This window comes from Crossiella sp. NPDC003009, assembly GCF_053591555.1.
Map to the genome: position 1 here is coordinate 57,672 of NZ_JBSFUA010000027.1, position 54,021 is coordinate 111,692.

The following is a 54,021-nucleotide window of genomic DNA, read 5'->3' on the forward strand; positions in this document are numbered from 1 at the left end:
GCCACCGACTACGTGACCAAGCCGGTGGACACCGAGCACCTGATCCGGCTGATCGCCAGCTACCTCGACACGGACACCGATCCGCTCGGAATTGAGGCTTAGCATCGGAACCCAGTGGGTAGGAGACACTGGGGAACGTGCACGCACCACCTTTGGGGCACTGAACGTGACAGAGCAACTGGGCGACCCTCGTGAAGGGGTGTCCCGGAACGTAGGGCTGACCGCGCTCGCCGCATTCGAGTCGGCCCCCTTGCTGGTTTGGCTGGTCGACGGGCTGCGCAACGAGCCCCTCGGCGCGAACGCGGCCGCCCGCGCGCACGGGGCCGCGGCTTTCGGCGGCCCGGAGCTGCGCGCCGCGGTCACCGAGGCCGCGCTCACCGGGCAGGCCTCCAAGCTCACCCTGGAACAGCACGCCGGCGCGGTGACCCCGCTGCTCGGCGGCGACTCCGCGGTGCTGGTCGTGCTGGCCGACCTGAGCGACGCGCTGCGCGCCGGCGGCGAGGCCCCGGAGGCGCACACCGTGCCGGGGGTGGCGGTGGCCGGGGTGCACCGGGTCAACGCCAGCCTCTCCGCCGCGGCAGGCGACTTCTACGAGGCCATCCCGCTCGACGGCGGCCGGATCGCGCTGGCCGTCGGCGACGTCGGCGCCACCGAGGACACCGCGGGCGCGATGGCCCGGCTGCGCGGCGCGCTGCTGGCCTACCTGCTGGCCGGGATGGGTGTGGAAGAGGTGATGGCCAACCTGGGCCGCTTCGCCGGGCGCAGCGCCGGCGCGGCAGGCAGCACCGCCAGCCTGGCCGTGCTCGACCCCGGCAGCCTGCGCCTGGACTACGTCACCGCCGGCCACCCGCCGCCGCTGCTGATCGGCGCGAACGGGACCAGCCGCGCGCTGGCCCGCACCGGCGGCGCCCCGCTGGGCTACGGCGACGGCGGCTACCGGGCGCAAACCGCCCAGCTCACCGACGCCGACACCGTGCTGCTGCACACCAACGGCCTGCTCTGGCTGCCCGGCCCGGACGCCGAGCGCAACGCGCACCTGCTGCTGCGCTCGGCAGGGCAGCGGCTCACCGAGACCGGGCTGACCGTGGAGCAGGCCGGTCGTTCGATCATCGAGGACCTGGCCGGGCCCGGTCAGCTGCGGGACGAGGCGGTGCTGCTGGCCGCCCGGCTGCAGCCCAGCTCGCTGGCCCCGCTGGCCCTGGTGGTGCCCGCGCGGCCGGAGCAGCTGCGGCCGGTGCGCAGGCAGTTCCAGGAGTGGCTGGCCGCGGCCGGGGCCAGCCAGCAGGACGTGGAGATCCTGCAGCTCACCTCGGGTGAGGCGATGACCAACGCGATCGAGCACGCCTACCCGCCCGGCGCGGACGGCCAGGTCGAGTTCCGGGCCAGCCTGGACCCCGACGGCACCGTGCAGGTCGACATCGCCGACCACGGCGGCTGGGTCGCGCCCAGGCACGACCGGGGCTCCCGCGGCCGGGGCCTGCTGCTGATGCGGCAGTGCGTGGACGAGCTGCGGGTATCCCCCAGCGAGCACGGCACCTCGGTCTGCCTGCGGCACCGGCTGCGCGGCCTGGACGTGGCCGAGGAGGACGACGACGGCCTGCTGTCGGCCTTCGGCGTGCCGCCCCAGGACGGCAACCGGCTGCCCTCGGGCGCGGACCTGCGCACCGCCTACGTGGGCGAGCGGGTGCACGCCTGGCTCTCCGGCGAGCTGGACGTGGCCGCCGCCGAGGTGCTCGGCCGCCAGCTGGCCAACCTGACCTGCGGCGGCACCGTGCCGCTCTCGGTGGACCTGTCCCAGGTCGGGCACCTCTCCAGCGCCGGGGTGACCTTGCTGTTCGAGCTGGCGCACCAGGCCAGCACCGCGGGCTGCCGCCTGCACGTGCACGCCGCCACGGGCAGCTCGGCGGCCTTCGTGCTGGCCAACACCGGGCTGCACGCGGTGGCCGAGGTGATGGTGGTGGCCAGTCAGCCGGATGAGTCCCAACCCAGCCCCGCGACCGGTATTCCCCCGAGTTGACGAGCAGGGCCTTCTGCCGAGGTGTGGCGCGGCGGTCTAGGGTGGCAATCAGCGCGCGCGAGTTAGGGACAGGGGAAGCGGAGTGGAGCAGCCGGACGTCGTGGAGCCGCACGGCTCCAACGCCACGGGCAGTGGCGCGCCGATCGCGCCCCCGTACGCCGAAGGCGAACCGGAAGAGCTGATCGGCCTGGAAGTGCGGAGCCAGGACGCCGACACCGCGGTGGTCTCGGTCAGCGGCGAGGTCGACATGTACACCGCGCCGCTGCTGGAGGACTGCCTCCGCGAGGAGGCGGTGGCGGGCAGCAGGCGTCTGGTGGTGGACCTGTCCCAGGTCGACTTCCTGGACTCCAGCGGCCTGGCGCTGCTCGTGCAGGTGCACCAGCAGGCCAAGGAGCAGGAGCGTGAGCTGCGGGTGGTCTGCGTGGAGGGCATCGTGAAACGGGCGATCACCAGCACCGGACTGGACGCCACCCTGGCGCTGTACGCGGACGTGACCTCGGCCAGCGACTGACCGCTCGCCCGATGTGACGAATGTTACGCCCCATGGCGTAGTTCACGGATCGGGCATGACTACTCGATCCGTTGTCGCGGCAACGCTGACCTGGGTGTTAGCCGGTGCGTTGCTCCTGCCTGGTGGCGTCGCGACGGCCGATCCGGCAGCCACCTGCGTCCAGCACGACGTTCCGGTGAGCACGCTGACCGTCACCGGGACCATGCACGGCACGCTGTGTCTCCCGGACGGCCCCGCACCGAGCACGGTCCTCGTGCTGGTGCCCGGCGCCACGTACAACTCCGTCTACTGGGACTTCCCGTACCAGCCGGAGACCTACTCCTTCGCCCGCGCGATGACCGCCGCCGGCCACGCCACCTTCGCGGTGGACCGGCTGGGCACCGGGCAGAGCACCCGGCCGCCGAGCGCCCAGCTCACCGCGCTGATCCAGGCCGCGGCCGTGCACGACGTGGTGCAGGCCCTGCGCGCGGGCCAGGTCGGCGGAACCGCCTTCGGCAAGGTGGTGCTCGGCGGGCACTCGCTGGGCTCGGCCATCTCCATCGTCGAGGCGGCCACCTACCACGACGTGGACGCGGTGCTGGTCACCGGCGCCTCGCACGTGGTCAACGCGGTGAACACGGCCACGCTGCTGTCCACCCACCTGCACTCGGTGGCCCTGGACCCCGGGTTCGCCCAGCACGACCCCGGCTACCTGACCACCAGGCCCGGCCACCGCGACGCGGCCTTCCACGCCCCGGACCCGACCGATCCGCAGGTGCTCGCCCTGGACGAGGCGACCAGGGACGTGGTCTCCTCGACCGAGGCCCCCGACGGGCTGGGCCTGGGTTTCCTGTCCCCGTACTCGGCGCTGGTGACGGTGCCGGTGCTGGTGGCCATCGGCGAGCGGGACAAGTACTTCTGCGGCCTGCTCATCCCGCGGTGCACGACCCCGGCGCTGAAGCTGCGGGAGAGCGCGTACTACCCGCTGGTCCCCTCGCTGGACACCTACGTGCTGCCCACCGCGGGGCACTCGGTCAACCTGAACCCGGACGCCCCGCTGCTGCACGCCGCGGTACTGGGCTGGGTGGGCTCGGTGGGCTAAGCGCCCAGCAGCGCCTCGACCCCGCGCGGGAACTCCGCCTCCCTGACGTAGGCCAGCACCGTGTCCCGGAAGGCGGCGGCCGCGTTGGTCAGCGCCACGTCGGTGCGGTGCGCCAGCGCGATGGTGCGCGGAATCCCCGGCGGTGCGAGGGGAGTGGACCGCAGCCCCGGCCGGTTGGCCAGCACCAGGCTCGGCACCAGCGCCAGCCCCAGGCCGGTCTCCACGAACCGGAGCACCGCGTCCATCTCCCCGCCCTCCACCGCGAACCTGGGCTCGACGCCGGCCCGGCGGCAGGCGGCCAGGGTGGCCTCGCGCAGGTCGTAACCGGGCCGGAACATCACCAGTTCGCGGGCGGCCAGCTCCTCGATCTTGAGGTGGGTCCAGCGGGTCGGCGGCTTCGCGCCGGCCGGGCTGGCCACCACCAGCGGTTCGCGCAGGATCGGGGTGGTGGTCAGCGCGGGTTCGGCGCCGCTGCCGGGCACGATCACCAGCGCCAGGTCCAGTTCGCCGCGGGTCAGGTCGCGCACCAGGTCCTGCGACCCGCTCTCCTGCACCTGCAACCGGATGCCGGGATAGCGGTCGCGGAAGCGGCGCAGCACCTCGGCGACCAGGCTCACGCACATGCTCGGGGTGGCGCCCAGGCGGACCCGGCCGCGGCGCAGGCCGACCAGCTCCTGCACCTCCAGGCGCGCGGTGTCCACGTCGGCCAGGATGCGGCGGGCCAGCGGCAGCAGCGCCTCGCCCGCCGGGGTGAGCGCGATGTTGCCGCGGGCCCGGCTGAACAGCGGCGCGCCGAGCTCGTCCTCCAGCACCTTGATCTGCTTGCTGAGTGAGGGTTGCGCCACATTCACCGCTTCCGCGGCCTGCGTGAAGTGCCGGGTGCGGGCGACCGCCAAGAAGTACGCGAGCTGCTGCAAGTTCACTTCGATAGCGTACGGCTATCGAGTCGAGCCGTTCCATATATTGGACGACTTGTCGCGGCGCTCCTACCGTCGGGTCATGGCTGTTCCCAGCTTGACCACCACCCCCGTCCCACCACGGACGCCGACCGGCCGTGCCCGCCGGTCGGCACGGATCTCCTCGGTGCTGCTCAAGGCCGTCATGGCGGTGACCGGGCTGCTGCTCTTCGGCTTCGTCGTCGCGCACATGCTCGGCAACCTCAAGATCTTCTTCGGCGCCGAGTCCTTCGACAGCTATGCCCGGTTCCTGCGCACCGTCGGCGAGCCACTGGTGCCCGAGCGCGGGCTGCTGTGGATCATGCGGATCGGCCTGCTGGTCGCGGTGTTCGCGCACATCATCGCCGCCACCATGCTGGCCCGCCGCGCCCGCAGGGCCCGGCCGGTGCGCTACCACCACCGGCCCAAGGTGCAGGGCAGCTACGCCGCGCGCACCATGCGCTGGGGCGGGGTGATCATCGCGCTGTTCGTGGTCTACCACCTGATGGACCTGACCCTGCTGTGGGCCAACCCGAACGGCGTGCACGGCGAGGCCTACAACAACGTCACCGCCGACTTCACCCTGGCGCGCTGGCCGGTGGTGCTGGTCTACACCGTCGCGGTGCTGACCCTGGGCTTCCACCTGCGGCACGGGGTGTGGAGCGCGCTGCGCAGCCTCGGCCGCGGCCGGGCCCGCACCGAGGCGCGGCTGAAGGTCCTCGCGCTGGTGGTGGCCGTGCTGGTCTGCGCCGGTTACCTGTCCGTCCCCTTCGCTGTGCTGACCGGGTTGGTGAGCTGACATGAGCTACTTCGTCGAGGGCGACCCGATCGCCGACACCAGGGCGCCGGACGGGCCGATCGAGACCCGCTGGGAGCGCCGCCGCTTCGGCGCGCGGCTGGTCAACCCGGCCAACAAGCGCAAGCTGAGCGTGATCGTGGTCGGCACCGGCCTGGCCGGCGGCTCGGCCGCGGCCACCCTGGCCGAGCTGGGCTACCGGGTCAGCTCCTTCTGCTACCAGGACAGCCCGCGCCGGGCGCACAGCATCGCCGCGCAGGGCGGGATCAACGCGGCCAAGAACTACCGCAACGACGGCGACAGCGTGCACCGGCTGTTCTACGACACGGTCAAGGGCGGGGACTTCCGGGCGCGGGAGTCCAACGTGCACCGGCTGGCCGAGATCAGCACCCAGATCATCGACCAGTGCGTGGCCCAGGGCGTGCCCTTCGCCCGCGAGTACGGCGGGCTGCTGGACACCCGCTCCTTCGGCGGCGCGCAGGTCGCCCGCACCTTCTACGCCCGCGGCCAGACCGGCCAGCAGCTGCTGCTGGGCGCCTACCAGGCGCTGTCCCGGCAGATCAGCGCCGGGCGGGTGACCATGCACCCGCGCACCGAGATGCTGGACCTCATCGTGGTGGACGGCCGGGCCCGCGGCATCGTGGCCCGCAACCTGGTCAACGGCGAGGTGTCGGTGCACTTCGCCGACGCGGTGGTGCTGGCCACCGGCGGCTACGGCAACGCCTTCTACCTGTCCACCAACGCCAAGGGCTGCAACACCACCGCGATCTGGCGGGCGCACCGGCGCGGCGCGCTGTTCGCCAACCCCTGCTACACCCAGATCCACCCGACCTGCATCCCGGTCAGCGGCGACCACCAGTCCAAGCTGACCCTGATGAGCGAGTCGCTGCGCAACGACGGCCGGGTGTGGGTGCCCAAGCTGGCCGGCGACACCAGGCCGGCCAACGAGATCCCCGAGGACGAGCGGGACTACTACCTGGAGCGGATCTACCCCAGCTTCGGCAACCTGGTGCCGCGCGACATCGCCTCCAGGGCCGCCAAGAACGTCTGCGACGCCGGCCGCGGGGTCGGGCCGGGCGGGCTGGGCGTGTACCTGGACTTCGCCGACGCGATCCGCCGTCTCGGCCGGGACGCGGTCTCGGCCAGCTACGGCAACCTGTTCGAGATGTACCAGCGCATCACCGGCGAGGACCCGTACGAGGTGCCGATGCGCATCTACCCGGCCGTGCACTACACCATGGGCGGGCTGTGGGTGGACTACGACCTGCGCAGCACCATTCCCGGGCTGTTCGTCATCGGCGAGGCCAACTTCTCCGACCACGGCGCCAACCGGCTCGGCGCGAGCGCGCTGATGCAGGGCTTGGCCGACGGCTACTTCGTGCTGCCCAACACCATCGGCGACTACCTCGCCGACGGGCCGTTCGAGGCCGTCGACCCCGCCCACCCCGCGGTCGAGGAGGCCACCGCCGCCGTTCAGTCCACTGTGGACAAACTGCTTTCGGTGAACGGGACGCGAACAGTGGATGACTTCCACCGCGAGCTCGGTCGCCTGATGTGGGACCACTGCGGGATGGAGCGCAGCGAGGAGGGTCTGCGCAAGGCGCTGGAACGGATTCCGGAGCTGCGCGCGGAGTTCTGGCGGGAGGTCAAGGTGCCCGGCGCCGGCGAGGGCCTCAACCAGGCACTGGAGAAGGCGGGCCGGGTGGCCGACTTCTTCGAGCTGGCCGAGCTGATGTGCGTGGACGCGCTGCACCGCACCGAGTCCTGCGGCGGGCACTTCCGCGCGGAGAGCCAGACCCCCGACGGCGAGGCCCGCCGCGACGACGAGCACTTCAGCTACGTCGCGGCCTGGGAGTTCGCCGGGTCCGGCCAGGCGCCGGTGCTGCACAAGGAAAACCTCACCTTCGACTACGTCACCCCCAGCCAGCGGAGCTACAAGTGAGACTGACCCTCAACATCTGGCGCCAGAGCGGGCCCGAGGACAAGGGCAGGATGGTCCGCTACCAGCTCGAAGAGGTCTCCGAGGACATGTCCTTCCTGGAGATGCTCGACGTGCTCAACGAGAAGCTCACCCTGGCCGGGGATGAGCCGGTGGCCTTCGACCACGACTGCCGCGAGGGCATCTGCGGCATGTGCGGCATGATGATCAACGGCGTCGCGCACGGCCCGGAGAAGGCGACCACCGCCTGCCAGCTGCACATGCGGCACTTCGACGACGGTGACTCGATCACCATCGAGCCGTGGCGGGCCGCGCCGTTCCCGGTGGTCAAGGACCTGGTGGTGGACCGCAGCTCGTTCGACGCGATCATCTCCGCCGGTGGCTACATCAGCGCGCCCACCGGCAGCGCGCCGGACGCGCACGCCACCCCGGTGCCCAAGCCGGACGCCGACACCGCCTTCGAGGCGGCCGCCTGCATCGGCTGCGGCGCCTGCGTGGCGGCCTGCCCCAACGGTTCCGGCATGCTGTTCACCGCGGCCAAGGTCACCCATCTCGGCCTGCTGCCCCAGGGCCAGCCGGAACGCGACACCCGCGTGATCAACATGCTCACCACCCACGACGACCTGGGCTTCGGCGGCTGCACCAACGCCGGCGAGTGCACCACGGTGTGCCCCAAGGGAATCCCCCTGGAAACGATTGCCCGGCTCAACGCCGACTACCTGCACGCCACGGTCTCGACCAGGGGCCGCAAGCGCTGATCACGGTGCCCCGGGCCGGCGGACGTCCGCTTCGTCCGGCTCGGGGTGGCCGTGGGGGCGGCGAGTGGTTCACATAATTCAAAGCGTGGAACAAGGCGACCGGTCGGTCGGTTCTTGTGGTTATGCTGCGCTCGGAGGATGGCCGGATGCCTGGCTGGGGGCTCCAGGAGCGCCAGAAGAACAGGAAAGACCGATGAAGGTTGCGTGCCCGGGGGGTAAGGGCTTTCCGTTGTGGGCTGGCATGCCGGACCTGCCGCCGCCGTGGTTCCAGGGAGCCGCGCGGTGACCGAGGTCCTGGCGAGGACCTCCAGCGGCCGGGTCCGTGGTCGGCAGGACGACGGCGTTGCCCGTTTCCTGGGTATTCCTTACGCGGCCGCGCCGCGGGGCTCCGGGCGGTTCGCCGCGCCGGAACCGGTGCGGCCGTGGACCGGGGTGCGGGAGGCCACCGAGTTCGGTGCCACCGCGCCCTCGGCGAGCCTGAACCGGACGGGACTGGAGCTCCTGGCCGAACCGTCCGTTCCGGGCGCGGAGTACCTCAACCTCAACGTGTGGACGCCGGGTGTGGACGGCGCGCGGCGGCCGGTGCTGGTGTGGATCCACGGTGGCGCGCACGTCACCGGGTCCTCCGCCCAGCCGAGCTACGACGGCCGCGCGTTCGCCACGCGCGGCATCGTGATCGTCTCCCTCAACCACCGGCTCGGCGCGGAGGGTTACGCCCAGCTGCCAGGGGTGCCGGCCAATCGGGGCCTGCTGGACCAGCTGGCCGCGCTGGACTGGGTCCGCCGGGAGATCGCCGGGTTCGGCGGCGACCCGGACCGGATCACCATCAGCGGCAGCTCCGCGGGCGCCGGTTCGGTGCTTGCCCTGCTGTCCCTGGACACCGGGCGGTTCCGGCGGGCGGTGGCGCAGAGCGCCGCACCCAGGTCCGCTCTGTCCACTGTGGACGCTGAGCGGATGGCCAAGGAACTGGCCGGTCTGGCCGGGGTCCCGGCCACCGCGGAGGGCCTGGCCGAGGTCGAGCCGGCGCGGCTGGCCGAGATCGCCACCGACCTGACCCTGGCGGTGCTGGCCGATCCGGATCCGCTGCGCTGGGGCGAGACCGTGGTCGCCTCCTCGATGGCCTTCGGGCCGGTGGTGGACGGCCAGGTGCTGACCCGGCATCCCTTCGACGCGCTGCTCGCGGGCGCGGGCCGGGAGGTGGAGCTGTTGCTGGGCACCAACTCCGACGAGCTGAGCCTGCTCGTCCGGGACGAGGGCGTGGCGGCCGCGCTGACCGAACAGCTGTTCCGGGAACCGGCGTACACCCTCGCCGAGTCCAGGACCGGCGCCGCGGCCACCTACCTCTACGAGTTCGGCTGGCGGTCGCCACTGCCGGGCGTGGGGGCGGCGCACGGGCTGGAGCTCGGGTTCGTCTTCGACAACCTGGGGCACTCCCGCCTTGAGGGCGAGAAGCCGCCTGCCGAGCTGGCCCGCGAGGTCAACGGGAACTGGGTTTCCTTTGCCGCGCACGGAGATCCGGGCTGGCCCCGGTTCACCGAGGAGACGCCGTTCGTGCGGTGGCTGGGCGGTTAGCCCTTCGCGAAGAGCTGAAGTCGTTCCAGGGAGCCGTTGAACTCGTTCTGGTCGCCGGGGAACGTGCCCTTGTCGTTGTACTGCCAGAAGGTGTGCCAGTCCCAGCCCGCCGGTCGTTCCCCCGGCGCGTCGGCGTACCTGGCCAGCCACAGCGGGTTCGTCTTGCCGAACTCCGCGCTGTTGCCGGTGCAGGTCTTCCACCAGTTCGTGGTGGTGTAGATGGTCGGGTGCCGCTTGGCGCGCTGGGCGTAGGTCTGGCTGAAGTCGCGGATCCAGGCCACCATGTCGGCCGGGCTCTTGCCGTAACACGCTGGGCCGTAAGGGTTGTACTCGATGTCCAGCGCGCCGGGCAGGGTCCGCCCGTCGCCGGACCAGCCGCCGCCGTTGCCGAGGAAGTAGTTCGCTTGCGCCGCGCCGCTGGAGCGGTCCGGCAGCGCGAAGTGGTAGGAGCCGCGGATCAGGCCGACGTCGTAGGAACCCTGGTACTGCTGGGCGAAGCGCGGGTTCTTGAAGCCGGTGCCCTCGGTCGCCTTCACGTAGGCGAAGGTCGCGCCCTTGCGCTTGACCTCGGCCCAGTTGACCTCGCCCTGGTGGCCGCTGACATCCAGCCCGAGCGGTTTGCCGCTGGGCTGGAACTCGGTGCCGTCCCTGGCTTCGGCGCCCGCGCCCGCCCCGGCGAACGCGCGTTCCGCGCCGGACTCCTCGGCCAGCGCCGGGACCGAGCCGGTGATCAGCAGGAGCGCGAGGGTCGCCAGCGTCAACGACCTTGCACTCAGGGTTGAGAAGGTCATGTCGCGGACGGTAAGCGCTCATGTCCGGCTCCGCGTGGCGGCACGACGGCGAATCACCCGATCTTGGTGCCGCGTTGTCCCCCCTTCCGGGGACGCGGTGTCAGAACGTAGACCGGATGGAGACCCGCAGCGCCGGAGTGGAGTAGCGACTGGTCCTCGTCTGCTCCAGCAGCTGCACGATCTGTGCCGCTACGCTCCGGTGATGGCTGTCGTGCAGGACGTCGTGCCTGCTCTCGGCCACGGTGACGAAGCGTGACCGGCGCAGCCGCAGAGCCAGCGTCCGGGCGGTGAGCGGCGGGCACAGCACGTCCGAGTCGCCGTGCAGCACCAGCACCGGCAGGTCCGGCCCACCGGCCAGCGCGGACTCGGCCAGCGCGGGCGGCACCGGGGTGCGCAGCAGCTCCCCGCGCCGCAGTCCCGCCTCGGCGGCCAGTTCGGCGCGCTGGTCCTCCCCGTGCAGGCGCAGTCGCAGCTCGTCGTCGAAGTCCAGCGTCTCGCCACCGGCGGGCAGCGCGCCGCCGGGCACACCGGCGGCGACGACCGCGCGCACCGAGGGCTCGAACCGCGCCGCGTGCAGCGCGAGCAGCGCGCCGGTGTCCGCGCCCAGCAGGTACAGCGTGCCCTGGGCCTCGGTGGCCGCCGCGTGCACGCGGGCCAGGGCGAGGGCCGGTTCTGGCTCGGGCAGGTCCACGACCCGCACCTGGTAGCCGTCGACCGCCAGCCGCGCGGTCAACCTCGAATAGCGGGCGGCGTGCTCGCCGCGGCCAGGCAGGACCACCAGGGTTCCCCGGTTCATGACTCGCACGCTAGGAATGGCGCGGCGGCCGGTCAATCTCGTCCCAGGGAACGGGATTCCCACAAATGCGGCGTTGACAGCGGCCGGTGGACCTGTTGCCATCAATGGCGTGTCCCATTCGACGCCTCTCGTCCGGCGCCGGCACGTCGACCTCGTCCGTGTCGCCGCTCAAGGCTGTCCGAACTCTCTCAGCTAGTCCCTGACCAGGACATCTTCACCTCATTCCGTTGGCATGCCGCCTTTTTTCGGCATGCCGGGAAATTCTTGATCTTTCTTTTCCGACCGGCTGGAGAGAGCTGTGTCCCTATCCACTCCCGAATCGTTGAAGTTCGCCTACTGGGTGCCGAATGTGAGCGGTGGCCTGGTCACCAGCGACATCGAACAACGCACCGACTGGGGCTATGAGTACAACCGGAAACTCGCCGTCCTCGCCGAGGACAACGGGTTCGAGTACGCGCTGAGCCAGGTCCGCTACATCGCCAGCTACGGCGCCGCCTACCAGCACGAGTCCACCAGTTTCAGCCTCGCGCTGCTGCTGGCCACCCAGCGGCTCAAGGTGATCGCCGCCGTGCACCCCGGGCTCTGGCAGCCCGGCGTGCTGGCCAAGCTGATCGCCACCGCCGACCACCTCTCCGGCGGCCGGGCCGCGGTGAACGTGGTCAGCGGCTGGTTCAAGGACGAGTTCACCAAGCTCGGCGAACCCTGGCTGGAGCACGACGAGCGCTACCGCCGCTCCGAGGAGTTCATCCGGGTGCTGCGCGAGATCTGGACCTCCGAGGCCGCCGAGTTCCGCGGCGACTTCTACCGACTGCACGACTTCGACCTCAAACCCAAACCCCTGGAGGTGCCGGACCGGCCGCACCCGGAGATCTTCCAGGGCGGCAACTCCACCGCCGCGCGCGCCATGGCCGGACGGGTCTCGGACTGGTACTTCAGCAACGGCAAGGACTTCGACGGGGTGACCGAGCAGGTCAGCGAGGTCAAGGGCGCGGCGGCGGCCAACGGGCGGACCGTCCGCTTTGGACTCAACGCCTTCCTCATCGCCAGGGACACCGAGGCCGAGGCGAAGGAGGTGCTGCGCGAGATCATCGCCAAGGCCAACGTGGAAGCCGTGCACGGGTTCCGGGACGCGGTCGCACAGGCCGGTCAGTCCACTTCGGACAAACGCGGGATGTGGGCGGACTCCAGCTTCGAGGACCTGGTGCAGTACAACGACGGCTTCCGCAGCAAGCTGATCGGCACCCCGGAGCAGATCGCGCAACGGATCGTGGCGTACAAGCGGCGCGGGGTGGACCTGCTGCTGCTCGGATTCCTGCACTACCTGGAAGAAGTCGAGTACTTCGGCAAGAACGTGCTGCCCATCGTCCGTGAGCTGGAAGCCGAGGCCGCCGACCGCGAGCCAGTCGGAACGGGAGTCTGAGCCATGACCAACACCGAAGCCCGCCCCGCGACCTTCGACAACCGCCCCCAGCCGCGCACCCCCGAGGAGTGGCTGGCCCGCGCGGGCGAGGTGGCCGCCATCCTCGCCGTGGACGCGGTCGCCCGCGACAAGGCGGGAGCCACCCCGTACGCGGAAGTCCAGCTGCTCAAGGACTCCGGCCTGGTCACCCTGCTCGCCCCGGCCGAACACGGTGGCGGCGGCCAGAACTGGGTCACCGCCTACCAGGTGATCCGCGAGGTGGCCAAGGCCGACGGCTCGATCGGTCAGCTGCTCGGCTACCACTACCTGTGGGCCTGGGCCGCCCGCCTGGTCGGCACCCCGGCGCAGATCGCCGCGGTGGAGGAGGCCGCGGCGAAGCACCGCTGGTTCTTCGGCGGCGCGGTCAACCCCAGGGACAACGACCTGGTGATCACCGACAACGGCGACACCATCGTCTACAACGGACGCAAGTCCTTCTCCACCGGCAGCAAGGTCTCCGACGTCACCGTGCTGGAAGGGGTGTTGCAGGGCACCGAGACGCACATCTTCGCCATCGTGCCCTCCGACCAGCCCGGCATCGTCTTCGGCGACGACTGGGACAACCTCGGGCAGCGGCTCACCGAGAGCGGCAGCGTGCAGATCCGCGACGTGCACGTGGACTGGGCCTCGGCGGCCGGGTTCGAGAACAAGGTGTTCCAGCCCAGGGTCTACAACACGATCAACGTGCCCGCGATCCAGCTGGTGTTCGTCAACTTCTACCTCGGCATCGCCAAGGGCGCGCTGGAGACCGCGGCCACCTACACCCGCGAGCACAGCCGGTCCTGGCTGTACTCCGCCTACGAGCGGGCCGTGGACGAGCCGCACGTGATCGACACCTACGGCGACCTGGCGAGCAAGCTGTGGGCGGTGGAAGCCCTCGCGGACCAGGTGGCCGTTGAGGCGCAAGGCATCCACGACGATCCGGACGCGCTCACCGAACGGCGGCGCGGCGAGCACGAGGTGCGGGTGGCCGCGGTGAAGGCCAGGGCGACCGAGGTCGCGCTGGAGGTGACCAACCGGATCTTCGAGGTGACCGGGGCGCGGGCCACCGCGTCGAGCCAGGGCCTGGACCGGTTCTGGCGCAACGTGCGCACGCACACCTTGCACGACCCGGTGGCCTACAAGCGGGCCGAGGTCGGGGTGTACGTGCTCCGCGACGAGATCCCCGCGCCCACCTGGTACTCATGACCACCATCCCAGCCTCGGCGTCGGTGCGGGTGATCCGCGGCGACGCCGAGGCGCTGGCGGTGGCGGCCCAGCTCGCGGCGAAGTTCGCGGCCGGGGCCGCCGACCGCGACGCGCACCGCAGGCTGCCCGAGGCCGAGCTGGCCGAGCTGTCGGCCAGCGGGCTGCTCGGCGTCACCGTGCCCGCCGCCCATGGTGGCGCCGACGTGGCCACCACCACCCTGGCCGAGGTGTTCCGGCTGCTGGCCGCCGCCGACCCCAACCTGGCGCAGATCCCGCAAAGCCACTTCGCCTACGTCAATGTGCTGCGCGCCCAGGGCAGTCCGGAACAGCAGCGGTTCTTCTTCGCCGAACTGCTGGCCGGCAAGCGTTTTGGCAACGCGCAGTCCGAGGCCGGGACCAAGCACGTGCAGGACTACCGGACCCGGCTGACCCCGGCCGGGCCGGGGGAGTTCACGCTGAACGGGATCAAGCACTACAGCACCGGCGCGCTGTTCGCGCACTGGATACCGGTGCTGGCCAAGGATCCCGAGGACCGGCTGCAGGTCGCCTACGTGCCTGCCGGCGCGCCTGGACTGTCCATTGTGGATGACTGGAACGGTATGGGACAGCGCACCACCGCCAGCGGCACCGTGCGGCTGGCGAAGGTGCGGGTGCCGGCCGGGCACGTGGTGCCGCACCACCGGACCTTCACCGGTCCACAGCTGCACGGCGCGGTGGCCCAGCTGCTGCACGCGGCCATCGACACCGGTATCGCCGGTGGCGCGCTGGCCGAGGCCGCGGAGTTCGTGCGCACCCGCAGCCGCCCGTGGTTCGAGAGCGGGGCCGAGCGGGCCGACGCCGATCCGTTGACCATCCAGCGCTTCGGCGAGCTGACCGTGGCGGTGCGCGGTGCGGAGGCGTTGCTGAGCACGGCGGCCGCCGAGGTCGACCGGGCCAGGGCGAACCTGGTCGACACCACCGCGGCCGCCGCCTCCCTCGCGGTGGCGGTGGCCAAGGTGGCCGCCGACCGGGCGGCCATCGAGGTGACCAACGCCCTGTTCGAGGTCGGCGGCACCCGCTCGGCGCTGGACGAGCTGAACCTGCACCGGCACTGGCGCAACGCCCGCACGCACACCCTGCACGACCCGGTGCGCTGGAAGATCCAGCACATCGGCCGCCACACCCTGACCGGCGAGCACCCGCCCCGGCACGGACTCATCTAGGGAGACCCGATGACCTCGATCCTGGTGATCTCCGGAAGTCCTTCCGCCACCTCAAGAACCGCCGCCCTGGTGGAGCGGCTCGCCGACCGGCTGGCCGGGCAGGAGCACCAGGTGCGCACGGTCGCGGTCCGAGAGCTGCCCGCCGAGTCGCTGCTGACCGCCGACGCCGCCGAACCCCGGATCGCCGAGGTGGTCGCGGAGATCCAGCGGGCGGACGGGCTGGTGGTGGCCTCGCCGGTGTACAAGGCGGCCTACACCGGGGTGCTCAAGTCGCTGCTGGACCTGTTGCCGCAGTTCGCCTTCACCGGCAAGGTGGTGCTGCCGCTGCTCACCGGCGGCAGCCCCGCGCACGTGCTGGCCCTGGACTACGCGCTGCGCCCGGTGCTCAACTCCCTCGGCGCGCACCACGTCACCCAAGGCTATTTCGTGCTGGACAAGCTCATCCAGCGCACCGACACCGGCATCACCCTCGCGCCGGAGGCGGAAACCGCCCTGCTGTCCATTGTGGACATATTCTCCGCCGCGGTGCACCGCCGCCACGGCGAACTGCTCGCGGCTAGCTGAGAAGGAACTCCGATGACCCTGACCTTCCACTGGTTCCTGCCCACCTACGGCGACAGCCGCTACCTGGTCGGCGGCGGCCACGGCGTGCACACCAGCACCGCCGGTGGCGCCCGCCCGGCCACCCTGGCCTACCTCGGGCAGATCGCGCGCAGCGCCGAACAGCTCGGCTTCGCCGGCGCGCTCACCCCGACCGGGGCCTGGTGCGAGGACGCCTGGCTGTCCACCGCGATGCTCACCGAGGTCACCGAGCGGCTGAAGTTCCTGGTCGCCTTCCGGCCAGGGCTGCTCTCGCCGACGCTGGCCGCGCAGATGGCCGCCACCTACCAGCGGCACTCCGGCGGGCGGCTGCTGCTCAACGTGGTCACCGGCGGCGAAAGCCAGGAACAGCGCGCGCACGGCGACTTCCTGACCAAGGACCAGCGGTACGCGCGCACCGGCGAGTTCCTGGACATCGTGGGCCGGTTGTGGCGCGGGGAACGGGTCAACCACACCGGAACCCACCTCGCGGTGGAGGGCGCGGAGCTGACCAGGGTGCCGGATCCGGTGCCGCCCATCTACTTCGGCGGCTCCTCGCCCGCCGCGGGCCAGGTCGCGGCCCGGCACGCCGAGGTCTACCTCACCTGGGGCGAGCCGCCCGAGCAGGTCGCGGAGAAGATCGCCTGGATCCGCGCGCTGGCCAGGGAACAGGGTCGCGTGCTCCGCTTCGGCGTCCGGCTGCACGTGATCGCCAGGGACACCGCGCGGCACGCCTGGGCCGAGGCGCAGCGGCTGCTGGACGCGCTGGACCCGGCCACCATCGCCTCGGTGCAGGAAGGCCTGGCTCGCAGCGAGTCCGAGGGGCAGCGACGGATGCGCGCGCTGCACGGCGGCTCCACCGACGGGCTGGAGATCTCGCCGAACCTGTGGGCCGGGGTCGGGCTGGTGCGCGGGGGAGCGGGCACCGCGCTGGTGGGCAGCCACGAGGAGGTCGCCGACCGGATCGCCGAGTACCACGCCCTGGGCATCGAGGAGTTCGTGCTCTCCGGGCACCCGCACCTGGAGGAGGCCTACTGGTTCGGCGAAGGGGTGCTGCCGGTGCTGGCCCGCAGAGGCCTGTGGCGCAACCCGTTCGTCCGATCGGAGCAGCACGCCGCCGCGATCCCGTTCGCCCAACAGGGAGTTGCGCGATGAGGTGATCTGTTCACACTCTTGACATGCCGAGTGGTCTAGTCCATTTTGGGTGCACGCCGGTCTCGGTGTGACCCGGATGACAGGGTCCGCGCCGAGAGCAACAACACCGCCGCCAAACGGTTGTCCGTTGCTCTTGAGGTGTGGAGGTTGTTGTGACGCGCAGACGTCGGCAACTGCTGGCAGGACTGGTAGCCGTGGCCACGGCCGCGCTGGGGCTGGGCGTCCCGGCCGCCGCGGCCGAGCCGAACCTGGTGGCCAACCCAGGGTTCGAGCAGAGCACCGCGGGCTGGACCTGCACCTCGGGCGGCGGCACGGTGACCACCCCGGTCCGGTCCGGCTCGGCCGCGCTGACCAGCACGCCCTCCGGGCAGGACAACGCCCGCTGCGCGCAGTCGGTGGCGGTCAAACCGAACTCCAGCTACACGCTCTCGGCCTGGGTGCAGGGCAGCTACACCTACCTCGGCGCCAGCGGCACCGGCACCACCGATGTGAGCACCTGGACCCACGGCGGCAACTCCTGGAGCCAGCTGAGCACCAAGTTCACCACCGGCGCGAACACCAGCCGGGTCACCGTGTACACGCACGGCTGGTACGGCACCGGCGCCTACTTCGTCGACGATGTGGCGCTGACCGGCCCGCCCGGCAGCGGCGACCCCGACCCGCAGGCCCCGGCCAGCCCGAGCGGCCTGACCGCCGGGTCGGCCACCAGCTCCTCGCTCTCGCTGAGCTGGACGGCGGTCAGCGGTGCGGCCGGTTATCACGTCTACCGCGGCGGTAGCCGGGTCGGCAGTGTCACCGGCACCTCCTACACCGACACCGGCCTGAGCCCGTCGACCAGCTACAGCTACCAGGTCAGCGCCTACAACACCGTCGGCGAGTCGGCCCGCTCGGCCACGGTCACCGGCACCACCACCGCCGAGGGCGGCAACCCCGGCGGCGCGCTGCCCAAGCGGATCCTCACCGGCTACTGGCAGAACTTCGTCAACGGCGCGGCCAACCTGCGGATCAGGGACATCGACCCGCAGTACGACCTGATCGCGATCGCCTTCGCCGACGCGCTCACCACCAGGCCCGGCGCGGTCGGCTTCAGCGTGGACCCCGGCCTGTCCAGCGCGCTGGGCGGCTACTCCGACGCGGACATGATCGCCGACATCGCGGCGAAACGGGCCCAGGGCAAGCGGTTCGTCTTCTCCATCGGCGGCGAGAAGGGCAACGTCGACTTCAGCAGCGCGGCCAACGTGAGCGCGTTCGTGGAGACGATGACCGCGCTGATCCGCAAGTTCGGCGTGGACGGGGTGGACATCGACCTGGAGCACGGGCTGCACGCGCAGAACGTGGCCAGCGCGGTCCGCCAGCTGCGCAACACCTTCGGCGCGAACTTCATCTACACCATGGCGCCGCAGACCCTGGACGTGCAGCCCAGCGGCCGGTACATGCCGCTGATCGAGGCCACCAAGGACATCCTGACCGTGGTGCACACCCAGTACTACAACTCCGGGTCGATGAACGACTGCAACGGCGGCGTGGTGAGTCAGGGCACCATCGACTTCATCACCGGGCAGGCCTGCATCCTGCTCAAGGTGCTGCGCCCGGACCAGGTGGCCCTCGGCCTGCCCGCCTCGACCCGGGGCGCGGGCAGCGGGTACGTCGCGCCCTCGGTGGTGAACAACGCGGTCAGCTGCCTGGCCAAGCTGCAGAACTGCGGCAGCTTCAAGCCGGCGAGCGCGGCGGCGAACCTGCGCGGCGTGATGACCTGGTCGATCAACTGGGACCACAGCAACGGCAAGCAGTTCGCCAACACGGTCAAGCCGCACCTGAACTCACTCGGCTGACCCGCCACTGACCGGCGGTCCGCGCAGCCGCACCTCCCATCCGGGTGCGCGGACCGCCCCTCACTCCCGCCACGCCACCAGGGGGACCCCATGCGCCTGCGCACGCTGCTACTCAGTTTCGCCTTGCTGCTCAACGTCTTCCTCGCTGTCCCGGCCACGGCGGCGGAGACCGGCGCGCGGATCATCCGCACCACCACGCTCTCCGAGCGCCTGGTGGAACTGGCCGTGCGCTCGGACGCCTTGGGCGGCAAGGAGGTCGGGGTCCGCGTCCTGCTGCCAACCGGCTACCGGGAGCAGCCGGGGCGGCGCTGGCCGACGCTGTTCCTGCTGCACGGCTGCTGCGAGGGCGAGACCGGATACCGGTCCTGGACGGTCAACATGGACGGCGCGGCGGCCACCGCGGACGCGCGGGCGCTGGTGGTGATGCCCGAGGGCGGAGCAGCGGGCTTCTACTCCAACTGGATTTCTGGCGGCCCGGCGTGGGAGCGATTCCACCTGGTGGAGCTGACCCGCTTGCTGGAAAAGGAGTTCCGGGCGAACCAGCGCCGCGCGGTGGCCGGGCTGTCCATGGGCGGCTTCGGCGCACTGTCCTACGCGGCAAGGCATCCCGGGTTCTTCAGCTACGCCGCGGCCTACAGCGGCGTGGTGCACACCCGCTACCAAGGCGCGCGCAGCACCGACCTGGTGCAGCGGATCCTCACCGAGCGCGGCTTCGACAAGAACGCGCTGTGGGGCGATCCCGTTGCCCAAGAACGGATCTGGCGCGCGCACAACCCGTTCGACCTGGCCGCCCGGCTGCGCCACACCCCGGTCTATCTGTCCACAGGGGACGGTCGGCCGGGCCCGCTGGACCCGCCGGGGTCGGGCGAGGACTGGGTGGAGGAGCTGCTCGGCGAGCAGACCGTGTCGCTGGCGGAAGAGTTGCGGCGCAACGGTGTGCGGGTGAGCACGGACCTCTACGGGGCCGGTCGCCACAACTGGCCCTACTGGGAACGCGCCCTGAAGCGTTCCCTGCCGCTGCTGCTCCGCGCCATCGGCGGCTGACTCTGATCCCTGCGCAGAGCTTGAAGGAGCCACCATGAAACGTCTCATCGGACTCGCCCTGGCCGCGGTGGTCGCGGGCGCGCTCGCCCTGTTCGCCCCAGCCCCGCAAGCCGAAGCCGCGGCCTGCGCCGCCGCGTGGAACGCCGGCCAGCAGTACAACGGCGGCGCCCAGGTCTCGCACAACGGCCACAACTACGCCGCGAAGTGGTGGACCCAGAACGAAACCCCTGGCGGCGCCCAGGTCTGGGCCGACCAGGGCGCCTGTGACGGCGGCGGCGGTCCGGGCACTCCGACCTGCAACCACCCGAACTGGGTGGCCGGCCAGTTCTACGCCGCGGGCTCGATCGTGCGCTACACCGACGGCAAGTACTACCGCGCCAAGCACGAGAACCCGGGCTACGACCCGGTGATCAGCACCTGGTACTGGGAGCCGTACTCCTGCGGCGGCGACCCCGGCCCCGGCAACCCCGGCGCGTTCGTGGTCAGCGAGGCCCAGTTCAACCAGATGTTCCCGAGCCGGAACCCCTTCTACACCTACCAGGGCCTGCTCAACGCGGTCGCCGCGTTCCCCGGCTTCGCCAAGACCGGCACCGACGAGGTCCGCAAGCAGGAGGCCGCGGCCTTCCTGGCCAACGCCAACCACGAGACCGGCGGCCTGGTGCACATCGTGGAGCAGAACACCGCGAACTACCCGCACTACTGCGACCGCAGCCAGCCCTACGGCTGCCCAGCGGGCCAGGCCGCCTACTACGGCCGCGGCCCGATCCAGCTCAGCTGGAACTTCAACTACAAGGCGGCCGGCGACGCGCTCGGCATCGACCTGCTGAACAACCCGTACCTGGTGCAGAACGACCCGGCGGTGGCCTGGAAGACCGCGCTCTGGTACTGGAACACGCAGAACGGACCGGGCACCATGACGCCGCACTACGCGATGGTCAACGGCCACGGGTTCGGGCAGACGATCCGGAGCATCAACGGATCCCTGGAGTGCGATGGCAAGAACCCGGCGCAGGTGCAGAGCCGGGTCAGCGCCTACCAGCGCTTCACCGGGATCGTCGGAGTCGCTCCGGGCGGGAACCTGTACTGCTGACCGTGCGGTGACGCCCCGGCCCGGCGATCGCGGTCGCCGGGCCGGGGCTGGTCAGTCGCCACCGGCAAGCGTCCCCGAACCGGGGACCGGCCGATCGCCACCGGCAAGCGTCGCCGAACCGGCGGCCGGCCGATCGCCACCGGCCATCGCGGCCAGCCGGGTGGCCAGCCGTCCCATGGCCGCGCGCAGCTCCGGCGGTTCCAGGACCTCCGCGGGAAAGCCCAGCCGCGCCACGTGCACCGCGATCCAGTCCAGGTCCACGCCGCCGACCACCAGCACGCAACACCCGTCGCCGTCCTCCTCCACCCGCCCCACCTGCGGCGGCACCAGCTCGCGGATCCGCCCGGCCGGGGCGTGCACCCGCACCCTGGCCACATGCCGGTACGGTGCCTCGGCCACCGAGTGCTGCACGTAGGCGGCCGGATCCGGGTGTTCCCTGGGACGGAAGCGCCAGGTGGTGGCGGTCAGCTCGCGCATGCGGTCCAGGCGGAAGGTGCGCCAGTCCGCGCGGCCGGTGTCCCAGGCCATCAGGTACCAGCGGCGCTGGGTGGCCACCAGGCGGACCGGCTCGACCGTGCGTTCGGCTTCCGCGCCACCGCGGGCGGCGTAGCGGAACCGGACTCGGACGGCGTCCCGGCAGGCGCGGGCCAGCGTCATCAGCAGCTCGGCGTCGATCTCGATCCCCGGCCCCAGCAGGAGGTCGGTGGCCTGCTGCACCGCGTGCACCTCGGCCCGCAACCGGGGCGGCATCACCTGGTCCAGCTTGGCCAGCGCGCGCAACGCCGCCTCACCCGCGCCGGCGACCGTGCCGCCCGCGGCCAGCCGCAGGGAGACCGCGGTGGCGATCGCCTCCTCGTCGTTGAACAGCAGCGGCGGCAGCCGGGTGCCCGCGCCGAGCTGGTAGCCGCCGCCGACCCCGGAGGTGGCGTGCACCGGGTAGCCGACGGCGCGCAGCCGCTCCACGTCCCGGCGGATCGAACGGCCGGTGACCCCCAGTTCGGCGGCCAGCTCGGTGGCGGTCCAGGACGGCCTGCGCTGCAACAGCTCCAGCAGCCGCAGCACTCGCTCGGTGGTCGCCTCCACGGACACCCACCCATCGTGGCACGAATCGCGGAAGGCAGCTGTCCGCTATCTGCGGCAGGCTGACCGCCATGACCGAGTCCTGGAACCACCTGCTCCGCGACCAGCTCAGCTGGCACTGGACCCAGCAGCTGCGCCCACGCCTCGACGGACTCACCGACGAGGAGTACTTCTGGGAGCCCGCGCCCGGCTGCTGGAACGTGCGCCCGCGTGGCACCGGCACCGCGTCGATGCCGGGCGGCTCCGGCGCGATGACCATCGACTTCGCCGTGCCCGAGCCCGACCCGCCGCCGCTGACCACCATCGCCTGGCGGCTCGCGCACGTCATCGTCGGCGTGTTCGCGATGCGCGACGCCGCGCACTTCGGCGGCCCGCCCACCGACTACTTCGCCTTCGACTACGCCCCGACCGCGGCCACCGCCCTGGAGCAGCTCGACGCCGGGTACGCCAGGTGGCTGGCCGGGGTCGAGTCCCTGGGCGAAGCCGGTCTCGCCCGCCCGTGCGGGGAGGCCGAGGGCCAGTACGCCGAGCATCCGCTGGCCGCGCTGGTCCTGCACATCAACCGTGAAGCGATCCACCACCTGGCCGAGGTCTGCCTGCTCCGCGACCTCTACCGGCATACCCGACAGGAGACGAGCTGACATGGCCCGCGACGTCCAGATCACCTTCGACTGCGCCGACCCGGCCGCACTGGCCGCGTTCTGGGCCGACACCCTCGGCTACCGCGTCCAGGACCCGCCGCAGGGCTTCGACTCCTGGCCGCAGGCGCTGACCGCGTTCGGCATCCCGCCCGAACGCCACAACGACGCCTCGGCGGCGATCGACCCGGATGGCGCGGGGCCGCGGCTGTTTTTCCAGCGCGTGCCGGAGGGCAAGCAGGCGAAGAACCGGGTGCACCTCGACGTGCGCGCCGCTCCGGGACTGGCGGGGGAGGAACGGATGGCGGCGTTGGAAGAAGCGGCCGAGCGGCTCGTCGCCCGCGGGGCCACCCGGGTGTCCCGGCACGAGCCCGAGCCGCCGCTGGCCGGAGGTCACATCATCATGACCGACCCCGAGGGCAACGAGTTCTGCCTGGACTGACCGGTGCCCGGAGTCGCGGCCGCCCGCCGCGACTCCGCTACGCCGTTCTCGTCCTGAGCGCGACGGCCTTGCGCGCCAACGGTTCCACCACGCGTGCGGCCACCGGCCCGAACACCGCCATCAGCAGCACGTAGGCCGTGGCCAGTGGCGCCAGCTGCGAGTCCACCGCCCCGGAGGCCACCGCCAGCCCGGCGATCACGATGGAGAACTCACCGCGCGCCACCAGTGCCGAGCCCGCTCTGAGCCTGCCGAGTCTGGCGATGCCCTGCTGCCCGGCGGCGAACCAGCCGGTGAGCATCTTCGTCGCCGTGGTCACCACCGCCAGCGCCACCGCCACGCCGAGCACCGGCGGGACGTCGCGCGGGTCGGTGTTCAGGCCGAAGACCACGAAGAAGACCGCGGCGAACAGGTCGCGCAGGGGCTCCAGGAGCTTGGTGGCGTTCTCCGCGGTGGAGCCGGAGATGGCGATGCCGAGCAGGAAGGCGCCGACCGCGGCGGAGACCTGGAGCTGCGAGGCCAGGCCCGCGACCAGCAGGGCCAGGCCCAGCACCCGGAGCAGGAAGACCTCGGGGTCGGGGCTGTCGACCATGGCCGAGACGTAGCGGCCGAACTTGATCGCGATGAGCAGCACCACCGTGACCGCGAACAGGGCGATGCCCACAGTGGACAGTCCGCCCCAGAAGCTGACCCCGGCCAGCAGCGCGGTCAGGATCGGCAGGTAGACCGCCATCGCCAGGTCCTCGAAGACCAGGATGGACAGCACCACCGGGGTCTCCCGGTTGCCGAGGCGGCCGAGGTCGCCCAGCACCTTGGCCACGATGCCGGAGCTGGAGATGTAGGTGACCCCGCCCATGGCCAGCGCGCCGATCGGGCCCCAGCCGAGGATCAGCGCGGCCGCGACCCCGGGGGTGGCGTTGAGCACCAGGTCGACCACGCCGGCCAGCCAGGACCGTTTGAGGCCGGTGACCAGCTCGTTCGCCGAGTACTCCAGGCCGAGCAGTAACAGCAGCAGCACCACGCCGATCTCGGCGGCGATGCCGGTGAACTCCTCGATGCCGGTCAGCGGGATCAGGCCGCCCTTGCCGAAGGCGACCCCGCCGATCAGGTACAGCGGGATGGGGGAGACGCCGATCTTCCAGGCCAGCCGGCCGAGCAGGCCAAGGCCGAAGAACACCGCGCCCAGCTCGATCAGGGCCAACGCCGTGTGGTGCATCGAGCTCAGCCCTTGTCGAGGATGTCCGCCGCGGCCTTGAGGCCCGGACCGGTGCCCACGACCACGAGCAGGTCGCCGCCGCCGAGGATGAAGTCCGGTTTGGGGGAGGGGTGCACGGTGCCCGCGCGCACCACCGCGACGATGGACACGCCGGTGCGGCTGCGCAGCTGGGTGTCGCCCATGGGCCGCCCGTCGAACGGCGTGCCCGGCGCGAGCGGCAGCTGCTTGGTGGTGACCCCGGCGAGCTCGTTCTGCTCCGCGCGCAGCTGCGCCACCAGCTGGGGCGCGCCCAGCAGGCTGGCCAGCGCACCGGCCTCCTCGGTGGAGAGCGGGATGGAGGCGACACAGGAGTCCGGATCGTCCGACTTCGACGCGATCAGCTCGAAGTGGCCGTCCCGGTGGGTGATCACCCCGATCCGGCGGCCGGTCTTGGTCAGGAAGTCCTGACGAGTGCCAATTCCAGGCAGGGGCGTGACCTCGACATGCACGTTTCCACCCTAACTCTTCCGGTGCTCACTCCGGTGCTTGCGTAATCCATAGTCGGCTATATATCTTTACCATCGTCAGGTGAGCCTCCGACGGCACGACTCCTATCAGCTGCTCGCCGCCTTCAAGCGGTGGCGGCGGCCGCTGGACTCGTTGCTGGGGGAGGCTGGCCTGTCCGCGGGGCAGGACTTCCTGCTCGACGAGCTGTGGCAGGAGGACGGCCTGTGTCAGGCGGAACTGGTGCGACGGCTCGGGGTCGAGCAGCCCACGGTGGCCAAGGCGGTGAAACGCCTGGAGGCCGCGGGGTTCCTGCGTCGTGGCGCGCACGAGCGGGACGCGCGCAAGGTGCGGATCTGGCTCACCGAACGCGGCCGCGCGGCCCGTCCGGCGGTCGAGGCGGCCTGGCTGGAGGCGGAACAACGCCTCGGCGCGGGGCTGACCCTGGCCGAGCGGGCGGAACTGGTGCGGCTACTGAGGCGCAGCTTCGGTGGTGAGTGATTAACCACTCATGCCTGCGGCGGCGTAGCGGTGGCGGCGCGTTCTATGAGTGATCGACCACTCTATGTCCTGCCGCTCCCGACAGCTCGCTCGGGCACCAATGAGTGGTCAGCCACTCACGCCCGGCCAAGGTGAGTGGCTGACCGCTCACAGTTCGACACCTTGCTCACGGTCCCGCGAATGCTCGCGGCTTTGCACCTAGCTCGGGTTTCAAGCTCGGCGCGGATTCGTTCTTCGCTCGCGGAGCCGCGCTTGCTCGGATCCGTACCTCGCCTGCGGCCTGACGCCGTGCGCGAACTCGTGCCTCACCCAAGAGGCTCGCGCTCGCTCACGGGGCTGGCACCGCGCTCGGGCTTGTGTCTCGCTTGCGGGGCTCGGACCGCGGTGGAGTCGTGTCTCGCTTGCGGGGTTTAGGTCGCGGTTGGAGTCGTGTCTCGCTTGCGGGGCTCGGGTCGAGGTCGGACTCGTGTCTCGCTTGCAGGACTGGGGCCGTGGCCGGACTCCTGTCTCGCTTGCAGGGCTCGGGCCGTGGCCGGACTCGTGCCTTGTTCGCGGGACTCGCGCCGTGCCGACTCGTGTCTCGCTTGCGGGCTCGGGTCGAGGTCGGACTCGTGTGTCGCTTGCGGGACTCGCGCCGTGCCGGATCGGTACCGTCGGCGGCCGCGCCGTGCTCGGATTCGTGCCTCGCCAACGAGGCACGGGCGGTGCCCGGATTCGTGCTCCGCTCGCGGACCTGTGCCGTGCTCGAATCCGCGCCCAGTGCATGGACCCACGCCGTGCTCGAAGCTGCGTCTCGCCCGCGGCCGAACTGTGATTGATTAACCACTCATGACGGCATGAGTGGTTAATCAATCACAAACATGCCTGTCTCTGACCAATTATATAGCCGACTATCTATCTGGGGAGATCATCATGACAAAGCACACGACAACAGCGCTGGTCACCGGGGGCGCGGGGCTCCTGGGCTCGGCCATCACCCGGGCGTTGAGCGGGGCTGGCCACCGAGTCGTCATCACCTACCAGCGCGACGCCGACCGAGCCGAAGCACTCGCCGCCGAGCTCCGCACCGACGGCACTCCCACCCTCGCCCTGCCCTTCGACCTGGCCGACCCCACCGCCGCCCGCACCCTCCTGCACACCATCGACCAGTCCGGATTCGGCCCCGTCAACATCCTGGTGAACAACGCGGTCCCCCAAACCGACGCCCGCCGCCTCGACTTCACCACCTTCGCCGAAGCCGAGGACGCCAGCTGGCGGAACCTGGTGCGGCACAACGTCGAGGGCACCCTCGACCTGATCCGCGCCGTCCTGCCCGGCATGCGCGCCGCCGGTCCCGGCCGCATCGTCTCCATCTCCTCCAACCTGGTGCACGCGGGCATGCCCGGCGCGGTCGCCTACACCGCGGCCAAGGCCGCCCTGCACGGTGCCTCGCGCAGTCTGGCCTGGGAGGTTGGGCGGGACGGGATCACCGTCAACCTGGTCACGTCCGGTCTGATCGCCTCCGAACGGGCCGAGCGGATGCTCGGTGACGCGATCGCCGGGGTGACGGCGGGCACGCCGATCGGCAGACTGGTCACCGCGGCCGAGGTCGCCGCGGCGGTGGGCTTCCTGGTCTCGCCGGGGGCGGCCGGCATCACCGCGGCCGAGATCGTCGTCGACGGCGGCAAGAACTGACGCCGGGGATGTGACCGCTGCCACCTCCGCCCGGACCTGGAATCCGTGCTGGTGGACCGATTTCCGTGTCGCGGCAACGGCATCGGGGACTACCGGACCGGCAGTTCCGTTGTGGCTGGTGCGGGCGGGTCCGGGCGGAGGCGGCACAATATCCGGCGGACCTTTGTTGGGGTAGGCGAGGAGGGCTCACGGTGACACAGGGCGTGCGTGGCGTGGTGGCAGTGGACGGTCCGGCTGGCACCGGCAAGTCCACGGTCACCCGGCGGCTCGCGACCGCGCTCGGCGCCCGGTACCTGGACACCGGCGCGATGTACCGCGCCGCCACCCTCGCCGTGCTGCGCGCCGGAGTCGACCCGAACGACGCGGAGAAGGTGCTCGCCGTGGTCGAGTCCACCCGCATGCTGGTGGGCACCGACCCGCTCGCGCCGACCATCGAGCTGGCCGATCCCGACCCGGCCGACCTGGAGCGCACCGAGGACGTGGCCGCCGAGATCCGCGGCCCCGAGGTCACCCTCGCGGTGTCCCCGGTCTCCGCGGTGCCCGAGGTGCGCGCGCTGATCGTGGGCCAGCAGCAGCGGATCATCGCCGAGGTGGTGGCCGGCGGCGGCCGGATCGTGGCTGAGGGCCGCGACATCGGCACCACGGTCGCCCCCGACGCCGACCTCAAGATCTACCTGACCGCCTCGGCCGAGGCCCGCGCCCAGCGCCGGGTCGACCAGGACGCCCGCGCCGGCCGGGCCGTCTCGGTGGAGGCGACCCTGGCCGACGTGCGGCGCCGGGACACCTACGACTCGACCCGCAAGGCCTCGCCGCTGCGCAAGGCCGAGGACGCGGTCGAGGTCGACACCACCGAACTGGACATCGACGGCGTGGTCACCCGCCTCGTCGAGCTGGCCGAGGCACACGGACTGAGCGCGGTGCCGGAGCGGACCGGGCCGTGACCGGACACCCCAGCGGCCTGCCCGAGGGCGCCTGGCCCTGGTTCAACGACCTGTGCCGCGGCATCGGCACCGTGGTCGCGCGCACCCCGTTCCGGCTGCACCTGCACCACCGGGAGCGGATTCCGCGCACCGGAGCGGTGGTCATGGTGGCCAACCACACCGCCTTCCTGGACGGTCCCGTACTGTTCTGTGTGCTCGGTCGTCGATCGGTGTTCCTGGTCAAGCACGAACAGTTCCAGGGCCCGCTCGGCAAGTTCCTGCGGCGGCTCGGCCAGCTGCCGGTGCGCCGCGGCGCACCGGACCGGACGCCGCTGCTGACCGCGGTGCGGCTGCTGCGCGAAGGCGAAGGCCTGGTTGGCGTGTTCCCGGAGGGCACCCGGGGCACCGGTGAGGTGGTCAAGGCGGCCAACGGCGCGGCCTGGCTCGCCCGATCGGGTGGCGCTCTGGTGCTGCCCGTGGCCTGCCGGGGTTTCCGTCGTCCGGAAGGATCGGGTCGCCGGTTCCGGCCGCGGGTGGATGTGCTCTTCGGCACGCCGTTCGCGCTGCCGCCCGGCAAGGGCAAGACCGCCCTGACCGAGGCGACCGAGTTGGTCCGCGGCCGGCTGGCCGAACTGGTCGCGGAGTTGGACGTGATGCGTGCCGGGTACCCGGGCAACGCCGAGCAGCAAGAAGGAGACAGCGCGTGAGCCTGGACGGCACATGGACTGATGAGGCCGACTGGGCCGCGGTGGAGAACGCGGCCGAGGACGGCGACCTGGCCGACGGCGCCAAGCCGTTGCCGGTACTGGCCGTGGTCGGCCGCCCCAACGTGGGCAAGTCGACCCTGGTCAACCGCATCCTGGGCCGCCGCGAGGCGGTCGTGCAGGACGTGCCCGGGGTGACCCGCGACCGGGTGACCTACGAGGCGATGTGGAACGGCCGCAAGTTCAACGTGGTCGACACCGGTGGCTGGGAGCCCGACGCCAGTGGCCTGCAGGCCGCGGTGGCCGCGCAGGCCGAGTTCGCCATGCGCACCGCGGACGCGATCATGCTGGTGGTGGATGCCACCGTCGGCGCCACCACCACCGAGGAGACCGTGGCCCGGCTGCTCCGCCGCGCCGACCGCCCGGTGATCCTGGTGGCCACCAAGGTCGACGACGACCGCCTCAACGCCGACGTGGCCTCGCTGTGGTCGCTGGGCCTCGGCGAGCCGTTCCCGGTCAGCGGTCTGCACGGCCGGGGCAGCGGTGACCTGCTGGACAAGGTCCTGGAGACCCTGCCGGAGAGCCCGCGCGACGACTTCCGCGCCCCCGTCGGCGGCCCGCGCCGGGTCGCCCTGGTGGGCAGGCCCAACGTGGGCAAGTCGAGCCTGCTGAACAAGCTGGCCGGCGAGCAGCGCTCGGTGGTGCACGACGTCGCGGGCACCACGGTCGACCCGGTCGACTCCCTGATCGAGCTGGACGACGAGGTCTGGCGCTTCGTGGACACCGCGGGCTTGCGCAAGCGGGTGAACTTCGCGCAGGGCGCCGAGTACTACGCGTCACTGCGCACGCACTCGGCCATCGAGACCGCCGAGGTCGCCATCGTGCTGCTGGACGCCAGCACCCCGATCAGCGAGCAGGACCAGCGCGTCATCACCATGGTCGTCGAAGCCGGCCGCGCCCTGGTGCTGGCCTTCAACAAGTGGGACCTGGTCGACGAGGACCGCCGCCTGGCCATGACCAGGGAGCTCGAACGCGACCTCAAGCGCATCCCGTGGGCCGAGCGGGTCAACATCTCCGCGCACACCGGCCGCGCGGTGGCCAAGCTGGCCCCCGCCCTGCGCACCGCGCTGAACTCCTGGGAACGCCGCATCCCGACCGGCCAGCTCAACTCCTGGCTGGCCGACCTGATCGCGGCCACCCCGCCCCCGGTCCGCAGCGGCAAGCAGCCCAAGGTGCTCTTCGCCACCCAGGCCGGGGTCCGCCCGCCGACGCTGGTGCTGTTCACCTCCGGGTTCCTGGAGGCGAGCTACCGCCGGTTCATCGAGCGCAAGTTCCGCGAGCAGTTCGGCTTCACCGGCACCCCGGTGCAGGTCTCGGTCCGGGTCCGCGAGAAGCGCAAGAAGTAGCTCGGATGTGGTGCGCGGCGGTCAGTCGCCGCGCACCACGTCAAGCTCGGCTTCGATGGTGTCGATCGCGCCGGGCAGCACCCTGGCCAGCTCGCCCACCGAGACGTCCAGCTGGTGCTCTTGGATCGCCCGCGCGATCAGCTGCGCCGCCCGCTCCGACACGCGCTGGTCGATCAGGAACCCGGCGATCGAGATCAGGAGTCCGGGCCAGGTCGCGGCCTGCTCGGCCTTCTCGACCAGGCGGTCGCGCCGGTCGGGGTCCAACTGGACGCCGGCCAGCAGCAAGATCGACTGCACCCGGGCATCCGGCGCGGTGATGTCCTGCACGAGCTGCTCGGCACGACGAAGATCACCGCGATCCAGCAACAGCCGGACGCACTCGCCCAACGCCCGGCTCCGGTAGGTGTGGTCAGGCATCGCCTGGGCCAGCGCCTCGGCCCGGTCGAACTCGCCCACGGTGGCGAAGCCGATGACGACCTCGGCCAGCGCCCTCGAACTGTCGCCGCCCAGCGCCTCCTCGGCGACCCGCTCCGCCTCCGTCATCAGCGCTCTGGCTCGCTGTTGGTCGCCGAGCCTGGCCTGACCCAGCGCGGCCGAGGTCAGCGCTTCGACCCGCACCCGGTGCACGGTCAGGGTCCGCGTGACGGCGACCGCCCGTTCGGCCAGCTCAGCCGCCCGCGGACCCTCGTGCCGGGCCATGCTCTCGACCATCCGCGCGAGCAGCTCCTCCGCGAACTCGTCCTCCTCGCGATCGGCGGTGGCGTCGACCTCGTCGATCAGCTCGGCCGCACCCCGTGCGGTGTGCGCGTCCGCGATGTCCAGCAGGCACCAGTACCTGGCCCGCTGGGTGGGGATCGACCGGGCGATCTCCTCGGCCCGCGGCAGGTCACCGGCTTGGACCAGGCTGTCCACGAGGCTGGTGGCTGCCACGTCCTGCCAGTCCGTGGGCACCCTGGCGGCGAACGCCCTGGCCTCGTCGAACTCGCCCGCCTCGAGCAGGGCGGCAGCCAGCTGGCACAGCAGGAACCCGCGGCCGACGCCGTCATCGCCACCCCTGGCCAGGGGCTCGGCCTTGCGGACGAGATCGGCGGCCCGTGCGTTGTCCTCGGCCTTGAGACAGGCCTTGGCGGTGGCCAGCAGTGTCTCCGCCTGGCGGAACCGGTCACCACGGGTCCGGACCCGCGTGTACGCCTCGCTGGTCAGCGCGAACGTCTGGTCCACCGCTCCCCGGCGCGCCCGTGCCAGCGCCACGGAGACCAGCGCGGCCGTGTTGATCCCGGAGTCGTCGATGGCGCGGGCGATGTCCTCGGCTCGGTCCAGGTCGTCGAGCCGCACCAGGGCCGTGGTGATTTGTGCCTGGGCGAGCGACCTGTCGTAGCTCTCCTCGATGGTGCTGGCGAGGGCGATGGCCTCGGAGATGCAGTCGGCCAGGGCCGGGGCGACCCGCGCCAGCGCCTCGACCTGCGTGCCGCGGTCGGTGATGTCCTGGATCGCCGCTCGGCTCCCCAGCAGGTCGTGCTCGCGCGCGAGCGCGACGGCGACCTCGCACAGAGCGCCGTCGCGCTGGTGCCGGTCGGGGATGTCGGCGGCGACCAGCGCTGCCTGCCGGGTGTCTCCGCACCTCACCAGCACTGTGGCCAGGTTCTTCCGCGGCTCGTCCTGTTCGTCCTCGGGTAGCGACGGCAGCAGCGCTCCGGCCTCCTCGGCGAGCCGCCGCCCGCCGTCCAGGTCACCGGTGCGGGCGCGGATCTCGGCGAGGTCGAGCAACAGTGCGGCCCGGTCCGCCTGGTCGGCGACGGCCCGGACCTCCGGCTCGGCGTCGGCGATGATCTCGGTGACCAGCTCTACCTCGCCGCACCGGGACCGTGCCGCCGCGATGTCGACCAAGCGCCAGGGCCGGTCCGTGGCGGACACCCGGTCTTCGATCTCCGCCATCAGGGCGGCCGCCCGGTGCTGGTCGCCGATCCTGGTGAATGCCTCCCACACCGACAGCAGGTCACTGAAGCGGCTGGCGCGGGCCAGTGCCGTGGCCTCCTCCAGCAGGTTGGCCGCCCGAGCGCGATCTTCCCGCCCGGCGAGGGCCTCCGCGAGCGAGATCCGCCCGTCGACGCCGTCCGACGAGCTGAGGAACCGCAGCAGTGCCTCGGCGCGGTGGACCTGGCCCACCATCGCCCAGGCCGCCGGGAGGTCGGCCGGGATGTCGTTGTGGCGGTCGTTGAGGTGGTCGCGGTGGATGGCCAGCCGGGTGATCGCGGTCAGGTCCGGCGGGTCCTGCTCGACCTGGGCCGCCAGCACCGAGACGATCTCTGCCAGCGCGGCGCTGTCGCTGCCCGAGTAGTCGTGCAGGCGTTCCTGCCGCGCCGGGTCGGTGACCAGCGCGGTCAGCCGGGGCAGGTCGCCGGTCGCGGTGAGCATGGTGTGGTAGCCGCGGACCAGGTACTCCGGTGTGCCGGGCGGCCAGCGCCGGTCGCGGTAGGTGTCGGACCAGGTGTGCAGGCGGTCGCGGTAGGCGGCCAGGCGGGTGGGGCCCAGCATGTCCTGGGCGGTGAGCTGGAGTTCTTCGTGGCCCAGCAGGAAGACCTCGGGGGCGGTGCCGGGGTGGTAGTAGAGGTCGCGGCGGGCGAAGCTGCGGCCGGTGACCGTGGTCAGGTGGTGGCCGACCTCCCAGGCCGAGCAGTCGGTGAGCTCGGCCAGGTCGTCGCGGGTGAGGCCGCCGCCGGCGGCGGTGATCAGGCCAAGGAGATCCTGTTCGAGCGGGGTGCCGCGGAGCAGGCCGTGCAGGTCGCGCTCCATCTCGTGCCGGATGGCCTGGGCGGCGGGGGAGGGGTCCAGGGCACGGACGACCTCGCGGGCGCGCAGCGGGTGGTGCGGCGGGACGTCGGCGGGGACCGGCGGGTTGGGGCGGCCCGCGACGATCACGCGCATACCGGCTGGGGGATCGGCGGGCAGCAGCGCGGCGATGCTGTGCGCGTCGGGGCCGGTGGTGACGCCCCGGTCCTCGTCCAGGCCGTCGACCAGCAGGACCAGGTGTTCGCCGCGGTCCCGGCAGAGCTGGGCGGCGGTGTCCAGCAGGCCCAGCAGGTGCGGTTCGCGGGTGGCTTCGGTGAGGAACGGGGGGACGGTTTCGCCGAGCAGCGCGAGGAGTTGTTCGAGCAGGTTGTCGATGAATGCCGACCGGTTGTTCTGACCGGCCAGGCGGGCGGTGATGAAGAAGGAGACCAGTCGCACCCCGGGCGGCGGGTTGAGCACGAACCAGGACAGCAGCGCGGTCTTGCCGGACCACGGGCCCGCCTGCCACCAGCGGTAGGCGCCCGAGGTGTCCGGAGAAGTGCAGAAGGCGGCCAGTTCGGCCAGTTCCTGGTCGCGGTCAAGGAGTTCCGGGGGCGCGATTCGCTGGACCTGGTGCCGGTAGTTGGTGCGCACCGGGACGCCGGTCAGCAGGTTGACGTCGCCGATGTGCACGCCGGTGTTGGCGAAACCGCCCGCGCTGGCCGTGGCCGGGCCGCTGTGGTCGACCTCGACCCGCCGGGGGCGGGGCTGGTCAGTCAAGCCGGATCCCGGTGCTGGCGTCACCGCCGTTGGCCTTCGCCTCGCCGGTGTTCCGCACGTCGGCAGTGGTCCCGGACTTGCCGCGGAAACCGGTGTTCGCGCTGCCCCCGCCGCTGGCGGTCGCCTTGCCGGTGCCGGAGACGCGGATCGAGCCACCGGCCTTGGGCGAGCGCAGGGCGGTCCACACCGCGACGCCGACCGCGGCCACCGCACCGAGGGCCGAGGCGGCGGTGGCGATCTTGTTGGCGTCCTCCCAGCGGATGACCGCGAGCCACACCAGCAGTCCCGCGACCGCGAGGAAGGTGATGATCAGGACGACCGGACCGCTCTTCATGCTCCTACCCTCGCACGCCCGCTCCCGCGGGGGCGCTGGCCGGCCAGGGGGGATGGGCAGACCAGCGCCCTTTCACGTGGGCCCGCCAAAGGGGGGAGGGACAGGCCCACGAGGGAACAGCGTATCGGGAGTTGGCCCGGACTTCAGACGAGTTCGAACACCTCGCTCGAACGAGTTTTTCTGTTGGCGATCGCATAGCGTCGTTATGGCAGGGGTTCGCAGCCGATGCTTCGGCTCGCCGCACGCTGTCGGCCCCAGGCATGCAGGGCGGTCAGCGCCGGGCTGAGTGCGGCACCTTTCCGTCCAGGCTCTCCTTGAGCACCAGGCCCTCCGCTTCGAGCTCGCAGAGTCGCTGGGGTGCTCTGCTGCTGGACGCGGCCGACGAGCCGGCCTGCCGGGCGATCCGAAGTTCCGCGCGGCGTTCGCGGGTTACCTGGAGTGGGGCCGGCGCCATGCGTCCCATGGCGCCCACGCGCGCCGTCCGGTGACGGCAAACGGCAGCGGTTACGGTGTGCGGGATCCGCAGCCAAGTGAAGGGACACCGTGCATGACCAAGCCCGAGATCGACTTCCAGGGCGGTCCGGCCCCCACCGAACTGGTGGTCAAGGACCTGAAGCTGGGCGAGGGCGCGGAAGCGGTCCCCGGCGGCACCGTGGAGGTGCACTACGTCGGCGTGGAGTACGACACCGGGGAGGAGTTCGACTCCTCGTGGAACCGGGGCGAGACCATCGAGTTCCCGCTGAACAACCTGATCGCGGGCTGGCAGCAGGGCATTCCGGGCATGAAGATCGGCGGGCGACGTCAGCTCACCGTCCCGCCGGAGCTGGCCTACGGTCCGCCCGGCGCCGGTCACCGGCTTTCCGGCAAGACGCTGGTGTTCGTGATCGACCTGGTCAACGCGCGCTGAGCGCGTTCCGGCAGACCTGAACCGGGTCGCTGACCTGGGCGGCGGTCGCGGCGGCACGAGCCGCGGCCGCCGCGAAGCGCGGTTCGGCCAGGATGTGGCGGATCGCCGCGCGCAGAGCCGCTGGTTCCGGTGGGCGGACCAGGAGCGCGCTGCCCTGGCGGGTGGCGCGGTTGGCCAGTTCCCACTGGTCGCCGCCGCCGGGCACGATCACCAGCGGCACCCCGGCGACCAGGGCCTTGGCCAGCACGCCGTGGCCGCCGCCACCGACCACCACGGCCGCCTCGCGCAGCAGCTCGTCCTGCCTGCCCAGACCCGCCCGCGCCCACTCCGGCAGCCCGGCCGGTGGCGGGCCGAAGGTGCACACCACGGCGCGAACTCCCAAGTCCCGCAACGCTTCCAGGGTCGCCTCGGCCACGCCGACGGCTCCGGCGGCCGCGGTCGAGGCGGAGATCAGCACCAGGGGCGCGGTTCCCGGCGGCGGGGTGAGCAGTTCCTGGGTCGGTTCCCACAGCAAGGGGCCGACCACGTGTGCGTTGGTAGGCCAGTCCGGGCGCGGGACTTCCAGCGCGGGCAGGGTCGCGATCAGCCGGGCTGCCGGACCGGGGCCGCGTGCGGGCAGGCCCAGGCCGAGGCGGGCCTTCGCCTGTTGCCGTTCGCCCTGGCGGATCGAGCGGGCGGTGGCCGCGCGCAGCAGGGTGTCCCGGAGTCGTCCGGTCAGGCCTTCGCCGACGGCCAGGCCGCTGCCCACCGGTGGCAGGCCCCGGGAGGGTTCGTAGAGCGGGTGCGGGGACAGCTTCGCCCAGGGCAGGCCGAGCAGTTCCGCGGCCAGGCCGCCGCCGGGGGCGAGCACGTCGCACACCACCAGGTCCGGGCGGGACTCGGCGATCCGCGGTGCCAGGGCCAGGGCCATCGCGGCGGCGCGTTCGTGCTGCCAGCGGCCCAGGTCCTCGCGGTCGTCCTCGGCGGTCAGGGGCAGGTCGGGCAGCGGCGGAGTGGGGATGCCCGCCTGCTCGGCGGCCTGGACCCAGCGGCCGACGGTGAACAGGGTGGGCTCGTCCCCGGCTTCGGCCAGGCGCAGGCACAGCGCGATGGCCGGGAAGACGTGGCCGGGTTCGCCCCCGGAGACAACAGCCACCCGCACGGCCGCCACGCTACGGGCTGAGCCTGGACTCGGCCATCGCCTGGCCGCGTGGGTAGGCGCGGTCGACCGAGACGCGCAGGGCTCGCCGGTAGCACCGCTGGGCTTCCTCTGCGGTGGGCGCGAGGTCGCCGAGCAGGCACAGCACGTCCACGGTTTCGGTCCACAGGCCGAGGTCCTCGGCGATGGCCAGGGCCGCCTTGGCGCGGGCCGGGTCGCCCTCGGCCAGGGCCCGGTGCGCGCGGAGCAGGCCCCAGCCGTCGCCGAGCTCGCGGAAACGGGCCTCGGCCGCCTTGGGGTCCGCCTCGAGCAGGACGGCCGCGGCGGCCCAGGGGTCGTCGCGGGTCAGCTCCGGGTCGCGGTCGCCGAGGAACCAGCGCAGGCGAGCCACCAGCGCGGGATCCTCGATGCCAGAAGGGAAACCGGTCGGGGCCGCGCGCAGCTCGAAGCCGCTCAGCCAGGCCGTGGCCACCGCCCGTTCCGCCGCGGTGCCACCGGGTGCGGCCAGCGCCGCGCGCAGCGATCGGCGGGCCTCGCTGAAGCGGCCGCGGAGGAACCAGTACCAGGCAAGGGAACTGGCCAGCCGGAGCGTCAGGGGGCCCGCGATCTCCAAGGCCCGCCGCAGGTTCACGGTTTCGGCGTCCAGGATATCCAGGCAGTGGCGCTGTTCCGGGCCGCGCAGGCGGGGTTCGACGTGCTCGGCCAGGTCCAGGTAGCAGCGGGTGAACCGGGCGCGGGCCCCGGCCAGCTCGCCGCACTCGGTGAGGCGGTCCAGGCAGTAGGCGGCAACCGACTCCAGCAGCCGGAACCGCTCCCCGTCCCGGACCACCAGGGAGCGATCAACCAAGCGGGACAACACTTCCAGCACCGGGATGCCGGCCCCGGCGCACATCCGCACCGCGGCGGGCAGCACACATCCGTCGGGGTGCACGGCCAGCTCGCTGAGCACCGTGCGCTCGGGCTCGGTGAGCAGCTCCCAGCTCCAGTCGATCATCGCGCGCAGGGTCTGCTGCCGGGCCGGGCGGCCCCGGCCGTTGCCGACGGGCAGGGCGAACCGGTCGTCCAGCCGCTCGGCCAGCTGGTCCGGGCTGAGCACGCGGAGCCGGGGCGCGAGCAGCTCCAGGGCCAGCGGGATGCCGTCCAGGCGGCGGCAGATGATGGCCACCGCGGGTTCGGCCGCCGGGTCCAGTGGGCAGCCCGCCGCGGCGGCCAGCAGGCTGAACAGCTCGACCGCGTCCGGCACGGCCAGCGGCGGCACCGGGCGCACCAGCTCGCCGGGGATGTCCAGTGGCTCGTGGCTGGTGACCAGCACCCGCACCCCGGCCGCCGCGGCCAGCAAATCGGCGACCAGCGCGGCGACCGGTTCCACCAGGTGCTCGCAGTTGTCCAGCAGCAGCAACGGTTTCCGCCCGGCCAGGGCCTGGCCCAGCCAGCGCGCGTTGCCGACCGGGGCGGGTTCGGCGGTGGTGGTCTCGCACAGGCCGAGCGTGGCGATGATCCGCTCGGCGACCTCCTCGGTGGTGGCGCCGGGGCTGAGTCCGGCCAGCTCCACCAGCCAGACCCCGTCCGGGCAGTGTTCGATCAGGCCGTGCGCGGCCACCGCGGCCAGCCGGGTCTTGCCGACCCCGCCCGGCCCGACCAGCGACACCGCCCGGTGACCGGATCCCTCGGCCAGCAGCACGCGCAGCTCGGCGATCGCCTGCCGCCTGCCGACGAGCTCGGTCACCGGCGCGGGCAGGTTTGTCCGGCCCTGCCGTGGCGCGGCGAGTGCGGGCTCCTGACGCAGGATCGCCTGGTGCAGAGCCATGATCTCCGGCCCGGGCGTCACGCCCAGCTCCTCGTCCAACCGGCGTCGCAGGTCCTGGAAGCAGTCCAGGGCCTCGGTCTGCCGACCGGCCCGGTACAGCGCGCGCATCAGGGCCAGCCGCGGCCGTTCCCGCAGCGGATACCGCGCCACCAGCTCGGCCAGGCCCTCGGGCTGCTCACCCAGGTCCAGCCGCGCCAGGGCCAGGTCTTCCAGCGCGGTCAGCCGCAGCTCGGCCAGCCGGGCGATCTCGGCGCGGGCGAACGGCGCGTCGGCCAGCTCGGCGTAGGGCGCGCCCCGCCACAAATCCAGTGCTTCGGCCAGCAGCTCCGCCCTGGCCTGCGGCTCGGCGGTGGTGTGCGCGCGGCAGAGCAGCTCCTGGAACCGCGCCGCGTCCAGCTGATCCGCGGCCAGCCGCAGCCGGTAGCCGGCGGGCTGGTGCAGCACCTCGTCCCGGCCGAGCACCTGGCGCAACCGGGAAACCTTGGCCTGCAACGCGTTCACCGGCCTGCCCGGCGGACACCCGTCCCACAGGTCCTCCAGCAGCCGGTCCACCGGCACCGGGCCGCCGTTGTGCAGCAACAGGTTCGCCAGCAGCGCGCGCACCTTCGCCTCGGGCACCGGCAGCTCGTCACCGTCGTGCCCCCACACGACCAGCGGGCCGAGGACCCCGTAGCGCATGGGCTCAGCATATCGTCAGCGGCTCGTCAGCGACCGCCTTCAGGGTGCCGTCATGACTGTTCTGACCGCCCGGAAGGCGGGTCCGCGGGAGTGGGCCGGGCTCGCGGTGCTGGCGCTGCCCACCGCGCTGCTGGGCCTGGACGTGACCGTGCTGTACCTGACCATGCCGAGCCTGGCCGCCGACCTGAACCCCACCGGCACCCAGGTCTTGTGGATCATGGACGCCTACGGGTTCCTGATCGCCGGGTTCCTCATCACCATGGGCACCCTCGGCGACCGGATCGGCAGGCGCAGGTTGCTGATGATCGGCGCGGTGGCCTTCGGCCTGGTGTCGGTGGCCGCCGCCTACGCGCCCAGCGCCGAGCTGCTGATCGCGGCCAGGGCGGCCCTGGGCATCGCCGGCGCCACCCTGATGCCCTCCACCCTGGCGCTGGTCAGCACGCTGTTCCCGGACGCGGCCCAGCGGGCGCTGGCGATCGGGTTGTGGGTGACCGCGTTCGCGCTGGGCATGGCCGCCGGGCCGGTGGTGGGCGGCCTGCTGGTGCGCTACCACTGGTGGGGCGCGGCCTTCCTGGTCGCGGTGCCGATCGTGGCGCTGCTGCTGGTCACCGCGCCGTTGCTGCTGCCGGAACACCGCGCCCCGGCCACCGGCCGGTTCGACCTGGTCAGCGTCGCGCTCTCGCTGCTGGCCCTGCTGCCGCTGATCTTCGCGGTCAAGCACGCCGCCAAGGTTGGCCCCGACCTGGCCACCGGGCTGGCGCTGCTGCTCGGCGTGGTCTGCGCGGGGTTGTTCGTCCGCCGCCAGCTCCGGCTGTCCGACCCGCTGGTCGACGTGCGCCTGTTCACCGGCCGCACCTTCAGTGCCGCGCTGGGCATCCTGACCGTCGGCCTGATCGGCGTCGGCGGGGTGATGCTGCTGGTCACCCAGCACCTGCAGCTGGTGGCCGCGCTGCCGCCGCTGACCGCGGGCGCCTGGATGGGCCCACCGGCGCTGATGATGCTGCTGGCGGCCATCGCCACCCCGCTGCTGGCCCGCCGGATCCGCCCCGCCCACGTGGTCGCGGGCACCCTGCTGCTCTCCGCGATCGGCTACCTGCTGCTCGCCCAGGTCCGCCGGCCGGAGGAGGTGCTGCCGGTGGTGCTCGGCTTCGGCCTGGTCTACCTGGGTCTTGGCGCGATCGCCGCGCTGGGCACCGACCTGGTGGTCGGGGCCGCGCCCCCGGCGAACGCGGGCGCGGCCGCCGCGCTGACCGAGACCGTGCAAGAACTCGGCCTCGCTCTCGGCGTCGCCCTGCTCGGCACCCTGGCCACCGCCGCCTACCGCGCCCAGCTCACCCCGCAGCTCCCGGCCGACCTCCCACCCGGTGCCGCCGGCCCACTGCGCGACAGCCTGGCCGGAGCGCACTCGGTGGCCGCCCAGCTGCCGCCGGAGGTGTTGCGCCAGGCCAAAGAAGCCGCCATCACCGGGTTGAACACCGCCGCGCTGACCGCGGGCGCGGGCATCGTGCTGCTGGCCCTGCTCGCGGCCGTGGTGCTGCGGCACATCGGCACCCTCGGCGGCTCCGGCTACGGCACCCCGCAGGAGTCAGTCGCCCGCCGCGGCTGACCGGGCGGCGGCCATCTCCGGCTCGTGCCGCACCGCCCATTCGGCCAAGGCGGACAACGGTTCCAGCAGCGAGCGGCCGAGCGGGGTGAGGCTGTACTCGACGGTGGGCGGCACCGTCGGGTGCACCTCGCGCCGCACGAGGCCGTCGGTCTCCAGGCCGCGCAGTGTGCGGGTGAGCATGCGCTGGCTGATGTCCTCGATGGCGCGGCGCAGCTCGTTGTACCGGTGCGGCCGCCCGCCGAGCAGGATCACCACCAGCACGCTCCACTTGTCGCCGACCCGCCGGAACACGTCCCCGACCGGACAGGCCGCGAGCTCCGCCTGCGGCACCGGCCGGGGCAGCTCGTGCGCGAGCACCGCGGGCACCCCAGTGTTCGTCCCGGACATGGCGCCACCCCCTTCTGCCTCGACCCTACGCCGACGGCGAATTGGCCGGTATTGGGCGGTATCGCGCGGTTTGTGCCGCCATCTGCGAACAGAGTATTGCCGCCCCCGACGCGAGGTGGTTACCCTTCCTCCACACAAGTTAGGCTACTTTCCTTACTAATTGGCCAGCGCCGGGAGTTCCTGCTCCCGCCGCGATCCAAACGATTGTGCAAACACCTCCGCCGCCCTCGGAATGCACCATCCCTGCCCGACTAGGAGGACCCTCGATGCGCAACGCGTCCAGGTGGCACATCCGCGCGCTCGCCGCGATCGCCGTGGCCGGTCTCGCCCTGAGTGTCGCGAGCACGTCCGCACAGGCCGGTTCCCCGGTCCCCGGCAGCGCGACCGCGGCCGCGCCCGGCTTGGCCGACCCGGCGAAGAAGGAAATCGCCATGAAGATCGTCTCCAGCGCGGAGAACTCCTCGCTGGACTGGCGGGCCCAGTACGAGTACATCGAGGACATCAAGGACGGCCGCGGCTACACCGCGGGCATCATCGGCTTCTGCTCCGGCACGCACGACATGCTGGAACTGGTGCAGGAGTACACCAGGCGCAAGCCCGGCAACATCCTGGCCAAGTACCTGCCCGCGCTGAAGAAGGTCGACGGCAGCGCCTCGCACGAGGGCCTGGACCCGAACTACCCCAAGGACTGGCGCACCGCGGCCGGTGACAAAGTCTTCCAGCAGGCCCAGGAAGACGAACGCGACCGCGTCTACTTCACCCCCGCGGTGACCCGCGCCCAGCAGGACGGCCTGCGCGCCCTCGGCCAGTTCATCTACTACGACGCGATCGTCATGCACGGCGACGGCGGCGACAAGACCAGCTTCACCAACATCCGCAAGCGCGCGCTGGCCAAGGCCAAGCCCCCGGCCCAGGGCGGCGACGAGACCACCTACCTCAACGCCTACCTGGACGCCAGGGTGTGGGCGATGAAGCAGGAAGCCGCGCACGAGGACACCAGCCGCGTGGACACCGCCCAGCGGGTGTTCGTGAAGAACAAGAACTTCGACCTCAACACCCCGCTGAGCTGGAAGGTCTACGGGGACTCCTACTCCATCAAGTAACCGGAGCGCGAAGCGGACCCGCGACAGATCGGGAGCCTGCTGGCCGCCACCGCGCTGACGGGCGCGGTGGCGGTACCCGACTCAGGACACTAGGGCCGCACGCGCACACAGCATCCACCTTCCCCAACGACGAGGGCTACGACGAACTGGTGCTGGCCAAGGAGATCCCGGTCCAGTCCCTGTGTGAACACCACCTGCTGCCCTTCCACGGCCGCGCCTACGTCGGCTACCTGCCCGGCGAACGCATCCTGGGCCTGTCCAAACTGGCCAGGGTCGTCGAACTCTTCGCCCGCGACCTCCAGGTCCAGGAACGCCTCACCAAACAGATCGCCAACTGGCTGCAGGAACACCTGTCCCCCAAGGGAGTCGGCGTGGTCATCGAGGCCGAACACCTGTGCATGGCCCTGCGCGGCGTGCGCGCCACGGGCTCCCGCACGGTGACCTCGGCCCTGCACGGCGTGCTGCGCGAGAACCCGGCCTCCCGCCAGGAGTTCTTCGCCCTCAGCGGCCTGCGCGCCTGAACCCTGGCCGTGGCACAGATCAGCCGGACTTCCGCATACTTGAGCAGGTCAAAATCTGGCGCGACTGTCGCCGTCAGGACCGGAGGGGCCAAACCGCGGCGAAGCGGTTCTTGACGTTGTCGGTGAGCCGCTTCAAACCCAGCAGGTCCAGCACGGCGCGCTGCAACGCCTCCTCTCCAGTGTTTCCGTTCCGTTCGGTGACGTGGTCGAGCAGCGCCGCCAGCTCTCGCGGTGGCAACTCCTCGAACGATCGCGGTCCCAGGTGACGCGTCCGCACCTCGGCCTGGTCGGGCAACCGGTACGTGCGCGCCGTGATCCCACTTTCCCCGAGCGGATTGTCCTCGACGAGCCTCCGCTCCCGGACTGCCTGCGCGATCGCCCGATTCAACTCGCCCCCAATCAGCTTCGTTACCCTGAACCCGCCCGAGGCCCGCACGTAGGCAGTGCGCAGCCGGCTGCCCAGTACAGGCCCCTCGAACTCGACGAGGCGCACCAGACCGTCAAGCAGTTCGCGCCGCCCCGCTCCGGCAACCTGAACTAGCTCCCCGTCGAACTGCTCATATTCCGCAAGCACCGACTCCGTGGTCGGCGTTGTCCGTTCCGCGATGTCCAGGGAGGACACCGCGTCTTCGCGCGGATCCACCACCGATGTGCACGGCTCCGGGACATTGGGCACGAACCCCATCGACCCTGACACCCTCGATTCGGCGACCACCGGTTCGGGCGCCCGCGGTTCAGGCACGACCACCACAGGGGCCGGTGGCACCGTTTCGACGACCACCGGCTGGCGTGGCAGACCAGCCGACGGATCGATGGCCTCCGACACCCAGCCTGGTGGGTGGATGTCCAACTCCTGCAAGGCTGTCCAGAGCCGGGTCAGCACTGCCGGTCGGTCGGCGTAGAACTCCGACTCGCGGATGCGGAAGAACCGCCAGCCGCACCGCTCCAGGTCGCGTTGCCGGGCTAGGTCGCGCTCGTACGCGTCGGGGCCATGCCACGCGTCGCCGTCGCACTCGACCGCCAGCCGGGTCTTGCCGCCCACGACAACTAGGTCCAGTCGGTACCCCTCGGCTGGGAACTGTGCGATGACGCTGTACCCGCGGTCGACGAGGCGGTTGAACACCCGCTGCTCGAACAACGAGTCGAACGGCTCCACTCTCCGGTCTTCGGGCACCACCGTGTGCCTGGCGCCGTCCACGCCTTCCACGCGTCCAGACACGGCGTAGCAGTAGTCCAGCAATTGAAACCGCATGTCCTCGGCGTTCCCGAGATCGGACAGGCGCAGGGAGTGGAACACCCACATCTGGTCCTTGGCACGCGACGCGGCGACATTGAAACGCTGGACGTACAGGTCCTGTGTCAGCGCGCCGATCCGTTTGCCGGGCTCTGCGGCCTTGACCATGGACAGGAACATCACGTCGCGCTCGGAGCCCTGGAAGTCCGCGGAATCGCCGCACCGCAGCTCGCGCATCTTCCACTCCTCCGGCGGAACGCGCTCCAGCAGGCGCTTCTCGATCACCTTCGCCTGGGCGCGACCGAGCAGCGACACGACGCCGAAGGTCAGTCCGTCGTAACGGGGGTCGGCGATGCACTTCTCGATCTGGTCGACAATGGCATCCGCTTCCACTGGGTTGACCTTGTCAGTGACGCCACGCTCGTACCCGTTGTCCAGGAACACCGCTTTGATCGGCTCCAGGCGGTCCGCGCCGTACTGGCGCACGGGTACCAGCCGGATTCCGTCTGGCTCATAGGCGACCCGGTTCGAGAAGCCGATGATCTCGGGCACGCAGCGCCGGTGTTCCACGAGCGTGGTCATGCCCTCGAACCGCATCTTCGCCTCGTCGAACAGGCTGCGCTTCGGATCCTCCCACGACGCGCGGTACGGGTCATCCCACAGATATTGGTTGGCGAGGTCGCGCAGCTCTTGCTGGTGGGTGCCGACGGCCGTGGGTGAGACCTGCTTGTCGTCGCCGATGACCACGATCTTGGGTGCGAGGTACTGCAGGAACGTCGCCTCCAGGCCGGCCTGCGACGCCTCGTCGACGACCACGACGTCGAACATGTCCGGCTGGACGCGGAACTGCTCGGCGATCCGGTAGACAGGCATGATCCACACCGGCACAGCCGGGCGGCAGCGATCCATGGCCGCCTTGATATCGGCTCTGCGCTTGTCGGCGTAGACGCCGGTGCCCTTGCCCAGTCGATTGACCAGCTGGGCGTACTGAAGCAGGTTGGCCCGGGCCTTGCCGGAAAGTCGTTCCGGCGACACCGCGTGCCCCCACGCCCGCTCAGCGGCGAGCCGCTCCACTTGGCCGCGCACATCCTCCTCGGCCTGAAGCACCTCGGCCTGAAGCGCGTTGACGTCTTCGTTGCCGCGCCCCCGGACCCAGGCCCGTGCCACGGCCCACGCCCAAGCCGCGTCCCAGTCGGCCAGCTGCTGTACCCAGGCGGGGTCCCGCGGAGCTGCCAGCACGGCTTCGTACACGCCGGGCAACACGCGTGCCAGAGTCGCCGCGATGTCGTCGCGGCGACGCGCTTGCCGAGTCACATCGGTCAGGCGTGCCAGCCGGTGGTAGGCGGCCGCATACGACTCGTGGTCGCGCTCCTCGGCGGCTTGCGCCAGGCGTTGCACGCACGGCGCGGCGTCGGACCACTGCGCCACGTCGGCGATGGTCCGCGCAACCTCCAGCAGCGGCACTGTGGCGGCGGTACGCGCGTCGGAAACGGCGGCGGCGTCGACGAGCCGGGCATAGGTCTGCACGGCCTCAAGGTCTGTCCAGTTCGGCCGGGGGAGGCTGAGACCCGCCAGGCCGCGTTCCTCCAATTCAAGGGCTTCGCCCAGCGTCAGTACGCGGCGCAACTGTGCCAGCTCCGTCACATGCCACTGGAGCCGTTCGCTCAACGTGTCCTCTGCCGGGATGTGCACCGAGTCGGGCCACGCCTTGTCCAATGCGCCCAGCGTCCTGGTGGCCTCGGCCCAAGCCAGGAACAAGTCCAGCTGGCCGGCCGCGGTGGGCGGAACGCCATTGACGCGCACCGCGTGGAACAGCGGCTGAGCCTGCTTCACGGCCTTGGGTGCGAAGGCGCTTGTCCTGGGCGAGCCGTCCGGGTTGGTTTTGAGCCTGCCGCCGTCGCCGAGGTGCCCGCGCAGCGAACCGGCCAGCGCGACGAGCGTACCCAGCTCGGCGTCGCGGACCTCCACCTCGGTGAGCGGGCCGAGCTGGTCGACGAGGGGACCGACGCGCCCGATGAGCCGGGCCACCTGGTCACCGCGCGACCGCCAAATGGTCGCGCGGCCGGCGAGCACGTCGGACAGGGCGTTGTTCATCCAGTCCTCGCACCGCCGCGACAGGTCTTCGGCTTCCCGCGCGAACTCGTTGAGCCGCTGACGCAGCGACGTCCGCGTGGGCTGGTCCAACCGACGGACGGCGTCGAAGGCCGTGTGGCTGGTGAGGCTGCTGTGTCCCTGCTCGGCGGAAATGGCCTGCCGTTCCGCGGTCACGAGTGCGGCGAACGCTTCGGGGGTGGGCACATCGGTGAGGGGAAGCCTCCTGAGCCGCGACTCTGGCTCGTCTGCGTTGAGCGCGTCATCCACCACGCTCCGGTGCCATTCGACGATGTCGCCCGCCGGAACCGGGGATGGGAGGACGCCAGTCACGTCGGTCAGGTCGGCCAGCCAGCCGAAGCGTTCTCGCTCAGCCGCCACACGCTTCGCGATGGCGGCGAGAGTGCCGCGGTAGTCGCCGACCTCGTGCTGGGCGACCTCTTCGCCGCGTGCGTCGAGCAGTCGTCGGTACAGTCCGGCGCGACGTCGGCGAAGTGCTTCGATCGCCGTGAGGTGATTCTCGATGGCCCGGTGCGCGGCCTCGGCGTCGTACTCGCCCGCCACGTGGCTGATTCGTTCCACGGCGACCTTGAGATCTGCCAGATCCGACCTCGAGGAGCCAACGACGGAAACGGCCAGCGGCGCGATGGAGTCGGGCAGCTTCGCCCGCACCTCCTTCAGCGCGCGATCGGTGTGCGCGGTGACGAGCACCCGCTTGCCCTGCGCGAGGAGGTGGGACAACAGAGCGGCGACTGTGTGGGTTTTGCCCGTTCCGGGCGGACCCTGCACGAGGGTTTGCGCCTTCGCGTCAACCTGCCCCAGGACGCGCAGCTGTTGGTCGTTGACCGGCAACGGCAGAAAGGGGTCGGTGTCGAGCTGGACCAGTGCGCCCGGTTCGGGCGAGCGCTCCGCGGCCGGCCGATGGTCCGGGTCGACGAGCGGAAGCAGCCCATCCGGAACGACACCGGATTCGGCTAGCTGCGCGGCGACCGAGTCAAGGATGTCAACGATTCCCTGCCGCGAACGCCTGCGCAGGATGAGAGCGGGGGCGAATGCGGCCACGGCGTGTGCCACGGGCTTCTGAGGGTCGTCATCGTCGACGTATGCGGCACCGCCATCGAGGGCGTGCACCAGCCGTCGCACCACGCCGCCCACGACATCGCGGCGTATCACGGCCACCTCGACCTCACGGGCCTCGCTCTTGATCTGCGCGACGTGCTGTGGGTTGGCCACCCGACCGGGGGCGAGCATGTCGAGCTCGACGTTCATGCCGTCCGCGACCTCCGCCTGGTGAAGGGTCAGCCATCCGGTGTCGTCGTCGAAATGGATCACAGCGGGCACGGTGATGAGATGACGGCGGACCTCATCATGGCCGGCCGGCGCCCATGACAGACAGCCGACGCCGACGACCAGTTCGAGTTCCTCGGCATGTCCCGTTGCGGTGACGTAGACGGAGAACAGGTCGTTGTAGACCTCCCGCGCCGGTCGATCGGTCCGTTCGCGCTCGGCCCATACCGACCACCGCGACTCCCATTCGGCGAAGGCGTCACGGATCGCGGGCACGTCGTCGAGCGTGGTGCGCTGGTGCCCTTCGCCGATCGACCCGCGCAGGCACGGCGAGCCAGCCGGGTCGTCCCATCCTCCGGCCAGCCACGGTTGCAGCTCCGCCTCTGGCTCTGGCGGGTCCTGGTGCGCGACCCGCTCAACCGTGATCAGGGCGGCGCCGGGCTCGGGCTCGTCCTCCCGGTGCGCGGACCGGATAGCGGGGTGTACGGGCAGCTGTCCGAACCACAGCACCGACTCGTAGCTGCTGGTGGTGCGGGGCGGGTTCGACTTGAGCTGTTGGCTCCGCGCCAGGAACTCGAAAAGCCGCACCGCTCGATCAACCGCTGTTCCCCGCACATTCGGAGCAACGCCGTTGTCCGCCACAGCCGACCCCCCTTCTTCACTGAACCGACACGGTTCTCATCGCCTGGGACGGGTCCGGCGATACAGCCGAAACCACACTGTTACGAATCTGGTCTGCGGTTTTGCGGCAGCGCTCGGCTGGGCAGCATGCCGACGGCTGGTGCGCGAAAGTTAGCCTGAACGGTCTACTTGATGAGCCCGCTTGGGCGCGTTGGATCACGCCTGAACACGGCACTGTCGTTCCTGCCCGAAGTTGGTCGGAAAGCGTTCCCGATCGCCTCTGCTTTCTGCTATGAACGGCTGGTGGCGGCCTTCGGGGGGAACGTTCGAGAAGCGTATGAGGCGATGCGATGCTACCGAGAAGAGTTCCATCGTACCTGCGTCGCAACCTTTGCGGAAAGGTTCGGGCAAATTCCCGACGAGGCTGAACAACTGAATTGGCGCATCACATGGGCGCTTCTGTTGGGGGCATGGATGAAGGCCGGACTCGGCCAACTTCGCTTGCTCCTGTCCCCGTCACTGCCCGGCACGAGCCAGCGTGTGGACGCTCTGTTGCTGGGCACCGGAGTCACCGGCTTGCTGACTGTGGTGTTGGTGGACGTCGATGATCTCGTCCGGCTCGATGAAACTGACGCGCTCTTGGTCGCGGTCGACGGCGTGCCCCGCACGCATCCGAGTCGACGGGCCGCTGCTGCTGCGGCTTACCTCCGCGCTCGCCTGGCCTCCCGGGAGCAGGTCGCCGACGTGCGGGCGGTGACCATCCTGCACCGGGCATCGCCGGGGATGGTCGACCGGTTACGAGCGGCCGCCGCCAACAGCCACGGGAGCCGGGAGGTCTCCCTGCTGGGCACACACCACCTCGACGAAGACAGGTTTGCCCTGATCGACCACTTCCGCTGCACGGACCTGAGTGCGCCGACTGATGAGCAGGTGCAGCAGTTCCTCGAAGCCGCGCCTACACCCGCGCGTCCCGTTGTCGAACAGCTTCCCGGCATGGTGCGGGAGGCGGGCGACCTGGTGCTCCTCGGCCCACAGCAGGACGCCTACCTCAGCGTGACCAGGGCGGCGGCCCGCGCCAGCAACCACGTCTTCGCGGTAACCGGAGGCCCGGGGACGGGCAAGACGGCGCTGGCAGTCCGCTTGGTCGCGGACGTTCCACGCCGGGTCGCTGGCCAGCAAGCCCGGTACATGACCTCGTCCGCGCCGGCGTTCGAGCGCCTACAGCGGGCCGGACGCCCCGCGGCGGTGGAAAATCGCTTCGCGCTCCTCGACGGGTCCGCCGCGCCGCTCGGCGATCGGCGAGAGCTCCGAGTGGTGGACGACGCACACCGGATCGAGCGCCGTACAGGTGTGCTGGCGCGAGTCCTGGACGGTGATGGCACCCGCGTCTTCTGCTTCGACGACCGGCAGGCATCGGAAGCTGGTCGCGGCGTGACCGTCGCGGAACTGGCCGCCGCCGCGGGGCGCCGGGGAAGGTCGTTCACCCACGTCGACTTGACGGCGCAGTTCCGCTGTGCCGGATCGGCGCGATACCTCATCTGGGTCGACGACGTGCTCTTCGGCGAGGACACGCGGGGATGGACGGGCGACCAGCACTACCTCGGCCTCGCCGAAACCGAGGTCGTCCTAAGGAATTGGCTCAACGGCCACGCCACCAACGGCCACACCGCCGAACTGGTGACCGCACGTCCAGGAGGTGCGTCGGCGTGGTGCGGGCACGAACTCGACTACGCGGCGGTGCTGATCGGCCCCGATCTCTTCCGCAGGCGTGGCCGCTGGGTCACGGGCCCGGCGCGGTCCCGAGACGCGACCGCGGAAAGCTCTGTGCCCGAGGACCATCTACGGGCTGTCCTGCTCACCTACCGGATGCTGATGACGCGTGCTTCACGGGGCGTCTTGCTTCATTCCAGCGATCCCGAGACTCACGATTTCCTGAAGGGCTTGCTCCCCTTTCGAGCGATGCGGGGATCCGAATGACCGGGGAAGGGACTGCGGTGAGCCCGCCACGAAGCGGGAAGCGGTGGTCGCAGGCCGAGGAGGACGAGCTGCTGTGGGAAACCCGCGGCACGTTCACCGTGGCCGAGATCGCCGAGCGGCACGGCCGGTCGGAGAACTCGATCTGCATCCGAGTCGCCAGCCTTGTCCGCGACGTGCGGGAGTTCGAGTGGCACGAGGTCCACGGCCATCGTCCCGCGTTCGACTGGGCGCGTGAGGAGCTGCGCAAGGGCGTGGAGGGATCGCTCTCGGCGCAACAAGCCCGTGCCGACAGCGCGACCGGCACGCCATTCATTGAGGCGCCACTGGTGAAGGCGCCGCCGAGGCAGAAATCCAGCCCGCTGCGCCGGGAACGGGCGATCACGGTGGAAGACGAGATCGTCCAGGTGTGGACCTCAATCACCGGCAAGGCAGCCGGGTTTGTTCCTGGCACAGCTGAACTCGACGTGCTGGCACACGTCGAACGGGAGACGCTCATCGAGACCGGCCGCCGACTGCACCAGATGTACGGCAAGCTGGTCGTTTCCGACTGGGTGGTCGAGTGCGACTGGGCCAACGTCGAGCAGCTGCGGATCACCGCCACTCAGATAGGTGACCAGGCCGATGAGGCCAGGTGGACCGGCGCCGAACTGCTCAGAGCGGGCCTCGTCAAAGTGCCACGGGGAGACCGCGACATCCTGCTCCAGCGGCTGGGGCTGGAGGGTGAGGGCACGACGCTGAAGGCGATCGGTCAGCGCTTCGGCGTGACACGGGAACGCATCCGCCAACGCCAGACCCGCGCGCTGAACCGGTTGCGAGTGGGCGATCCCGGCACCGTGTTCCGCGCGTGGGACCACGTGCGCGGGGTACTGCTAGCCGCACTCGGGAACGCCGATGGCGCTCCCGCCCCCGATCTGGTGCTGTCTTTCCTGGACTTGGCCGTGCCCACCGCGCCCCGCACTGAGGCCGTGCGGATCGTGGCGGCGCTGTGCGGCTGTTCGTCCGAGGCGGGAATGGAGCTGGCGACCCGGGTCGTGCAGCTAGACCGGCTTCGGAGTAATGAACGCGAGGCGGAACTCCGTGAAGAGAAACGACTCGGCAGGCTCAATGCCCGTCTCCGGTTCGTCGTCGACAACGCCGACTGGCCGCCCGGCGTGGCCGCCCCGGTTCTCGATGGGGACCTGCGCCCGCTACGGCTCCCGCGTGAGGCGGACGGTCTGAGCGAGTCCGGTTGGTGGTATGCCGAGTCACTGGGCCGGGAGGTCGGCTTCGACTCCGGCGTCGAACTGCGGTTCGCGCAACGGCTGGACATCTCTGACTTGGTGCGGACGTACTGCGAACAAGCCCTGGCGATTCCGTATCGCCTGGAGGGCCGTCAACGCTCCTACTACCCCGACTTCGTCGTGGACTTGACTGATGGGCGACGCCTGGTCGTCGAGATCAAGGCATCGCCGACCGACTTCGCGATGTACGAGAACATCGTCAAGTTCGAGGCCGCGACCCGCTATTGCCATGCTCGCGGCTGGGGCTTCGTGGCCACCAACGGCTACCGCACCCCGGCCTGCCTCCTCCGCGAGGAGGTGAGTCCGGAAAGGGAAAAAGCGTTGGTTGATGTGCTGGAGAGCGGTGTAGCCGACTGGCCGACGATCCGAGCCCAGATGTTGCGCCACAAGATTGCCCACGTCGAGCTGGCCGCCATGATTGTGCGCAATGAGTGGTTCTGGCGCTCCGGACCATATCGCCTGTCCATCAGGCCACTGCGTCCATTCACATGATCAGGTGAGCCCGGCGCGGGCAATGTCGCGACCGCATGGAAACGGGGAGCCCGGCATCGCCGGGCTCCCCGCTGTCGTGACCGGCCTCAGGAGCCGGGAACCGCCTGGGCCTTCGGGTTGCGTTCGAAGACCGACCAGAACGAGGACGAGCAGTAGGCGCAGTTCGGGCCGAAGTACAGCCCGCGGGCCTGTTCGTCGCCCATCAGATGGAAGCGGAACCACGCGGTGATGGGGCCGTGCAGGGCGGCGATGCCGTAGTGGTCGGCGCCGCGCTGTTCGGCGTAGATGGCGGGCACCTGGGTGGCCTGGGTGTAGGTCCGGCGGACCGTGGCCGGCCGGACGGTGGGGTCGTTCTCGCCCGCGTAGAACACCGCGGGGCCGCGCACCCGGCCCGCGTTGCTGAAGGCCAGGGGGTAGATCGGCGCGATGGTGTCCACGCGGGGGTCGGCCCCGGCGTCGACCGCGGCGCCGCCGCCGAAGGAGTGGCCGGTGGCGCCGACCTTGTCCAGGTCGACCTTGCCCTGGAAGACGCTGCCCGCCTGGCCGTTCTCGGTGGTCAGGTGGTCAAGGCCCTGGAGCATGGGGCCGCCGGTGCCCGCGTTGCCCTCGGCCGCGGCGACGATGAAACCGTGCGAGGCCAGGTGGTTCAGCAGCGGGGCGTACCGGTCGAGCTTGGAGACCGCGCCGTTGTTCCACAGCAGGACCGGGTGCTTGAAGCAGCCCAGCGTGCCCAGGTTGACCGGCCGGAACACGGTCGTGCCCCGTCCGTTGGAGGCGGAGGTCACCGCGAACGGGCCCGCCGCGGCCCACTGGCCGTTGACCGAGGTGCAGGGCGAGATCGGCGGCGTGCTGGTGGTCGTGGTCGGGGTGCTGGAGCTGGTCGGCGTGGTGGTGGGGGTTGTGGTGGTCTCGTTCTCGGTGATGAGGGTCTTGATCTGGTTGAACACCCCGGCGTCACTGGGGAAGGCGAGGTGGTCGATGCAGGTGGGGGTTTGGCGGTTGCCTGCTCCGGCGAGCTCGGCCGAGGTGCTCGGGCTGACGTTCCAGTCGCAGGTCGAGCGCAGCGTCGTGTACCGCACCGCGGGGGAGCCCGGCACCTCGGTGCCGGAGTTGAGCGCGGCCAGCCAAGGGGAGCCGATGGCGAACTGCCGGCACGAGGTGTAGAGGTTCTGGCACATGGACGCGGTGGTGGTCCCGTGGTGCGGGCCCGCCATGGAGAAGTACATCGACACCTTGTCCTGCGCGCCGGAAACGTGCTTCAGATAGGAACGCGCGGCCAGGGTGGAGGCCGACCAGGTCACCAGGACGACTTTGCGCGCGCCGCTCTGCGCGAGCACGCTGTCGACCTTCTGCCCGATCTCGACACCCGCTTTGGTGAGGTCGCCCTTCATGTTGAAACTGTCGGTCCAGGTGTGCACCCGGTCCGGCCGCCAGCCTGCGCTGACGAAGTTGCGTCTCATCGGTTCCATGGCCGAGGCCTGGGCCGTCATACCGGGAATGAGAATGACCGGATCATGCTCCACCGCGGACAGCGGCGCCGGTTCCGCGCTGGCCTGGGCGGAAATTCCGGTTATCGCCAATACCGCGGCCGCCAGCAAGGCCAGCACGGCGAGAAGTGCCGCGGCAGGGGCGCGAAGACCGGGGAAGGCTTGCTTTTGTGGCATGGGAGAGCCTCCAGGAAACAGGGAGAATGCAGGGGTGAGAACAGGTGTCCTAGGTCACGCTGTTCCTTGACGCTACGAAAAGGTGAACGCCGGCACCATGTGCGGGCACACATTCCTTCGGGACCCGCTATGTCGCGGACCCCAGGTTGCGCTGGATACCGGCGACCAGGCGGCGGGCCACGTCCTCGCCGCGGCCGGGCGGCCAGTTGAGCAGACCCGCGCCGGAGGCCATGCCGCGGTGGCCGTCGCCGAGCAGTTCGTCCAGGCCGGGAAAGGGTCCCGTGGCGGTGGACAAGCTGGGGGAGAGGCTGGTCAGGATGGCGCGGGTGAGGTCGAGGCCGATGTAGTCGGCGTTCTCCATCGGCCCGACCGAGGCCAGCCGCAACCCGAAGCTGGAACGCACCACGGTGTCGATGGTGGCGGCGTCGCACACGTTGTCCCGCAACAGGTGCAGCGCTTCCCGCAGCAGCGCGAACTGGAGCCGGTTGCCGATGAAGCCGGGCACGTCGCGGTGCAGGCGGACCGTGGTCTTGCCCAGCGCGCCGAGCAGCTCCTCGGCCTGGCACACCAGCTTCGGCTCGGTCTTAGCGCTGGGCGCGAGCTCCACCAGCGGGATGAGGTGCGGCGGGTTCCACCAGTGCACGCCGACCAGCCGGCCGGGATGCCGCATCACCGACCCGACGTCGGTGAGGGACAGGACCGAGGTGTTGGACCACACCGGGATGTCGGGGGAGACGGCCGCTTCCACCGCCGCGATCACCTCGTGCTTGACGGCCAGCCGTTCCGGCACCGCCTCGATGACGAACTCGGCCGGCCGCAACGCCTCCGCCAGCCGGGGCGTGGCGGTGATCAGGCTCCGCGCCCGCTCGCTCGCCTCCTCGGACGCGCCGCACAACCGCAAGGCCGTGCCGAGGCGCTCGGGCAGGCTGTCCAGGGTCGCCGGGTCGGAATCGTGGATGTGCACCTGGTGGCCGCCCCTGGCGAGCGCGACCGCGATGCCGTGTCCCATGAGCCCGGCACCGATGATGCCGAATCGCGCCATGACTTCTCCTTCGTTTCTGGTGAAGATCCAAGTTCTCTACGGGTCGCGCAGCGCGTGCAGGCGGAGCGCGAGCTGGATCTCCAGGAGCCGGTCCGGGGACTGCCAGTCCTGACCGAGCAGGCTGCCGATCCGGTCCAGGCGCTGGCCGACCGTGTTGGCGTGGATGTGCAGCAGGTCCTTGGTGCGGGGCACGTGGCAGCCGCTGGCGAAGTAGGCCGTCAGGGTGCGGATGAGCTCGGTGCCGCGGTCGCGGTCGTAGTCCAGGACCGGCCCCAGGGCCTGCCGGATGAAACCGGTGTGGTCGGCCCGGTCGGCCAGCACCAGACCGATGAAACCCACCTCGGCCATCGAGGCGCCCGAACCCTCGCGGCCAAGGCGGAGCAGTGCGCGCAGGCACCGCTCGGCCTCCCGGTAGGCGGCGGCCAGGCCCGCAGGGCCACGCCCCGGGCCGCCGGCCGCGACCGTGACCGGGCAGCCGGCCTGCGCGCCGAGCGCGG

The 54,021-nt window shown here is 71.2% G+C and carries 44 protein-coding genes (1 of these 44 cut by a window edge); 29 read left to right on the plus strand and 15 right to left on the minus strand.

The window, feature by feature from the left end; all coding sequences use genetic code 11:
- From ACWDY5_RS25545 to ACWDY5_RS25560, 4 genes are all read left to right on the plus strand, one after another.
- On the plus strand, window positions 1–102 hold the end of the coding sequence (locus tag ACWDY5_RS25545) for a HAMP domain-containing protein (protein WP_449724690.1). The gene continues 4,308 nt to the left of window position 1, outside the view; only the last 102 of its 4,410 coding nucleotides appear in the window; the start codon falls outside the window, past its left edge; it ends in the stop codon at window positions 100–102.
- A 97-nt stretch (window positions 103–199) separates the two neighbouring features.
- Complete coding sequence (locus tag ACWDY5_RS25550) at window positions 200–2,017, plus strand: ATP-binding protein (protein WP_449724691.1); 1,818 nt, start codon at window positions 200–202, stop codon at window positions 2,015–2,017.
- An 82-nt stretch (window positions 2,018–2,099) separates the two neighbouring features.
- Entirely contained in the window at window positions 2,100–2,528 is a 429-nt protein-coding gene (locus ACWDY5_RS25555; RefSeq protein WP_449724692.1) for an STAS domain-containing protein, read from the plus strand.
- 55 nt (window positions 2,529–2,583) lie between these two features.
- Window positions 2,584–3,609, plus strand: a complete 1,026-nt coding sequence (locus ACWDY5_RS25560) for an alpha/beta hydrolase (protein ID WP_449724693.1) — start codon at window positions 2,584–2,586, stop codon at window positions 3,607–3,609.
- Here the strand turns inward: ACWDY5_RS25560 and ACWDY5_RS25565 are convergent.
- A complete protein-coding gene (locus tag ACWDY5_RS25565) occupies window positions 3,606–4,532 on the minus strand; it encodes a LysR family transcriptional regulator (protein WP_449724694.1) in 927 nt (308 codons plus the stop codon). The two genes, ACWDY5_RS25560 and ACWDY5_RS25565, sit on opposite strands and share 4 nt — an antisense overlap.
- A 76-nt stretch (window positions 4,533–4,608) precedes the next feature.
- On the opposite strand from ACWDY5_RS25565, the gene ACWDY5_RS25570 reads away from it, so the two are divergent.
- From ACWDY5_RS25570 to ACWDY5_RS25585, 4 genes are all read left to right on the plus strand, one after another.
- Window positions 4,609–5,343 (plus strand): succinate dehydrogenase cytochrome b subunit, encoded by a 735-nt coding sequence (locus ACWDY5_RS25570; RefSeq protein ID WP_449724695.1) that lies wholly within the window; start codon window positions 4,609–4,611, stop codon window positions 5,341–5,343.
- Window position 5,344: 1 nt separating this feature from the next.
- Window positions 5,345–7,282 carry a fumarate reductase/succinate dehydrogenase flavoprotein subunit gene (locus tag ACWDY5_RS25575; protein WP_449724696.1) on the plus strand — a complete coding sequence of 646 codons (1,938 nt, stop codon included), beginning with the start codon at window positions 5,345–5,347 and terminating at the stop codon, window positions 7,280–7,282.
- Window positions 7,279–8,037, plus strand: coding sequence for a succinate dehydrogenase/fumarate reductase iron-sulfur subunit (locus ACWDY5_RS25580; protein WP_449724697.1), 759 nt, complete (start codon window positions 7,279–7,281; stop codon window positions 8,035–8,037). The genes ACWDY5_RS25575 and ACWDY5_RS25580 overlap by 4 nt, the downstream gene beginning before the upstream one ends.
- Window positions 8,038–8,319: 282 nt before the next feature.
- A complete protein-coding gene (locus tag ACWDY5_RS25585; RefSeq protein WP_449724698.1) occupies window positions 8,320–9,609 on the plus strand; it encodes a carboxylesterase/lipase family protein in 1,290 nt (429 codons plus the stop codon).
- On the opposite strand, the gene ACWDY5_RS25590 is transcribed toward ACWDY5_RS25585, so the two are convergent.
- Window positions 9,606–10,400 (minus strand): lysozyme, encoded by a 795-nt coding sequence (locus ACWDY5_RS25590; RefSeq protein WP_449724699.1) that lies wholly within the window; start codon window positions 10,398–10,400, stop codon window positions 9,606–9,608. The two genes, ACWDY5_RS25585 and ACWDY5_RS25590, sit on opposite strands and share 4 nt — an antisense overlap.
- A gap of 100 nt (window positions 10,401–10,500) precedes the next feature.
- Window positions 10,501–11,196: an alpha/beta hydrolase gene (locus ACWDY5_RS25595; protein ID WP_449724700.1), complete on the minus strand. Its 696-nt coding sequence runs from the start codon at window positions 11,194–11,196 to the stop codon at window positions 10,501–10,503.
- 298 nt (window positions 11,197–11,494) lie between these two features.
- Between ACWDY5_RS25595 and sfnG the strand changes: the two genes are divergently transcribed.
- From sfnG to ACWDY5_RS25635, 8 genes are all read left to right on the plus strand, one after another.
- Window positions 11,495–12,616, plus strand: coding sequence for a dimethylsulfone monooxygenase SfnG (sfnG, locus tag ACWDY5_RS25600; protein ID WP_449724701.1), 1,122 nt, complete (start codon window positions 11,495–11,497; stop codon window positions 12,614–12,616).
- Window positions 12,617–12,619: 3 nt separating this feature from the next.
- The gene (locus ACWDY5_RS25605; RefSeq protein ID WP_449724702.1) at window positions 12,620–13,843 is read left to right on the plus strand and encodes an acyl-CoA dehydrogenase family protein; all 1,224 of its coding nucleotides are present in this window, start codon (window positions 12,620–12,622) and stop codon (window positions 13,841–13,843) included.
- A complete protein-coding gene (locus ACWDY5_RS25610; protein ID WP_449724703.1) occupies window positions 13,840–15,045 on the plus strand; it encodes an SfnB family sulfur acquisition oxidoreductase in 1,206 nt (401 codons plus the stop codon). The genes ACWDY5_RS25605 and ACWDY5_RS25610 overlap by 4 nt, the downstream gene beginning before the upstream one ends.
- A gap of 9 nt (window positions 15,046–15,054) precedes the next feature.
- Window positions 15,055–15,609 carry an NADPH-dependent FMN reductase gene (gene ssuE / locus ACWDY5_RS25615; RefSeq protein ID WP_449724704.1) on the plus strand — a complete coding sequence of 185 codons (555 nt, stop codon included), beginning with the start codon at window positions 15,055–15,057 and terminating at the stop codon, window positions 15,607–15,609.
- Between the two features lie 12 nt (window positions 15,610–15,621).
- A complete protein-coding gene (locus tag ACWDY5_RS25620; RefSeq protein ID WP_449724705.1) occupies window positions 15,622–16,779 on the plus strand; it encodes an LLM class flavin-dependent oxidoreductase in 1,158 nt (385 codons plus the stop codon).
- Between the two features lie 152 nt (window positions 16,780–16,931).
- Window positions 16,932–18,611 (plus strand): chitinase, encoded by a 1,680-nt coding sequence (locus ACWDY5_RS25625; protein ID WP_449724706.1) that lies wholly within the window; start codon window positions 16,932–16,934, stop codon window positions 18,609–18,611.
- A 90-nt stretch (window positions 18,612–18,701) separates the two neighbouring features.
- Window positions 18,702–19,655 carry an alpha/beta hydrolase gene (locus tag ACWDY5_RS25630; protein WP_449724707.1) on the plus strand — a complete coding sequence of 318 codons (954 nt, stop codon included), beginning with the start codon at window positions 18,702–18,704 and terminating at the stop codon, window positions 19,653–19,655.
- Between the two features lie 34 nt (window positions 19,656–19,689).
- Window positions 19,690–20,745, plus strand: a complete 1,056-nt coding sequence (locus ACWDY5_RS25635; RefSeq protein ID WP_449724708.1) for a glycoside hydrolase family 19 protein — start codon at window positions 19,690–19,692, stop codon at window positions 20,743–20,745.
- A 51-nt stretch (window positions 20,746–20,796) separates the two neighbouring features.
- Here ACWDY5_RS25635 and ACWDY5_RS25640 read toward each other — a convergent pair whose 3' ends face one another.
- Entirely contained in the window at window positions 20,797–21,834 is a 1,038-nt protein-coding gene (locus ACWDY5_RS25640) for a helix-turn-helix transcriptional regulator (protein WP_449724709.1), read from the minus strand.
- Between the two features lie 62 nt (window positions 21,835–21,896).
- On the opposite strand from ACWDY5_RS25640, the gene ACWDY5_RS25645 reads away from it, so the two are divergent.
- The gene (locus ACWDY5_RS25645) at window positions 21,897–22,466 is read left to right on the plus strand and encodes a DinB family protein (protein WP_449724710.1); all 570 of its coding nucleotides are present in this window, start codon (window positions 21,897–21,899) and stop codon (window positions 22,464–22,466) included.
- A 1-nt stretch (window position 22,467) separates the two neighbouring features.
- Window positions 22,468–22,905 carry a VOC family protein gene (locus tag ACWDY5_RS25650; protein WP_449724711.1) on the plus strand — a complete coding sequence of 146 codons (438 nt, stop codon included), beginning with the start codon at window positions 22,468–22,470 and terminating at the stop codon, window positions 22,903–22,905.
- 37 nt (window positions 22,906–22,942) lie between these two features.
- On the opposite strand, the gene ACWDY5_RS25655 is transcribed toward ACWDY5_RS25650, so the two are convergent.
- Entirely contained in the window at window positions 22,943–24,118 is a 1,176-nt protein-coding gene (locus ACWDY5_RS25655; RefSeq protein WP_449724712.1) for a cation:proton antiporter, read from the minus strand.
- A 5-nt stretch (window positions 24,119–24,123) separates the two neighbouring features.
- Window positions 24,124–24,606 (minus strand): cation:proton antiporter regulatory subunit, encoded by a 483-nt coding sequence (locus ACWDY5_RS25660; protein ID WP_283664507.1) that lies wholly within the window; start codon window positions 24,604–24,606, stop codon window positions 24,124–24,126.
- 79 nt (window positions 24,607–24,685) lie between these two features.
- On the opposite strand from ACWDY5_RS25660, the gene ACWDY5_RS25665 reads away from it, so the two are divergent.
- The 5 genes from ACWDY5_RS25665 (at window position 24,686) to der (ending at window position 29,806) form a co-directional block, all read left to right on the plus strand.
- Window positions 24,686–25,102, plus strand: a complete 417-nt coding sequence (locus ACWDY5_RS25665) for a MarR family winged helix-turn-helix transcriptional regulator (protein ID WP_449724713.1) — start codon at window positions 24,686–24,688, stop codon at window positions 25,100–25,102.
- A gap of 912 nt (window positions 25,103–26,014) precedes the next feature.
- Window positions 26,015–26,776 (plus strand): SDR family NAD(P)-dependent oxidoreductase, encoded by a 762-nt coding sequence (locus tag ACWDY5_RS25670; protein WP_449724714.1) that lies wholly within the window; start codon window positions 26,015–26,017, stop codon window positions 26,774–26,776.
- Between the two features lie 191 nt (window positions 26,777–26,967).
- A complete protein-coding gene (gene cmk, locus ACWDY5_RS25675) occupies window positions 26,968–27,717 on the plus strand; it encodes a (d)CMP kinase (protein ID WP_449724715.1) in 750 nt (249 codons plus the stop codon).
- Window positions 27,714–28,403 carry a lysophospholipid acyltransferase family protein gene (locus ACWDY5_RS25680; RefSeq protein ID WP_449724716.1) on the plus strand — a complete coding sequence of 230 codons (690 nt, stop codon included), beginning with the start codon at window positions 27,714–27,716 and terminating at the stop codon, window positions 28,401–28,403. The genes cmk and ACWDY5_RS25680 overlap by 4 nt, the downstream gene beginning before the upstream one ends.
- A 41-nt stretch (window positions 28,404–28,444) precedes the next feature.
- Window positions 28,445–29,806 (plus strand): ribosome biogenesis GTPase Der, encoded by a 1,362-nt coding sequence (der, locus tag ACWDY5_RS25685; RefSeq protein ID WP_449724732.1) that lies wholly within the window; start codon window positions 28,445–28,447, stop codon window positions 29,804–29,806.
- A 21-nt stretch (window positions 29,807–29,827) separates the two neighbouring features.
- Here the strand turns inward: der and ACWDY5_RS25690 are convergent, their stop codons facing one another.
- Both ACWDY5_RS25690 and ACWDY5_RS25695 read right to left on the minus strand, forming a co-directional pair.
- Complete coding sequence (locus ACWDY5_RS25690; RefSeq protein WP_449724717.1) at window positions 29,828–33,355, minus strand: hypothetical protein; 3,528 nt, start codon at window positions 33,353–33,355, stop codon at window positions 29,828–29,830.
- Entirely contained in the window at window positions 33,348–33,689 is a 342-nt protein-coding gene (locus tag ACWDY5_RS25695; RefSeq protein ID WP_449724718.1) for a hypothetical protein, read from the minus strand. Before ACWDY5_RS25695 ends, ACWDY5_RS25690 begins: the two co-directional genes overlap by 8 nt.
- 547 nt (window positions 33,690–34,236) lie before the next feature.
- Between ACWDY5_RS25695 and ACWDY5_RS25700 the strand changes: the two genes are divergently transcribed.
- The gene (locus tag ACWDY5_RS25700) at window positions 34,237–34,596 is read left to right on the plus strand and encodes an FKBP-type peptidyl-prolyl cis-trans isomerase (protein WP_449724719.1); all 360 of its coding nucleotides are present in this window, start codon (window positions 34,237–34,239) and stop codon (window positions 34,594–34,596) included.
- Here ACWDY5_RS25700 and ACWDY5_RS25705 read toward each other — a convergent pair.
- Together ACWDY5_RS25705 and ACWDY5_RS25710 are read right to left on the minus strand one after the other, a co-directional pair.
- Window positions 34,583–35,737, minus strand: coding sequence for a glycosyltransferase (locus ACWDY5_RS25705; RefSeq protein WP_449724720.1), 1,155 nt, complete (start codon window positions 35,735–35,737; stop codon window positions 34,583–34,585). The genes ACWDY5_RS25700 and ACWDY5_RS25705 overlap by 14 nt on opposite strands.
- Before the next feature lie 10 nt (window positions 35,738–35,747).
- Window positions 35,748–38,219 carry an ATP-binding protein gene (locus tag ACWDY5_RS25710; protein ID WP_449724721.1) on the minus strand — a complete coding sequence of 824 codons (2,472 nt, stop codon included), beginning with the start codon at window positions 38,217–38,219 and terminating at the stop codon, window positions 35,748–35,750.
- A 52-nt stretch (window positions 38,220–38,271) separates the two neighbouring features.
- Here ACWDY5_RS25710 and ACWDY5_RS25715 point away from each other — a divergent pair, with 52 nt between their 5' ends.
- Window positions 38,272–39,825 (plus strand): MFS transporter, encoded by a 1,554-nt coding sequence (locus ACWDY5_RS25715; protein WP_449724722.1) that lies wholly within the window; start codon window positions 38,272–38,274, stop codon window positions 39,823–39,825.
- Here ACWDY5_RS25715 and ACWDY5_RS25720 read toward each other — a convergent pair.
- Window positions 39,805–40,212: a winged helix-turn-helix transcriptional regulator gene (locus ACWDY5_RS25720; RefSeq protein WP_449724723.1), complete on the minus strand. Its 408-nt coding sequence runs from the start codon at window positions 40,210–40,212 to the stop codon at window positions 39,805–39,807. The two genes, ACWDY5_RS25715 and ACWDY5_RS25720, sit on opposite strands and share 21 nt — an antisense overlap.
- A gap of 266 nt (window positions 40,213–40,478) precedes the next feature.
- Here ACWDY5_RS25720 and ACWDY5_RS25725 point away from each other — a divergent pair, with 266 nt between their 5' ends.
- Window positions 40,479–41,315: a chitosanase gene (locus ACWDY5_RS25725; RefSeq protein ID WP_449724724.1), complete on the plus strand. Its 837-nt coding sequence runs from the start codon at window positions 40,479–40,481 to the stop codon at window positions 41,313–41,315.
- Complete coding sequence (gene folE / locus ACWDY5_RS25730) at window positions 41,279–41,836, plus strand: GTP cyclohydrolase I (RefSeq protein ID WP_449724733.1); 558 nt, start codon at window positions 41,279–41,281, stop codon at window positions 41,834–41,836. The genes ACWDY5_RS25725 and folE overlap by 37 nt, the downstream gene beginning before the upstream one ends.
- A 73-nt stretch (window positions 41,837–41,909) precedes the next feature.
- Here the strand turns inward: folE and ACWDY5_RS25735 are convergent, their stop codons facing one another.
- Window positions 41,910–47,090, minus strand: a complete 5,181-nt coding sequence (locus tag ACWDY5_RS25735) for an AAA domain-containing protein (protein WP_449724725.1) — start codon at window positions 47,088–47,090, stop codon at window positions 41,910–41,912.
- Between the two features lie 171 nt (window positions 47,091–47,261).
- Here ACWDY5_RS25735 and ACWDY5_RS25740 point away from each other — a divergent pair, with 171 nt between their 5' ends.
- Window positions 47,262–49,046 (plus strand): DNA/RNA helicase domain-containing protein, encoded by a 1,785-nt coding sequence (locus ACWDY5_RS25740; protein WP_449724726.1) that lies wholly within the window; start codon window positions 47,262–47,264, stop codon window positions 49,044–49,046.
- A 17-nt stretch (window positions 49,047–49,063) separates the two neighbouring features.
- Window positions 49,064–50,818 carry a sigma factor-like helix-turn-helix DNA-binding protein gene (locus ACWDY5_RS25745; RefSeq protein ID WP_449724727.1) on the plus strand — a complete coding sequence of 585 codons (1,755 nt, stop codon included), beginning with the start codon at window positions 49,064–49,066 and terminating at the stop codon, window positions 50,816–50,818.
- Window positions 50,819–50,904: 86 nt separating this feature from the next.
- On the opposite strand, the gene ACWDY5_RS25750 is transcribed toward ACWDY5_RS25745, so the two are convergent.
- From ACWDY5_RS25750 to ACWDY5_RS25760, 3 genes are all read right to left on the minus strand, one after another.
- Window positions 50,905–52,482 (minus strand): poly(ethylene terephthalate) hydrolase family protein, encoded by a 1,578-nt coding sequence (locus ACWDY5_RS25750; RefSeq protein WP_449724728.1) that lies wholly within the window; start codon window positions 52,480–52,482, stop codon window positions 50,905–50,907.
- Between the two features lie 127 nt (window positions 52,483–52,609).
- Window positions 52,610–53,524, minus strand: coding sequence for a 3-hydroxyacyl-CoA dehydrogenase family protein (locus tag ACWDY5_RS25755; protein WP_449724729.1), 915 nt, complete (start codon window positions 53,522–53,524; stop codon window positions 52,610–52,612).
- A gap of 36 nt (window positions 53,525–53,560) precedes the next feature.
- A partial coding sequence (locus ACWDY5_RS25760) for a PucR family transcriptional regulator (RefSeq protein ID WP_449724730.1) occupies window positions 53,561–54,021 on the minus strand: 461 nt, incomplete at its 5' end.

What these genes read in the sequence shown, in the direction of transcription:
- ACWDY5_RS25560 (WP_449724693.1), top strand. Translation starts at nt 2,584, where the DNA reads ATGACTACTCGATCCGTTGTCGCGGCAACGCTGACCTGGGTGTTAGCC.
- ACWDY5_RS25570 (WP_449724695.1), top strand. Translation starts at nt 4,609, where the DNA reads ATGGCTGTTCCCAGCTTGACCACCACCCCCGTCCCACCACGGACGCCG.
- ACWDY5_RS25575 (WP_449724696.1), top strand. Translation starts at nt 5,345, where the DNA reads ATGAGCTACTTCGTCGAGGGCGACCCGATCGCCGACACCAGGGCGCCG.
- ACWDY5_RS25590 (WP_449724699.1), bottom strand. Translation starts at nt 10,400, where the DNA reads ATGACCTTCTCAACCCTGAGTGCAAGGTCGTTGACGCTGGCGACCCTC.
- ACWDY5_RS25595 (WP_449724700.1), bottom strand. Translation starts at nt 11,196, where the DNA reads ATGAACCGGGGAACCCTGGTGGTCCTGCCTGGCCGCGGCGAGCACGCC.
- ACWDY5_RS25605 (WP_449724702.1), top strand. Translation starts at nt 12,620, where the DNA reads ATGACCAACACCGAAGCCCGCCCCGCGACCTTCGACAACCGCCCCCAG.
- ACWDY5_RS25610 (WP_449724703.1), top strand. Translation starts at nt 13,840, where the DNA reads ATGACCACCATCCCAGCCTCGGCGTCGGTGCGGGTGATCCGCGGCGAC.
- ssuE (WP_449724704.1), top strand. Translation starts at nt 15,055, where the DNA reads ATGACCTCGATCCTGGTGATCTCCGGAAGTCCTTCCGCCACCTCAAGA.
- ACWDY5_RS25620 (WP_449724705.1), top strand. Translation starts at nt 15,622, where the DNA reads ATGACCCTGACCTTCCACTGGTTCCTGCCCACCTACGGCGACAGCCGC.
- ACWDY5_RS25630 (WP_449724707.1), top strand. Translation starts at nt 18,702, where the DNA reads ATGCGCCTGCGCACGCTGCTACTCAGTTTCGCCTTGCTGCTCAACGTC.
- ACWDY5_RS25635 (WP_449724708.1), top strand. Translation starts at nt 19,690, where the DNA reads ATGAAACGTCTCATCGGACTCGCCCTGGCCGCGGTGGTCGCGGGCGCG.
- ACWDY5_RS25645 (WP_449724710.1), top strand. Translation starts at nt 21,897, where the DNA reads ATGACCGAGTCCTGGAACCACCTGCTCCGCGACCAGCTCAGCTGGCAC.
- ACWDY5_RS25650 (WP_449724711.1), top strand. Translation starts at nt 22,468, where the DNA reads ATGGCCCGCGACGTCCAGATCACCTTCGACTGCGCCGACCCGGCCGCA.
- ACWDY5_RS25655 (WP_449724712.1), bottom strand. Translation starts at nt 24,118, where the DNA reads ATGCACCACACGGCGTTGGCCCTGATCGAGCTGGGCGCGGTGTTCTTC.
- ACWDY5_RS25670 (WP_449724714.1), top strand. Translation starts at nt 26,015, where the DNA reads ATGACAAAGCACACGACAACAGCGCTGGTCACCGGGGGCGCGGGGCTC.
- ACWDY5_RS25695 (WP_449724718.1), bottom strand. Translation starts at nt 33,689, where the DNA reads ATGAAGAGCGGTCCGGTCGTCCTGATCATCACCTTCCTCGCGGTCGCG.
- ACWDY5_RS25700 (WP_449724719.1), top strand. Translation starts at nt 34,237, where the DNA reads ATGACCAAGCCCGAGATCGACTTCCAGGGCGGTCCGGCCCCCACCGAA.
- ACWDY5_RS25710 (WP_449724721.1), bottom strand. Translation starts at nt 38,219, where the DNA reads ATGCGCTACGGGGTCCTCGGCCCGCTGGTCGTGTGGGGGCACGACGGT.
- ACWDY5_RS25715 (WP_449724722.1), top strand. Translation starts at nt 38,272, where the DNA reads ATGACTGTTCTGACCGCCCGGAAGGCGGGTCCGCGGGAGTGGGCCGGG.
- ACWDY5_RS25720 (WP_449724723.1), bottom strand. Translation starts at nt 40,212, where the DNA reads ATGTCCGGGACGAACACTGGGGTGCCCGCGGTGCTCGCGCACGAGCTG.
- ACWDY5_RS25725 (WP_449724724.1), top strand. Translation starts at nt 40,479, where the DNA reads ATGCGCAACGCGTCCAGGTGGCACATCCGCGCGCTCGCCGCGATCGCC.
- ACWDY5_RS25740 (WP_449724726.1), top strand. Translation starts at nt 47,262, where the DNA reads ATGAGCCCGCTTGGGCGCGTTGGATCACGCCTGAACACGGCACTGTCG.
- ACWDY5_RS25750 (WP_449724728.1), bottom strand. Translation starts at nt 52,482, where the DNA reads ATGCCACAAAAGCAAGCCTTCCCCGGTCTTCGCGCCCCTGCCGCGGCA.
- ACWDY5_RS25755 (WP_449724729.1), bottom strand. Translation starts at nt 53,524, where the DNA reads ATGGCGCGATTCGGCATCATCGGTGCCGGGCTCATGGGACACGGCATC.